Annotated in this window: 51 protein-coding genes and 1 tRNA gene (2 of these 52 running past the window's edge); 25 read left to right on the top strand and 27 right to left on the bottom strand. The window is 59.5% G+C overall.

Annotated elements, in window-relative coordinates; genetic code table 11:
* The 3 genes in view from FHX15_RS19775 to FHX15_RS19765 are tightly spaced (at most 3 nt apart) and all read left to right on the top strand, a layout consistent with a single transcriptional unit that may run on beyond the window.
* On the top strand, positions 1–567 hold the 3' portion of the coding sequence (locus FHX15_RS19775; protein ID WP_184400059.1) for a heme ABC transporter permease. The gene continues 195 nt to the left of window position 1, outside the view; only the last 567 of its 762 coding nucleotides appear in the window; its start codon lies beyond the left edge, outside the window; it ends in the stop codon at positions 565–567.
* A 3-nt stretch (positions 568–570) separates the two neighbouring features.
* Positions 571–741, top strand: a complete 171-nt coding sequence (ccmD, locus tag FHX15_RS19770) for a heme exporter protein CcmD (RefSeq protein ID WP_184400058.1) — start codon at positions 571–573, stop codon at positions 739–741.
* Positions 738–1,346 (top strand): DsbE family thiol:disulfide interchange protein, encoded by a 609-nt coding sequence (locus FHX15_RS19765; RefSeq protein WP_184400057.1) that lies wholly within the window; start codon positions 738–740, stop codon positions 1,344–1,346. The genes ccmD and FHX15_RS19765 overlap by 4 nt, the downstream gene beginning before the upstream one ends.
* On the opposite strand, the gene FHX15_RS19760 is transcribed toward FHX15_RS19765, so the two are convergent.
* The 6 genes from FHX15_RS19760 to FHX15_RS19735 form a co-directional block, all read right to left on the bottom strand.
* Positions 1,343–1,930: a DUF2585 domain-containing protein gene (locus FHX15_RS19760; RefSeq protein WP_184400056.1), complete on the bottom strand. Its 588-nt coding sequence runs from the start codon at positions 1,928–1,930 to the stop codon at positions 1,343–1,345. The two genes, FHX15_RS19765 and FHX15_RS19760, sit on opposite strands and share 4 nt — an antisense overlap.
* Positions 1,927–2,571, bottom strand: coding sequence for a septation protein A (locus FHX15_RS19755; protein ID WP_184400055.1), 645 nt, complete (start codon positions 2,569–2,571; stop codon positions 1,927–1,929). Before FHX15_RS19755 ends, FHX15_RS19760 begins: the two co-directional genes overlap by 4 nt.
* 61 nt (positions 2,572–2,632) lie before the next feature.
* Complete coding sequence (gene ftsY, locus FHX15_RS19750) at positions 2,633–4,192, bottom strand: signal recognition particle-docking protein FtsY (protein WP_184400054.1); 1,560 nt, start codon at positions 4,190–4,192, stop codon at positions 2,633–2,635.
* 16 nt (positions 4,193–4,208) lie between these two features.
* On the bottom strand, positions 4,209–5,483 hold the full coding sequence (gene mtaB / locus FHX15_RS19745) for a tRNA (N(6)-L-threonylcarbamoyladenosine(37)-C(2))-methylthiotransferase MtaB (RefSeq protein WP_184400053.1): 1,275 nt from the start codon (positions 5,481–5,483) through the stop codon (positions 4,209–4,211).
* Positions 5,480–6,382 (bottom strand): diaminopimelate epimerase, encoded by a 903-nt coding sequence (gene dapF / locus FHX15_RS19740; protein ID WP_184400052.1) that lies wholly within the window; start codon positions 6,380–6,382, stop codon positions 5,480–5,482. Before dapF ends, mtaB begins: the two co-directional genes overlap by 4 nt.
* A gap of 161 nt (positions 6,383–6,543) precedes the next feature.
* Entirely contained in the window at positions 6,544–6,768 is a 225-nt protein-coding gene (locus FHX15_RS19735) for a hypothetical protein (RefSeq protein ID WP_184400051.1), read from the bottom strand.
* 491 nt (positions 6,769–7,259) lie between these two features.
* On the opposite strand from FHX15_RS19735, the gene ffh reads away from it, so the two are divergent.
* From ffh to leuC, 9 genes are all read left to right on the top strand, one after another.
* Entirely contained in the window at positions 7,260–8,843 is a 1,584-nt protein-coding gene (gene ffh / locus FHX15_RS19730; protein ID WP_184400050.1) for a signal recognition particle protein, read from the top strand.
* Between the two features lie 16 nt (positions 8,844–8,859).
* Positions 8,860–9,180, top strand: coding sequence for a chorismate mutase (locus FHX15_RS19725; protein ID WP_184400049.1), 321 nt, complete (start codon positions 8,860–8,862; stop codon positions 9,178–9,180).
* Positions 9,181–9,230: 50 nt separating this feature from the next.
* Entirely contained in the window at positions 9,231–9,599 is a 369-nt protein-coding gene (gene rpsP, locus FHX15_RS19720; RefSeq protein WP_132655818.1) for a 30S ribosomal protein S16, read from the top strand.
* A 127-nt stretch (positions 9,600–9,726) separates the two neighbouring features.
* The gene (gene rimM / locus FHX15_RS19715; protein WP_184400048.1) at positions 9,727–10,296 is read left to right on the top strand and encodes a ribosome maturation factor RimM; all 570 of its coding nucleotides are present in this window, start codon (positions 9,727–9,729) and stop codon (positions 10,294–10,296) included.
* Between the two features lie 5 nt (positions 10,297–10,301).
* On the top strand, positions 10,302–11,003 hold the full coding sequence (gene trmD, locus FHX15_RS19710; RefSeq protein ID WP_184400047.1) for a tRNA (guanosine(37)-N1)-methyltransferase TrmD: 702 nt from the start codon (positions 10,302–10,304) through the stop codon (positions 11,001–11,003).
* A 199-nt stretch (positions 11,004–11,202) separates the two neighbouring features.
* Entirely contained in the window at positions 11,203–11,745 is a 543-nt protein-coding gene (rplS, locus tag FHX15_RS19705) for a 50S ribosomal protein L19 (RefSeq protein ID WP_132655824.1), read from the top strand.
* 146 nt (positions 11,746–11,891) lie between these two features.
* Entirely contained in the window at positions 11,892–12,689 is a 798-nt protein-coding gene (locus tag FHX15_RS19700; RefSeq protein ID WP_184400046.1) for a basic amino acid ABC transporter substrate-binding protein, read from the top strand.
* 18 nt (positions 12,690–12,707) lie between these two features.
* Positions 12,708–13,526 (top strand): amino acid ABC transporter permease, encoded by an 819-nt coding sequence (locus FHX15_RS19695; protein WP_184400045.1) that lies wholly within the window; start codon positions 12,708–12,710, stop codon positions 13,524–13,526.
* Positions 13,527–13,770: 244 nt separating this feature from the next.
* Positions 13,771–15,180: a 3-isopropylmalate dehydratase large subunit gene (gene leuC, locus FHX15_RS19690; RefSeq protein WP_184400044.1), complete on the top strand. Its 1,410-nt coding sequence runs from the start codon at positions 13,771–13,773 to the stop codon at positions 15,178–15,180.
* 78 nt (positions 15,181–15,258) lie between these two features.
* Here the strand turns inward: leuC and FHX15_RS19685 are convergent, their stop codons facing one another.
* Together FHX15_RS19685 and FHX15_RS19680 are read right to left on the bottom strand one after the other, a co-directional pair.
* Positions 15,259–16,089, bottom strand: coding sequence for an aldo/keto reductase (locus FHX15_RS19685; RefSeq protein ID WP_184400043.1), 831 nt, complete (start codon positions 16,087–16,089; stop codon positions 15,259–15,261).
* Between the two features lie 143 nt (positions 16,090–16,232).
* The gene (locus FHX15_RS19680; RefSeq protein WP_184400042.1) at positions 16,233–16,781 is read right to left on the bottom strand and encodes a L,D-transpeptidase; all 549 of its coding nucleotides are present in this window, start codon (positions 16,779–16,781) and stop codon (positions 16,233–16,235) included.
* A gap of 138 nt (positions 16,782–16,919) precedes the next feature.
* Between FHX15_RS19680 and FHX15_RS19675 the strand changes: the two genes are divergently transcribed.
* The gene (locus FHX15_RS19675; RefSeq protein WP_112564470.1) at positions 16,920–17,603 is read left to right on the top strand and encodes a response regulator transcription factor; all 684 of its coding nucleotides are present in this window, start codon (positions 16,920–16,922) and stop codon (positions 17,601–17,603) included.
* A 1-nt stretch (position 17,604) separates the two neighbouring features.
* Positions 17,605–18,060: a cyclic nucleotide-binding domain-containing protein gene (locus tag FHX15_RS19670; RefSeq protein ID WP_184400041.1), complete on the top strand. Its 456-nt coding sequence runs from the start codon at positions 17,605–17,607 to the stop codon at positions 18,058–18,060.
* Between the two features lie 6 nt (positions 18,061–18,066).
* Here FHX15_RS19670 and FHX15_RS19665 read toward each other — a convergent pair whose 3' ends face one another.
* The 6 genes from FHX15_RS19665 to tesB all read right to left on the bottom strand — a co-directional run bounded on the left by FHX15_RS19665 (position 18,067) and on the right by tesB (position 25,592).
* Entirely contained in the window at positions 18,067–18,870 is an 804-nt protein-coding gene (locus tag FHX15_RS19665) for an exodeoxyribonuclease III (protein WP_184400040.1), read from the bottom strand.
* A 99-nt stretch (positions 18,871–18,969) separates the two neighbouring features.
* The gene (locus FHX15_RS19660; RefSeq protein ID WP_184400039.1) at positions 18,970–19,653 is read right to left on the bottom strand and encodes an outer membrane lipoprotein carrier protein LolA; all 684 of its coding nucleotides are present in this window, start codon (positions 19,651–19,653) and stop codon (positions 18,970–18,972) included.
* Between the two features lie 133 nt (positions 19,654–19,786).
* The gene (locus FHX15_RS19655; RefSeq protein ID WP_184400038.1) at positions 19,787–22,459 is read right to left on the bottom strand and encodes a DNA translocase FtsK; all 2,673 of its coding nucleotides are present in this window, start codon (positions 22,457–22,459) and stop codon (positions 19,787–19,789) included.
* Positions 22,460–22,695: 236 nt separating this feature from the next.
* Positions 22,696–24,114: an ammonium transporter gene (locus FHX15_RS19650; RefSeq protein ID WP_184400037.1), complete on the bottom strand. Its 1,419-nt coding sequence runs from the start codon at positions 24,112–24,114 to the stop codon at positions 22,696–22,698.
* Positions 24,115–24,144: 30 nt separating this feature from the next.
* Positions 24,145–24,495 carry a P-II family nitrogen regulator gene (locus FHX15_RS19645; RefSeq protein WP_184400036.1) on the bottom strand — a complete coding sequence of 117 codons (351 nt, stop codon included), beginning with the start codon at positions 24,493–24,495 and terminating at the stop codon, positions 24,145–24,147.
* A 212-nt stretch (positions 24,496–24,707) separates the two neighbouring features.
* A complete protein-coding gene (gene tesB, locus FHX15_RS19640) occupies positions 24,708–25,592 on the bottom strand; it encodes an acyl-CoA thioesterase II (RefSeq protein WP_184400035.1) in 885 nt (294 codons plus the stop codon).
* Between the two features lie 85 nt (positions 25,593–25,677).
* Here tesB and FHX15_RS19635 point away from each other — a divergent pair, with 85 nt between their 5' ends.
* Positions 25,678–26,892, top strand: a complete 1,215-nt coding sequence (locus tag FHX15_RS19635) for a ubiquinone biosynthesis hydroxylase (protein WP_184400034.1) — start codon at positions 25,678–25,680, stop codon at positions 26,890–26,892.
* 9 nt (positions 26,893–26,901) lie between these two features.
* Here the strand turns inward: FHX15_RS19635 and FHX15_RS19630 are convergent, their stop codons facing one another.
* The 4 genes from FHX15_RS19630 to FHX15_RS19615 all read right to left on the bottom strand — a co-directional run bounded on the left by FHX15_RS19630 (position 26,902) and on the right by FHX15_RS19615 (position 29,413).
* Entirely contained in the window at positions 26,902–27,090 is a 189-nt protein-coding gene (locus FHX15_RS19630) for a Trm112 family protein (RefSeq protein ID WP_112545684.1), read from the bottom strand.
* An 8-nt stretch (positions 27,091–27,098) separates the two neighbouring features.
* Positions 27,099–27,770 (bottom strand): LON peptidase substrate-binding domain-containing protein, encoded by a 672-nt coding sequence (locus FHX15_RS19625; protein ID WP_184400033.1) that lies wholly within the window; start codon positions 27,768–27,770, stop codon positions 27,099–27,101.
* Positions 27,771–27,872: 102 nt separating this feature from the next.
* Positions 27,873–28,844 (bottom strand): thioredoxin, encoded by a 972-nt coding sequence (trxA, locus tag FHX15_RS19620; protein ID WP_184400032.1) that lies wholly within the window; start codon positions 28,842–28,844, stop codon positions 27,873–27,875.
* A gap of 56 nt (positions 28,845–28,900) precedes the next feature.
* Positions 28,901–29,413: a prolyl-tRNA synthetase associated domain-containing protein gene (locus FHX15_RS19615; RefSeq protein WP_184400031.1), complete on the bottom strand. Its 513-nt coding sequence runs from the start codon at positions 29,411–29,413 to the stop codon at positions 28,901–28,903.
* Between the two features lie 255 nt (positions 29,414–29,668).
* On the opposite strand from FHX15_RS19615, the gene FHX15_RS19610 reads away from it, so the two are divergent.
* Positions 29,669–29,743, top strand: a tRNA-Gly gene (locus tag FHX15_RS19610).
* Between the two features lie 44 nt (positions 29,744–29,787).
* Here the strand turns inward: FHX15_RS19610 and FHX15_RS19605 are convergent.
* Positions 29,788–30,978: an IS481 family transposase gene (locus tag FHX15_RS19605; protein WP_184400030.1), complete on the bottom strand. Its 1,191-nt coding sequence runs from the start codon at positions 30,976–30,978 to the stop codon at positions 29,788–29,790.
* 403 nt (positions 30,979–31,381) lie between these two features.
* On the opposite strand from FHX15_RS19605, the gene FHX15_RS19600 reads away from it, so the two are divergent.
* The 3 genes from FHX15_RS19600 to FHX15_RS19590 all read left to right on the top strand — a co-directional run bounded on the left by FHX15_RS19600 (position 31,382) and on the right by FHX15_RS19590 (position 36,020).
* A complete protein-coding gene (locus FHX15_RS19600; protein ID WP_184400242.1) occupies positions 31,382–32,053 on the top strand; it encodes a CBS domain-containing protein in 672 nt (223 codons plus the stop codon).
* A gap of 86 nt (positions 32,054–32,139) precedes the next feature.
* Positions 32,140–34,602, top strand: a complete 2,463-nt coding sequence (locus FHX15_RS19595; protein ID WP_184400029.1) for a phosphoketolase — start codon at positions 32,140–32,142, stop codon at positions 34,600–34,602.
* A 98-nt stretch (positions 34,603–34,700) separates the two neighbouring features.
* Complete coding sequence (locus tag FHX15_RS19590; RefSeq protein ID WP_184400028.1) at positions 34,701–36,020, top strand: glucoamylase family protein; 1,320 nt, start codon at positions 34,701–34,703, stop codon at positions 36,018–36,020.
* 110 nt (positions 36,021–36,130) lie between these two features.
* Here the strand turns inward: FHX15_RS19590 and FHX15_RS19585 are convergent, their stop codons facing one another.
* On the bottom strand, positions 36,131–37,804 hold the full coding sequence (locus FHX15_RS19585) for an ABC transporter ATP-binding protein/permease (protein WP_184400241.1): 1,674 nt from the start codon (positions 37,802–37,804) through the stop codon (positions 36,131–36,133).
* Between the two features lie 235 nt (positions 37,805–38,039).
* Between FHX15_RS19585 and FHX15_RS19580 the strand changes: the two genes are divergently transcribed.
* From FHX15_RS19580 to FHX15_RS19570, 3 genes are all read left to right on the top strand, one after another.
* On the top strand, positions 38,040–39,173 hold the full coding sequence (locus FHX15_RS19580) for an ROK family transcriptional regulator (protein WP_184400027.1): 1,134 nt from the start codon (positions 38,040–38,042) through the stop codon (positions 39,171–39,173).
* A gap of 8 nt (positions 39,174–39,181) precedes the next feature.
* On the top strand, positions 39,182–40,624 hold the full coding sequence (locus FHX15_RS19575; RefSeq protein ID WP_184400026.1) for a M81 family metallopeptidase: 1,443 nt from the start codon (positions 39,182–39,184) through the stop codon (positions 40,622–40,624).
* 409 nt (positions 40,625–41,033) lie between these two features.
* Positions 41,034–42,365 (top strand): glucoamylase family protein, encoded by a 1,332-nt coding sequence (locus FHX15_RS19570; RefSeq protein WP_184400025.1) that lies wholly within the window; start codon positions 41,034–41,036, stop codon positions 42,363–42,365.
* Between the two features lie 102 nt (positions 42,366–42,467).
* On the opposite strand, the gene FHX15_RS19565 is transcribed toward FHX15_RS19570, so the two are convergent.
* From FHX15_RS19565 to FHX15_RS19540, 6 genes are all read right to left on the bottom strand, one after another.
* On the bottom strand, positions 42,468–43,505 hold the full coding sequence (locus FHX15_RS19565) for an ABC transporter ATP-binding protein (protein WP_184400024.1): 1,038 nt from the start codon (positions 43,503–43,505) through the stop codon (positions 42,468–42,470).
* The gene (locus FHX15_RS19560; RefSeq protein ID WP_246779004.1) at positions 43,502–45,100 is read right to left on the bottom strand and encodes an ABC transporter permease; all 1,599 of its coding nucleotides are present in this window, start codon (positions 45,098–45,100) and stop codon (positions 43,502–43,504) included. The genes FHX15_RS19565 and FHX15_RS19560 overlap by 4 nt, the downstream gene beginning before the upstream one ends.
* A gap of 134 nt (positions 45,101–45,234) precedes the next feature.
* Positions 45,235–46,260, bottom strand: coding sequence for an iron ABC transporter substrate-binding protein (locus FHX15_RS19555; protein WP_184400023.1), 1,026 nt, complete (start codon positions 46,258–46,260; stop codon positions 45,235–45,237).
* A 670-nt stretch (positions 46,261–46,930) separates the two neighbouring features.
* Complete coding sequence (locus FHX15_RS19550) at positions 46,931–48,469, bottom strand: aldehyde dehydrogenase family protein (RefSeq protein WP_184400022.1); 1,539 nt, start codon at positions 48,467–48,469, stop codon at positions 46,931–46,933.
* A gap of 24 nt (positions 48,470–48,493) precedes the next feature.
* A complete protein-coding gene (locus FHX15_RS19545; protein WP_184400021.1) occupies positions 48,494–49,777 on the bottom strand; it encodes an FAD-binding oxidoreductase in 1,284 nt (427 codons plus the stop codon).
* Between the two features lie 69 nt (positions 49,778–49,846).
* Positions 49,847–51,253, bottom strand: a complete 1,407-nt coding sequence (locus FHX15_RS19540) for a VOC family protein (RefSeq protein WP_184400020.1) — start codon at positions 51,251–51,253, stop codon at positions 49,847–49,849.
* A gap of 103 nt (positions 51,254–51,356) precedes the next feature.
* Here FHX15_RS19540 and FHX15_RS19535 point away from each other — a divergent pair, with 103 nt between their 5' ends.
* The 3 genes from FHX15_RS19535 (at position 51,357) to FHX15_RS19525 (ending at position 53,843) form a co-directional block, all read left to right on the top strand.
* Positions 51,357–52,265, top strand: a complete 909-nt coding sequence (locus FHX15_RS19535; protein WP_184400019.1) for a LysR family transcriptional regulator — start codon at positions 51,357–51,359, stop codon at positions 52,263–52,265.
* Between the two features lie 71 nt (positions 52,266–52,336).
* Positions 52,337–52,573: an Lrp/AsnC ligand binding domain-containing protein gene (locus FHX15_RS19530; protein WP_007825394.1), complete on the top strand. Its 237-nt coding sequence runs from the start codon at positions 52,337–52,339 to the stop codon at positions 52,571–52,573.
* Positions 52,574–52,676: 103 nt separating this feature from the next.
* Positions 52,677–53,843, top strand: a complete 1,167-nt coding sequence (locus FHX15_RS19525) for a glycosyltransferase family 4 protein (RefSeq protein WP_184400018.1) — start codon at positions 52,677–52,679, stop codon at positions 53,841–53,843.
* Positions 53,844–53,870: 27 nt separating this feature from the next.
* Here the strand turns inward: FHX15_RS19525 and FHX15_RS19520 are convergent, their stop codons facing one another.
* Positions 53,871–57,099, bottom strand: the 3' portion of a protein-coding gene (locus tag FHX15_RS19520) for an oligosaccharide flippase family protein (RefSeq protein ID WP_184400017.1). The gene runs 83 nt beyond the window's last position; the window shows 3,229 of its 3,312 coding nt (coding positions 84–3,312); its start codon lies beyond the right edge, outside the window; the stop codon is at positions 53,871–53,873.

Genomic DNA, 57,099 nt, shown 5'->3' with positions numbered 1-57,099 from the left:
GTGCCCTCTGCCTGGCTCTCCATGCTGTGCTATACGATCATGAGCATTTCGGCGATCGGCACGCTCGTCTGGCGCCACCCACTGGCGGATGTGTCGGCGAAAGCTGCGGCGCCGCTCGGTGCTGCCTTCACCTTGCTTGCGCTGGTCACCGGCTCGCTCTGGGGTAAACCCATGTGGGGCACATGGTGGGTCTGGGACGCGCGGCTGACCTCCGTCTTCATTCTCTTCCTGATGTATCTCGGCCTGATCGCGTTGAACCGCGCCATGGATGAGCCCTCAAAGGCTGCGCGCGTTACCGCGGTCCTCACCCTTGTCGGTTTCGTCAATATTCCGATCATCAAGTTCTCGGTCGATTGGTGGAATACGCTGCATCAATCGGCAAGCGTCATGCGCCTAGACGGCCCGGCGATCGATCCGGAATTCCTGCGCCCGCTCCTCATCATGGCCATCGCCTTCACCCTGCTCTTCTTCACGCTGCATCTGATGGCGATGAGGAACGAGATCTGGCGCCGCCGTATCGCCTCTCAGCGCCGTATCGCTGCCCGTATGGCAGGCCGGGAGGAATAGGGGATGAGCTCCTACGCTTTTTATGTCTATGGCTCCTATGGTTTTGCCGCCCTCGTTACGATTGCGGTGACGCTCTGGACCTGGTCGGACGGGCGCGCGCGCCGGAAGGAATTGGCAGCACTCGAAGCCGTCGGCATCCGCCGCCGTTCCACCCGATCGAAGGACGGCAAATGAGCGAGGCTCCACAAGAGAATAGACCGAAGAGCCGCGGCGCCAGCCGCTATGCGCTTGCCCTGGTCCCGCTGCTCGTCTTCGGGGGCATTGCCGCGACCGCCGCGAAGATGCTCTATGACCAGGATTTCCACGGCAAGAATATCGCCGAAATACCGTCCGCGTTGATCGGCACGAAAGCGCCGTCGCTGAATCTGCCACCGCTTGAAGGTTCCCACCTCCCGGCGCTGACGGATGAGGCGATCAAGGGCAAGCTCACCCTCGTCAACGTCTTCGCCTCCTGGTGCATTCCCTGCCGCGACGAACATCCCCTCCTCAAGCGGCTGGCCGAGGATGGACGACTGAACATTGTCGCGATTAATTACAAAGATAAGAACGACAACGCCCTGCGTTTCCTCGGCGAACTCGGCAACCCCTATCACGCCATCGGCATCGATCCGAACGGCAAGGCGGCGATCGACTGGGGCGTCTATGGCATTCCGGAAAGCTATCTCGTCGGGCCCGATGGCACGATCATCTACAAGCGCGTCGGCCCCTTCGACGATATCAGCCTGAAGGAAGGCCTTTTCCCGGCAATGGAAAAGGCACTCGGCAAGCCGGTTTCCTAAGCCCCGCCCTGCCAGACCTTGATCGCCTCGACAGGCCAGATCAGCATCAGGACGTTGAGCGTCAGATTGTCCCGGATCATGTAGCCCGTGAATATCTCGAAGAAGATGGCAATGGCAATCGTCAGCACCACTGGGGCTCTTGAGGCGAAGAAGAAGCCGACAGCCATGAAGATCGTATCCATGGCCGAGTTGATGATGCTGTCGCCGTAATAGTCGAGCGAGATCGTCGCGGTGCGATAGCGATCGATGATCAGAGGCGAATTCTCCAGAAGCTCCCAGCCGGATTCGACGAGCATGGCCAGAAGCAGACGCGCCGCAAGCGGCTTGCCGCGAAGCAGGAGATGCCCAAGCCCGTAAAACAGGAAACCGTGGATGATATGCGACGGCGTGTACCAGTCGGACAGATGCTGGGAATTGCCGCTGGAGTTGACCGTGCCTTCCCAGAGCTTGACGTAGCCGCAGGTGCAGATCGGCACCCGACCCATCATATATTCGGCAACGATCTGGACGACCAGAACCGCGAGGCAAGCAGAAAACCAGAATATCTGATTCGGTGAACGGTCGGTGCTTTCTATAGCGGTCACTTTTCGCTTTCAGCCTCGGGGGAAATGCTGTGCTTCAGCACCAGCGGCATCTGCGCCATCGTGAAGATGATGGTGATCGGCATCGTGCCCCAGACCTTGAAGGCGATCCAGAAATTGTCCGAGAAATTGCGCCAGACCACTTCATTCAGCACCGCGAGAAAGAGAAAGAAGATGCCCCACCGAATCGTCAGCTTGCGCCAGCCTTCGGCATCGAGCTGGAAGGCTGCGTTGAAGACATAGCCGAGCAGCGACTTGCCAAAGGCAAGGCCACCGAGCAGGGTAAAGCCGAAGAGCGCATTGACGATTGTCGGCTTCATCTTGATGAAAGTTTCGTTCTGCAGCCAGATCGACAGCGAGCCAAAGATCAGGACGACGATGCCGGAAACAAAAGGCATGATCGGCAGATGGCCGAGGACGATTTTGGAAACCAGGAGCGAGATGATCGTCGCCGCCATGAAAAGACCGGTCGCCACGAAAAGCGGGCCACCGAGCTCAGCCAGGGCCGGAAAGCGTCCAACCAGCCATTCGCCACGTAAGTTGGCAAAAAAGAAGACCAGAAGCGGCCCCAATTCCAGCGCCAGTTTCAGAAGCGGATGATGCCGGTCTGCGGCACTGGGGGTGATATCGCTTTCAGTCGTCATACTTCTTCAAACCTACTTTTTCTTACAATGCTTGCGAGCCATCGACGGCTAATCTGTGGCATTACGGCCCAATGCCGGCAATAGCCTGCGCAAAATCCTCGGCCTCGAACGGTTCGAGATCGTCAACCCCTTCGCCGACACCGATGAAGTAGACCGGCAGTTTATGCTTTGCGGAGATCGCTACCAGAATGCCGCCGCGCGCCGTCCCGTCAAGCTTGGTCATGATCAGCCCACTGACACCGGCGACATTGCGGAATATCTCGACCTGACTGAGCGCATTCTGGCCCGTCGTTGCGTCGAGCGTCTGGAGAACGGTATGCGGCGCATCCGGATCGAGCTTGCCGAGCACGCGCACGATCTTCTCGAGCTCAGCCATCAGCTCCGCCTTGTTCTGCAGGCGGCCTGCCGTGTCGATGATGAGCACATCGCATTTTCTGGCTTTCGCCTGCTCGAATGCGTCATAGGCAAGGCCCGCTGCATCCGCACCGAGCTTGGTACCGATGAATTCGGACTTCGTGCGATCGGCCCAGATCTTTAGCTGCTCGATGGCGGCAGCGCGGAAAGTGTCGCCCGCAGCCAGCATGACCTTGAGGCCGGCGCCGGAAAGCTTGGCCGCCAGCTTGCCGATCGTCGTGGTCTTACCGGTGCCGTTGACGCCAACGACAAGAATGACATGCGGCTTGTGTGAAAGATCAAGCTGCAGCGGCTTGGCAACCGGCTTCAATACCTTGGCGATTTCGCTCGCCATGATGCGGCTGACATCTTCGCCGGTCACATCCTTGCCGTAGCGTTCCGCGGCGAGCGTATCGGTCACGCGCATCGCCGTCTCGACGCCGAGATCGGCCTGGATTAGCAAATCCTCGAGATCCTGCAGTGTCTCGTCATCGAGCTTGCGCTTCGTGAAGAGCGCGGCAATCTGGCCAGTGAGCTGCGAGGAGGTGCGCGCGAGGCCATTACGCAGGCGCTGGAACCAGGAAAGTCTCGGCTGCGGAGTGACCTCAGGCTCGGGTTCAGCGACCGGTCCGGTGGCAAAGCCTCTGGGAAGGATGGGATTCGGCGCCGATTCGGCGGGGGTGACATCCCCCTCTGTCCTGCCGGACATCTCTCCCACAAGGGGGGAGATTGGCAAGGATTCAGAATCCTGCACTACATCAGCGGGAATTTCCCGGGCGTGGTGAGTCGGAATCTCTTCCGGAAATGTCTCGGTTGGCTCGACTCTGCCTTCCTCTCTCAAGGCAGCGTTATCCTCCAAACGATGTCCCTCCTTGTGGGGGAGATGATCGGAAGGGACAGAGAGGAGTGCTGCCGCAGCGTCATCTGCATTCGCTTCCGCCTCGGCTTCCAACAACGGCAGAGGGACAACGGCCATGTCGCCCAGATCATCGGCAGTAGGGAGTAATTCCGACGGGGCTTCAACCGGTTCTTGCTCCGCGACAGCTTCCTCGACATCTGCTGCCGGGCCTCCAGCCGTATCCATTTCCTCGGCAAGGACCGGATCGCCAGCAACAGGCAGGTCTTCGTCGCGCGAACGCGGCTCCAGCTCCTTATCCACGGCATCCGGCACAGGTTCTTCCGCCGGCTTGCCGAAGGTGAAGACCTTTTTGATGAAACTGAGTGCCATGAAGCTATCCGTGAAGTCAGGCCGCAGCGGCAGCCGTCAATTGCATGTCGAGATGCTTGCCATTGTGCCCAGTGATCATCGCTTCGACGATATCGCGTGGACGAAGACCGGGCACGGCAACCAGCGTGAAGTTTTCCGTATGGGCAAGACCGTTATTTTCCACCAGCAGCCATTGCCGCGTTCCGACCATCTTGTCCAGATGGCGCTGGTGCAGCATCTGTCCAGTGGCGCGGAGCCGAGCGGCGCGATCCTTGATGAACGAACGATCGAGCTGAGGCATGCGTGCGGCCGGCGTGCCGGGCCGCGGGCTGTAGGGAAAGACATGCAGATGCGCGATGTCGGCCTCTTCCACCAACTGTACCGCATTCGCAAACATATCCTCGGTCTCGGTCGGAAACCCGGCGATCATGTCGGCGCCGAAGCTCATCTCCGGCCGCAGGCGACGCACATCTTCGATGAAGCGAAGGGCGTCGGCGCGCAGGTGGCGGCGTTTCATCCGCTTCAGGATCAGGTCGTCACCATGCTGCAGAGACAGATGCAGATGCGGCATGAAGCGCGGCTCATCGGCGATGAGATCCATGAGGTGACGATCTGCCTCGATACTGTCGATCGAAGAGAGCCGCAGGCGACGGATATCCGGCACTTGCTTCAAGAGCGTCTTCGCGAGGAGACCGAGCGTCGGCTCGCCAGGAAGGTCTGCACCATAGCTCGTTGCATCGACGCCGGTCAGTACGATTTCACAGTACCCGCTTTCGACGAGATGGCGCGCCTGATCGACTATAGCGCCCATCGGCACGGAACGCGAATTGCCGCGGCCATAAGGGATGACGCAGAAAGTGCAGCGATGGTCGCAACCGTTCTGCACCTGGATGAAAGCGCGCACGTGACCATCGATATGCTTGACCATCTGCGGCGCTGTGTGGCGCACGCTCATGATATCGTTGACGCGCAGCTTCTCTTCGGCCGAAACGCCGAAATCCGGAAGTGCGCGATAAGAAGCTGCCTTCAACTTCTCTTCATTGCCGAGAACGGCATCAACCTCGGGCATTTCTGCGAAGGTCTGCTTCTCCGTCTGGGCAGCACAGCCGGTGACGATGATGCGGGCATGGGGATTGTCGCGGCGCGCGCGGCGGATCGCCTGGCGTGCCTGGCGCACAGCCTCGCCCGTCACAGCGCAGGTATTAACCAGAATCGCATTGTTGAGCCCGGCCGCTTCCGCCTGCGATCTCATGACTTCGGATTCATAGGTATTGAGACGACAGCCGAAGGTGATGACCTCTACGCCGCTCACAGCGCTTCCGCTCCGAGCGCGGCATCGCGCGACCACGTGCCGCTGGACGGATCAACCATGCCGGACCATTCCCATTCGGCAGGACCAGTCATGACGACATGATCATCCTCGCGCCACTCGATGGTCAACGGCTGGCGGATCGGGCTTGAGGCAACATCGATCGTCACTCTGCGACGAGTGCGACCGGTGCGCGCCGCACTGACTGCAGAGGCACACGCGGCCGACCCGCAGGCAAGCGTCAGGCCCGCGCCACGCTCCCAGGTGCGCGTGCGCAGCGCCGAATCCGAAATCACCTGCGCCAGTGTGATATTGGCTTTTTCCGGAAAAACCGGATGGTTTTCGAGCAGCGGCCCGAAACGTTCCAGATCGAAGCTCATAGGATCGCGGTCAACCCAGAATATCGCATGCGGATTGCCCATGGACATGGCCGAAGGCGAATGCAGCACCGGGTTGTCGATCGGCCCGATCTGCAGCTCGATGCGGCTTGTGTCGTGGAATTCCTCGGCGAGCGGAATGCGGTCCCATTCGAAGACCGGCTTGCCCATATCCACAGAGATCGTCCCGTCCTCATGCTCGACCGCATTCAGGATGCCGGCGACCGTCTGGAAGGTGAAGGCCTTCTTGCCGGTTTCGGTCGCCAGAGCCTGCACCACGCAACGCGTACCGTTGCCGCAAGCCTGCGCCTTGGAACCGTCCGAATTGAGGATATCGATATAGGCATCGGTACCTTGCGCCCTTGGATCATGGATCGCCATGATCTGGTCGAACTGCGTCTCGGCATCGGCATTAAGTGCGATCGCAGCCTGCGGCGTCACCTTGTCGTTCCGTCCGCGCATATTGATAACCAGGATCTTGTTACCAAGCCCGTTCATCTTCGCGAATTCGACCGTGTTGCTCATCTGACTATTTCCGCTGCGTTTCGGCTGTATATGGCGGAAATGCACGCGGATTACCAGTGGGTGAGCACCAAGCGAGGTTTACCCTCTTGCCGCACATGCGGGCGAGACACCGCGAATTCAGAACAGACGCGGCGCCCTAGAGAAGCCGGGCAAATTCAGATTTAGCGTAGCAAGCCATCGGAACTGACAGATGCCGCATGGGCTTCGACGATGGCAGCGGTGATGACCTTTCTGAGCTCATAGACCAACAAGCGGGATCGTTTACGATCCAGATCCTGTGCGGCTTTGGCCAGATTCAGGCCTTCGTTCAGGACTATAGTATGGGCACGCGCCAGCGCCCAGCTTTCGATATCCGGGTTTATCATTTGATATCTCCGCCGATTCATTCGGCATCAAGGATATTCGCGAATCATTTTACAGGATGTACTTGAACAGAAAGTAGAATCAGAAGCGGAGTATTTTGCAACTGGCCTTTTGAGGCAATTCAGGGCGCTGATTGACATATTTTTCCTTTAAAACTCGAAACAGCGCCGAATTTTTAAAAGATGGGATATCGCATAAATGTGTACTGACCTTGCTGCGGCCGATTGGCTGACGGAATCTGCACCGGGCCTCCTGCCTTACGCTTCGGAAAATCCGCCCGCGACAGCGCCTGACGCATTCGCCTTGACTTTCGCGTCGCTTTCCTGTTTATCGCGCCCAATCCGCGACGAGTAACAGACTCCGAGCCGCCGACCGGGACTGGATTCCGGAGGTCAACACCCGACAGCGCGTGGCGCCCTCGGGTGCTTTTTGGCTTTGCGTCTTGTTTTCGTCAAGGAAAAGCACGACGTTTCGGACATCCTAAAACTCCCCGAAACGTATCAAGGAAGAGCCGATGTTTGAGAACCTCCAAGACCGTCTTGGTTCCATCCTGAATGGACTGACAGGCCGTGGCGCGCTTTCGGAAAGTGATGTTTCCGCGGCGCTGCGGGAGGTTCGCCGTGCCCTTCTGGAAGCCGACGTTTCTCTTGAGGTCGTCCGCTCTTTTACCGACCGCGTCCGTGAGAAAGCCGTCGGCGCCGAGATCCTGAAATCGATCAAGCCCGGCCAGATGGTCGTCAAGATCGTCCACGACGAGCTGATCGAGATGCTCGGCGGCGAAGGCGTTGGCGTCGACCTTCATGCCGCCGCCCCTGTCGTCATCATGATGGTCGGCCTGCAGGGCTCCGGCAAGACGACGACGACGGCAAAGATCGCCAACCGCCTGACGACGCGCGAGAAGAAGAAGGTGCTGATGGCATCGCTCGACACGCGCCGTCCGGCTGCGCAGGAGCAGCTTCGCCAGCTCGGCGCCCAGGCCAATGTGGACACGCTGCCGATCATTGCCGGCCAGTCGCCGACCGATATCGCCGCCCGCGCCGTTCAGGCCGCAAAACTCGGCGGTCATGACGTCGTCATTCTCGATACCGCCGGTCGCACCCACATCGACGAGCCCTTGATGGTCGAAATGGCCGACATCAAGAAAAAATCGAACCCGCACGAAATCCTGCTGGTCGCCGATAGCTTGACCGGTCAGGACGCCGTCAACCTCGCTCGGAGTTTCGATGAGCGTGTCGGCATTACCGGCCTCGTCCTGACCCGCATGGACGGCGACGGTCGCGGCGGCGCAGCTCTTTCCATGCGCGCCGTCACTGGCAAGCCGATCAAGCTGATCGGCGTCGGCGAACGGATGGGCGAGCTGGAGGAATTCCATCCCCGCCGTATCGCCGACCGTATCCTTGGCATGGGCGATATCGTCTCGCTCGTCGAAAAGGCTGCCGAAAATATTGATGCCGAAAAGGCGGCCGCCATGGCCGCCAAGATGGCTAAGGGTAAGTTCGACCTGAACGACCTCGCCGACCAGCTGAAGCAGATGCAAAAGATGGGCGGTATGGGTGGCATCATGGGCCTAATGCCCGGCATGGCCGGCATGAAGGACAAGATGGCCGCCGCCGGCCTCGATGATCGCCTCTTCAAGCGCCAGCTCGCTATCATTTCCTCGATGACCAAGGCGGAACGCTCCAATCCCGACCTTCTCAAGCATTCGCGCAAGAAGCGGATCGCCGCCGGCTCCGGTACCGATGCCGCCGACATCAACAAACTTCTGAAGATGCACCGCCAGATGGCGGACATGATGAAGATGATGGGCGGCAAGGGCAAAGGCGGCATGATGAAGCAGATGATGGGCGGCCTTGCCGGCAAGATGGGGCTGGGGGGCCTCGGCGGCATGGGCGGTATGCCCGATCTCTCGAATATCGACCCGAAACAGCTGGAAGCCCTGCAGAAGCAGGCGGAAGCGGCGGGTCTCGGAAAGCCGGGTGGGGGCATGCCCGGTCTAGGCGGAGGCTTGCCGGGCGGATTGCCCGGTCTTGGTGGCGCAAAGCTGCCGGGCCTCGGTGGTGGTTTCCCGGGTCTGCCCGGATTGCCGAAGAAGAAGTGAAAGGATCGCCTGCCCCATGATTGATCCAGACATCAAAGCCCAGCTTTCGAGCTACCGCCAGTCGATCGACAATATCGATGCGGCGCTCGTTCACATCCTGGCCGAACGTTTCCGCTGCACCAAAGAGGTCGGCGTGCTGAAGGCCAAGTACAAATTGCCGCCGGCCGATCCGGCGCGCGAGGAATACCAGATCAGCCGTCTTCGTCAGCTTGCTGAAGACGCGCATCTGGACCCGGATTTCGCCGAGAAGTTTCTGAACTTCATCATCAAGGAAGTCATCCGGCATCATGAGCAGATCGCTGCGGACCACGCTGAACAGAGCGCCGCAGCCCGATAACCGATACCGCACAACGAAGCGGTTCAAGAAAAGCCTAAGGAGTAAAGAAAATGGCACTGAAAATTCGTCTCGCACGCGGTGGTTCCAAGAAGCGCCCGTACTATCACGTCGTTCTCGCCGATGCCCGTAGCCCGCGCGACGGCCGCTTCCTTGAGAACCTCGGTTCCTGGAACCCGATGCTCGCCAAGGACGATGAGAAGCGCGTTCAGTTGAACGGAGAGCGCATCAAGCACTGGCTCGACCAGGGCGCCCTGCCGACCGACCGCGTCCTGCGCTTCCTCGACGAAGCCGGCATCTCCAAGCGCGAAGCTCGCAATAACCCGGAAAAGGCAAAGCCGGGCAAGAAGGCTCAGGAGCGTGCTGCCGAGAAGGCTCAGAAGGCTGCTGACGCCGCCGAAGCTGCTGCTTCTGCCGAATAATCGATTTTCGATCCGATCTAAACGGGCGGCATGGCGACATGGCGCCCGTTTTCGTTTCCATTCCCATGCACTTCGTTTAAGAGAAGCGTGATCTTGGCTTCTTGCCTGCGTTCGAATGAAGGAACCCATGACCAAGCTTGAAAATCCGGTGCTGATGGCGACGATCGGCGGCGCACAAGGCATTCGCGGCGAGGTGCGTGTGAAAGCCTACACGGCCGATCCAACCGCGCTCGGCGACTACGGCCATCTGCACAGCATGGATGGCCGCAGCTTCGAGATTCTGGAGCTACGCGAGGCAAAGAACATAGTCGTAGTCCGCTTCCGCGGCATCAACGATCGAAACGCTGCCGAAGCGCTGAACGGGCTGGAGCTCTATGTCGAACGCGACAACCTGTCGGATGAGGAGTTGGAAGATGACGAGTTCTTCTATGCCGACCTGGAGGGATTGGAAGCCTTCGACGATCAGGGTGTCAGCTACGGAACGGTTACCGGCGTCTTCGATTTCGGCGCCGGCGATCTCCTGGAGCTCAAAGGCCCGGGCAAGCGCCCCGTGCTGATTCCTTTCTCGGAAGCCTCCGTGCTGGAAATAGACCTCGAAGCCGGCAAGCTGCTGATCGATCCACTTGCGGCAGGCCTTGTGGACGATCCTGATGACCTGAAGGGCCTCACCGCAGGCAAGCCGAAGAAAAAGAAGTAATCGCCATGGCTTTCCGGGCGACCGTGCTGACACTCTATCCGGAAATGTTTCCGGGCCATCTGGGCTTTTCGCTCGCTGGCAAGGCAGCCGAGCGCGGACAATGGTCGCTCGATACCGTGCAAATCCGCGATTTCGCAACTGACAAACACCGCACCGTCGATGACACGCCGGCCGGCGGCGGCGCAGGCATGGTGCTGAAGCCTGACGTGCTTGCCCGCGCGATCGACAGCGCATCTGAAAACGACAACCGCCCGCGCCTTCTGATGAGCCCGCGCGGCAAGCCGCTGACGCAGGAGCGAGTGCGCGAGCTTGCGGCGGGCGAGGGGGTGATCATCGTCTGCGGCCGTTTCGAAGGTATCGATCAACGGGTGATCGAGGCGCGCGAACTCGAGGAAGTCTCGATCGGCGATTATGTGCTTTCCGGTGGCGAACCGGCCGCGCTGATCGTGCTCGACGCGATCGTGCGCATTCTGCCGGGTGTCATGGGCAACGACCTCTCCGGTCTGCACGAAAGCTTCGAAGGCGGGCTTCTGGAACATCCGCACTACACGCGCCCGCAGGAGTGGGAAGGCCGCGAGATTCCGGCGATCCTGACTTCGGGCAATCATGGCGCGATCGAAAAATGGCGTCACGAACAGGCTGTTTCCTTGACCAGGGAAAGACGCCCCGAACTTCTGGCAACTCGGAAGGCCGGAAAAGACGGCTGATTTCACAAATTTGCCGTCCAAGGGATGACAAGCGGAAGTCTTTCGTGTATTGGCGCACCCGGAAATGGGGCTCGCCCCGTCTGCCAGCAAACAAAGAATGGCGAATCCGCTCCCGCCCGCAAGGGCAAACTCCGGAGGCATCGACCGAAGGATAAGTGTGAGCGCTCTGGCTGTTTCAGAAGAACCAAAGGTTAAGACGATGAACATCATTCAGCAGCTTGAGGCCGAACAGGCCGCCAAGATCGAAGCCAAGCGCACCCTTCCTGAATTCTCCCCGGGCGACACCGTCCGCGTCAACGTGAAGGTCACGGAAGGCAACCGTACCCGTGTTCAGGCCTATGAAGGCGTCTGCATCGCCCGTTCCGGCGGCGGTCTGCAGGAAAACTTCACGGTCCGCAAGATCTCCTACGGCGAAGGCGTCGAGCGCGTATTCCCGGTTTACTCCCCGCTGATCGAAAGCGTCGAAGTCGTTCGCCGCGGTAAGGTCCGTCGCGCCAAGCTCTACTACCTGCGCGACCGTCGCGGTAAGTCGGCTCGTATCGTCGAGAACACCGGCACCCGCGCCCGCAAGCTCAACGACGCCGAGCGTCAGGCTGTTGCCGATGAAAAGGCACGTATCGAAGCTGAAAAGGTTGCAGCAGCCCAGGCTCTCGCCGCCGAAAAGGCAGCAGCAGAAGCCGCTGAAGCAAAGGCCGCCGCAGAAGCTGCAGCTGCAGCCGCTGCTGAAGGCTCGGCTGAATAAGCACTCGCGAAAGCGAAAATCATTGCTTGGGAAAGGCGGTCTTTGGGCCGCCTTTCCTTTTTTGCGTTGATGCGCAGCGCATGCAGCCTTGCCATATCAGCATCTTCCATGACAATTCTGCCGTTCAAATATTGGGGAGCCACACCATGTTCTTTCGCCGCACCGTTCTCGCCGGCCTGACGGCCGTCATGCTTTCGCCGCTCGCAGCCTATGCCGCCGGCTTGCCGGACCTCGGCGGCAAGACCGTCGTTGTGGTGACGGAAAACGCCTACCCGCCGCTGCAATTCGTCGATCCCAAGTCGGGCAAGGCGATCGGCTGGGAATATGATGCGATGAACGAGATCTCCAAGCGGCTGAATTTCAAGGTCGAGTACCAGAACACCAGCTGGGATGCGATGATCCAGGCTGTCTCCGATGGTCAGTACAACATCGGCATGACCGGCATCACCATCAAGGACGATCGCAAGCAGAAGGTCGACTTCTCCGACCCCTACATGCGCTCTCAGCAGTTCATGCTGGTGCGCGGCGACGAAAAGCGCTTCACTGACGCCAAGAGCTTCGGCACCTTCAAGGACGGGCTGATCGGCGCGCAGCCAGGCACATCGCCTTTCTATACCGCCGTCTATGAGATCCTCGACGGCAATGAGCAGAACCCGCGCATCAAGCTCTTCGAAACCTTCGGCGCAACCGTACAGGCTTTGAAAACCGGCGACGTCGATCTCGTTCTGACCGACAGCGTCGCTGCAAAGGGTTATGTCGACTCCTCGAATGGCGGGCTGAAAGTTGTCGGAGAACCGCTCGGCACCGAAGACTTCGGCTTCATCTTCCCGAAGGGCTCCGATCTTGTCGCACCGGTGAACGCTGCGATCTCGGCACTCAAGGCCGACGGCACCTTTGATGCACTGAACAAAAAGTGGTTCCTCGATTACAAGATGGGCGAATAATCCCCCGCGCGATCGCAGATGGCACTACCACCATCCCCGCGACACGAGAAGGACGACCGCCCCTGGTGGCTGGCCGTCCTTGTCCTGATCGGCATCATCCTCGCCGCCGTCATCGTCACCAACGACATTTACGCGCAGGTCTTCCGCACCGTCGTCAATGGCGTCGGCATCACAGTATTCGTCACGCTCATCGCCTTTGTGCTGGCAACGGTGCTCGGCCTCGGCATCGCGCTGCTCGGCCTTTCCGACAGCATCGTGCTGCGCCAAATCGCCCGCTTCTATATCGAGATCATCAGGGGCATTCCCATCCTGGTGCTGCTCTTCTACATCGCTTTCGTCGGTGCGCCGGGTTTTGTCGCAGCCTATAACTTCGTAATAACACCCCTGGTGAAGGCGGGCCTGACGGAGCCGATCCTCGTACGCGACCTGTCACTGATGTGGCGCGCCATCATCGCCCTGATGATCGGCTATTCCTCCTTCATCGCCGAAATCTTCCGCGCTGGCTTCCAATCCGTCGATCTCGGTCAGATTGAGGCCGCCAAATCGCTCGGTCTGTCGCGCTACCGGCGGTTCCGGCTCGTCGTCTTTCCGCAAGCGATCCGGGTTATCTTCCCGCCGCTCTCCAATGATTTCGTCTCGATGGTGAAGGATAGTTCCCTCGTTTCCGTCCTCGGCGTCGCCGATATCACGCAGATGGGCAAAGTCTATGCCTCCGGCTCATTCCGCTTCTTCGAAACCTACTCGATCGTCACTTACATCTATCTGATCTTGACGATCGGTCTGTCGCTCTTCCTGCGGCGGATCGAGAAGAAGATGAAGCAGATGCCGCGGCGGTAAGCCGCTTCATGATTCGAATTGCCGTTTCGATCAAAAATCGCTATATCCAGCGCCATGGAATCCAAGTTCAGATGCATCGGGGCGCATATTTTCGTGCTGCAGGACCATTACCGCCTGCCGGCACGCTTCTTTGCGTCCGTTTCCGGTGCGCTCAACAGCCGACTTCGTTGATCGAATGACGGCCGGCGGAGCCTGTCCGCCATAACTCCAAATTCCATGCTCCAGCCAAAACGGACCATTAGCCATGAGCGCACCGCGTACCCTTTACGACAAGATCTGGGCCGACCATCTGGTCGACGAACAGGAAGACGGCACCTGTCTTCTCTACATCGACCGTCACCTGGTCCATGAAGTCACCTCGCCGCAGGCTTTCGAAGGCCTGCGCATGTCCGGCCGCAAAGTCCGGGCGCCGGAAAAGACGCTTGCCGTCGTCGACCACAACGTCCCCACGTCCGCTGATCGCCATCTCGGCATCAAGAACGAGGAAAGCCGCATTCAGGTCGAGCAACTGGCCAAGAATGCCGCCGAGTTCAACGTCGAATATTACTCCGAAAACGACAAGCGCCAGGGCATCGTCCACATCATCGGCCCGGAACAAGGTTTCACTCTACCGGGGATGACGATCGTCTGCGGCGATAGCCATACCTCCACGCATGGCGCCTTCGGCTCGCTCGCCCACGGTATCGGCACGTCTGAGGTCGAGCACGTTCTCGCGACCCAGACGCTGATCCAGAAGAAGGCCAAGAACATGCTGGTGCAGGTCGACGGCCAGCTGCCGCCGGGTGTCACCGCCAAGGATATCGTTCTTGCCATCATCGGCGAGATCGGCACTGCAGGCGGCACAGGCTACGTCATCGAATATGCCGGCGAAGCGATCCGCTCGCTGTCGATGGAAGGCCGCATGACGATCTGCAACATGTCGATCGAGGGCGGCGCCCGCGCCGGCCTGATCGCGCCTGACGAGGTCACCTTCGAATATATCAAGGGCAAGCCGCGCGCCCCGAAGGGCGAAGCATTGGAACAGGCGATCGCCTATTGGAAGACGCTGAAGTCGGACGAAGGCGCGCATTTCGACCGTATCGTCAAGCTGAACGCTGCCGAACTGCCGCCGATCGTCTCCTGGGGCTCCTCGCCTGAAGACGTGGTCTCGGTTCAGGGCACAGTGCCAAATCCCGACGAAATCCAGGACGAAACGAAGCGCGCCTCCAAGTGGCGCGCGCTTGACTATATGGGCCTGAAGCCGGGCACGAAGATGACCGACATTGCCGTCGACCGCGTCTTCATCGGCTCCTGCACCAACGGCCGTATAGAGGATCTGCGCGCCGCCGCCAAGGTTATTGAGGGCAAGACCGTTGCCTCGACCGTCAACGCCATGATCGTTCCCGGCTCCGGCCTGGTGAAGGAACAGGCAGAAGCTGAAGGCCTCGACAAGATCTTCAAGGCTGCCGGCTTCGACTGGCGCGAGCCGGGCTGCTCTATGTGCCTTGCCATGAACGACGACCGCCTGAAGCCGGGCGAACGTTGCGCCTCGACCTCGAACCGCAACTTCGAAGGCCGCCAGGGCTTCAAGGGTCGCACGCATCTCGTCTCGCCGGCCATGGCTGCAGCCGCAGCGATTGCCGGCCACTTCGTCGATATCCGAGAGTGGAAGTGATCTTCTTCCGATCTGGCATGACAAAGGCCCGGCGCTCACGTGTCGGGCCTTTTTACGAATTGGCAGAGAAAGCAGCGCCTAGAACGTCGCGGTATAAGGGTCCGGACCCATCCGGGCGCCGACGCTGTCGAGCTTGGCGATCGCCGCCATGTCTTCACCGTCCAGCTTGAAATCGAAGACGTCAAAGTTCTCCTCGATGCGCGACGGCGTTACCGATTTCGGGATGACGACAAGGCCGGTATCGATATGCCAGCGGATGATCACCTGAGCCGGGGTCTTACTGTGCTTGGCGGCAATCTGGCCGATGATCGGATTGGAAATGAAACGGCCCTGGCCGAGCGGGCTCCAGGATTCGGTGACGATGTTGAGCTTCTTATGCGCCTCCTGCGCCGCCTTCTGCTGAAAGTCCGGATGGAGCTCGATCTGGTTGATAACAGGAACAACGCCCGTATCGCCGATGATATGATCGAGATGATCGGGATAGAAATTCGATACGCCGATGGAGCGTACGCGGCCTTCTTCACGCAGGCGCACGAAAGCCTTCCAGGTTTCACGGTAGAGGCCCCGATGCGGCGACGGCCAGTGGATGAGGTAAAGATCGACATAGTCGCTTCCGAGCTTCTTGAGGCTGACGTCGAAAGCGCGCAGTGCATTGTCATAACCCTGGTCGGTATTGCGAAGTTTCGTGGTGACGAAGATATCTTTGCGGTCGATGCCAGAAGAACGAATGCCTTCGCCGACACCCTCTTCATTGTCATAGCCGGAAGCCGTGTCGATATGACGATAGCCCGCAGCAAGCGCAGTGCGCACAGTCGGAGCCGCGATATCCTGCGGCGTCTGCCAGACGCCGAGGCCTACCTGGGGAATGGAATGTCCGTCATGGAAAGTGATAATGGGCTGAGGGGTCACACTATATCTCCGGAAATTTGAAGGATGGCCAAAGACACGAATTGAATGGGCATGAATTGAAGCCGCGAAGCGTTTTTCCTAGACATATTGCAGCCCGCGCGCCCGGTCGAAAACCCATATAGGACAGCTGATCGGCAAGACAATCAGAGAACGCGGACAATTGTTCCCTTTCTAAGGAAGGGCAGGATGCGGCGCATATCGCGGACGCTGATCGCGACACAGCCGGCGGTAGGCTCATAACCGGGGCGGATGAGATGGAAGAAGATTGCCGAGCCGCGGTTGCGCACCCGTGAGGTCACATTCCAATCGAGTACCAGGCAGATATCGTAAAGCCCGTCCTTCCGCTTCATCTCCTCATGGCTCGGCTTGAATGGTGCCTTGACCAGCCTGTTATAGTTCGCATCAGCGGGCTGATCGCACCAAAGCATATTGGTGCGAATGCGTTTGAGGGCCAGCGTTGTGGGAAGGTAACCGTTTCGCTCGCCGCGGCGGAAGCCGTATAGCAAAGGCATGGCAGCAATCGGCGTTGCGCCGTCACCTTCCTGCTTGATCACCGATCGGCCGCTGCGGCCGATCGCAGCGGGCATGGTAAGCGGGCCAAACCGAACGATGGCGCGACTTGGGTTGCCGGGCGCAGCACGCACCACGAGCGTTGACGGCCGGCCATTTCGCTCTCGCCTTGCTTTTTCCATTTTTCTCGCATGTTCTTGAATTGCCTTGGGGTTCGATTGAAACCATATGAAACCCTACGCGGCAACATTAGACCGCCAATCCTTGCCAAATGTGGAATTTGGCGTAGGACTATCTGACAAACGCAAGGACGCACCCGCATGACCGCACGCACCATTCTTCTGGTGGATGACGATGACGACCTTCGTCAGACGCTGACGGAGCAATTGTCGTTGTATGAGGAATTCACGGTCCTGCAGGAAGCGACCGCGGGCAAAGGCGTCCAGGCCGCCCGCTCCAATCCGGTCGATCTGCTGATCATGGACGTCGGCTTGCCGGATATGGACGGCCGCGAAGCCGTCAAGCTGCTGCGCAAGGGTGGCTTTAAGGCGCCGATCATCATGCTGACGGGTCACGATACGGATTCGGATACGATCCTCGGCCTTGAGGCCGGCGCCAACGACTACGTCACCAAGCCTTTCCGTTTCGCCGTGCTGCTCGCCCGCATCCGCGTGCAGCTTCGCCAGCACGAACAGAGCGAAGATGCCACTTTTACCGTCGGCCCCTATCTCTTCAAGCCAAGCCAGAAGCTGCTGACCACCGACAACGGCCAGAAGATTCGACTGACGGAGAAGGAGGCAGCGATCATCCGCTATCTCTATCGCGCTGAACAGAAGGTCGTCACCCGCGACGTCCTGCTGGAAGAAGTCTGGGGCTATAATTCCGGCGTCACCACCCACACGCTGGAAACCCATGTCTACCGCCTGCGCCAGAAGATCGAACGGGATCCATCCAATGCCGAGATTCTGGTGACGGAAAACGGCGGCTATAAGATCATCCCGTAGCATGTCTCTTTCCGACGATATCCAGCTGTTGTCGCAGCTTCCGCTCTTCAAGGACATGAATGAGGACCAGTTGCGGCTGATAGCCTTCGGCGCAGACCGTCGCGTGATTGCGGCCGGGCAGATGCTGTTTCGTCAGGGCTCGCCGGCCGAAAGCGCCTATGTAATCACCAGCGGCAGCCTTGAACTCAGCGTAGCCGGCTCGGATGGCAGGGCGCGGACCGAAGCCATCGTCGGGCCGGGAGCCTTGATTTCGGAACTGGCCCTTATCACTCAGGTGGAGCGCAAATTCACCGCTGTCGCACGCGAGGATACCGGCATCATCCGCATCACGCGAGCGCTGTTCCTTCGCCTGATCGAGGAATTTCCGTCGGCGGCGCGCATCATGGAAAACCGTATCCGCGACAGTATTGCCGATCTTGCAGCGCAAGCCGCAAGTCAGTTTCATCGTTTCAGCTAAAGCTTCTCAGAGATTGAGATGCACAGTCACCGGCACATGGTCGGAAGGGCGCTCCCAGCCGCGTGCTTCCTTCAGCACTTCGATGCGCTGCAGATGCGGAGCGAGGTCGGGCGACGACCAGATGTGATCGAGGCGCCGGCCCTTGTCGGCAGCTTCCCAATCCTTCGCGCGGTAGCTCCACCACGTATAGAGCTTCTCATTGGCAGGCACGTGCTGGCGCATGAGATCATGCCAACCGCCGCGCTTCATCACCTCGAGCAGCCCATCGGTTTCGATGGGCGTATGGCTGACGATCTTCAGAAGCTGCTTGTGCGACCAGACATCATGTTCCAGCGGTGCAATATTGAGATCGCCGACGAGGATGGCTGAGGTATTTGCTTCAGCGCTGGCCTTGAGATTCTTCATCTCCTCGATGAAATCGAGCTTATGGCCGAATTTCGGATTGATCGTGCGATCCGGTTCATCGCCGCCGGCAGGAACATAGAAATTATGCAAGCGGATGCGCCGGCTGCCGCGCTCGAAGACCGCCGAGATATGACGCGCATCGCCGACATTGCAGTAATCCTGCCGATGATCCTCGGTCAGCGGCACGCGGGAGGCGATGGCAACTCCGTGATAGCCTTTCTGGCCGTGGATGATGATATGCTCGTAGCCCATGGCGCGTAGCGGCGCCAACGGGAAGAGGTCGTTCGGAACCTTGGTTTCCTGCAGGCAGAGAATGTCGGGCCGGTGCTTTAATACCAATTGCTCGACGATCGGCATGCGCAGTCGAACCGAATTGATGTTCCAGGTGGTTATGGAAAAGCTCATGCCATGCCCTTTCAGATCCCTCTGAAAGGGCTTTAGAGCAAAGGCGCCAGCGAGAAAACCGGCCGCAGGCAAAAGCGGTCGGTGATCAACCGAAAAGCATCAATCGCGGTTTGCCGAAGTGCCCTTGATATCCTCATAGGGCACCCGGAAGACGCGCTCGTCGAAGGCAACACCGGTTTTTACGTTGAAGATCATGACCGACGTATCCTTGCCCTGATTATCGGTGATCGTCCACTGGCGCAGGTCATAGGTCTTCGGGTCGAACATCATGGTGATGGTTGAGTTGCCGAACACCGTATTGTTGCCGAGCGAGATCGTCGTCAGATCGGACTCTTGCTTCACCCCCTTCACCATGCCGGCGGAAAGGTCGATATGCGGCGCAAGCAGCAGGCTGAGCGGCGTCTTGGAGAGCGGATAGAGATCCCAGGTCTTGAGCTTAATATTGCCGATCGCGACGTTCCTGCCGTCGGCAATCACGCGCATCGGCGACGGATCGTCATAGTTGAAGCGTAGCTTACCGGGGCGCTCGATGAAGAACTTGCCGCCGGTCTGCTCGCCGCGTGGACCGAACTGCACGAACTCGCCCTGCATGGTGGCGACGCTGGAGAAATGATCGGCAATCGCCTGTGCCGTAGCGTTGTTGGCGGCGGGGGCCGCCGCCTGTGCGACCTGCGCGAGAGCGGGAAACGGAACCGCGCCTGCAACTGCCGCAGCGGCAAAGACACCAAGGACGTCACGGCGGCTTACCGGCAGGCCGGAAAAGATGGATGCGGAGTTGGTCATGTGAACCTCCTGTATGCGGTCTGCATGCCGCTGAAAGGCGGCGTCTTCAAGGCACCGCGATCGTCCGGTAAAAGGTAACGGATTACACGCCCGAGGGTTTCCGCCGTCGGGCCGCGCTGCAAAATTTCCCGTATCAACGGTCGAGAATATCCCCGTCCGTCGGCACCAGAATCTCGCGTTTGCCGGCATGGTTGGCAGGGCCGATAATGCCCTCCTGCTCCATGCGCTCGATCAGCGAAGCAGCACGATTATAGCCGATGCCGAGCCTGCGCTGAACATAAGAGGTCGACGCCTTGCCATCCCGCAGGACTATGGCGACGGCCTGATCGTAGGGATCCTCTGAATCGGCAAGGTTTGCGGTGCCGGCCGGACCGCCGCCATAGTCATCATCCTCATCGTCATCGGCGGTAATAGCATCGAGGTATTGCGGCGAGCCCTGCGTCTTCAGATAGGAAACGATCTCTTCGACTTCCACATCAGACACGAAAGGACCGTGGACGCGCTGGATGCGGCCGCCGCCGGCCATATAGAGCATGTCGCCCATGCCGAGCAACTGTTCAGCGCCCTGCTCGCCAAGGATCGTGCGGCTGTCGATCTTTGAGGTGACCTGGAAGGAAATGCGCGTCGGGAAATTCGCCTTGATCGTGCCGGTGATCACATCGACCGAAGGACGCTGTGTCGCCATGATGACGTGAATACCGGCCGCACGCGCCATCTGCGCGAGGCGCTGGACCGCACCTTCGATATCCTTGCCGGCGACCATCATCAGGTCAGCCATCTCGTCGATGATGACGACGATGTAGGGCATCGGCTGCAGGTCGAACTCTTCGGTCTCGTAGACAGCCTCGCCGGTCTGCCTATCGAAGCCAGTCTGCACCGTGCGCGAGATCGTGTCGCCCTTGGCAAGCGCCTGTTCGACGCGGGTGTTAAAGCCGTCGATATTGCGAACGCCAATCTTCGACATCTTCTTGTAGCGCTCTTCCATCTCTCGGACGGTCCATTTGAGCGCAACGACAGCCTTCTTGGGATCGGTGACGACAGGCGAAAGCAGGTGCGGGATACCGTCATAGACGGAAAGTTCCAGCATCTTCGGGTCGATCATGATGAGGCGGCACTGTTCCGGCGTCATGCGATAAAGCAGCGACAGGATCATGGTATTGATGGCGACGGACTTGCCCGAACCGGTCGTGCCGGCCACCAGGAGATGCGGCATCTTCGCAAGATCGGCGATGACAGCTTCGCCGCCAATCGTCTTGCCAAGCGCCATGGCGAGCTTTGCCTTGGAGCTTTCGAAATCGCGCGAGGCGATGAGTTCGCGCAGATAGACGGTTTCGCGCGTCTGGTTCGGCAATTCGATACCGATCGCATTGCGCCCCGGCACAACGGCGACGCGGGCGGCAATCGCGCTCATCGAACGGGCGATATCGTCGGCAAGGCCTATAACGCGGGACGATTTGATGCCGGGCGCCGGCTCCAGCTCGTAGAGTGTGACAACCGGGCCGGGGCGGACATGGATGATTTCGCCCTTGACGCCGAAATCCTCCAGCACGCCTTCCAGCATGCGGGCATTCTGCTCCAGCGCATCAGCCGAAAGCGTCGAATCGCGCACGACGTTCTTCGGCTCTGCGAGCAGGTGCATGGAAGGAAGCTGGAAACCCTCCGGTCGGATGAACGAACTTTGCGCCTCGCGGTCGACGCGGGCGCCCGGCTTCGGGCGGGCCGAGGTGGGAATGACGCGCGGCTCGGGCTTGGCATTCGATTTCGCCGGCGCGCGGATCATCCAGTCATCGCCGTCGTCAGGCAGGATATCGGCCGGACGTGGCGGCATATCAGTGTCGAACGGCGGATCGTCGTCCTCATCGTCATCATCGTTGAGCGAGATGGAAGGCGGCGATACGACACGCCGACTCGATGCGACGCGGGACTCCATGGACGGATCCATCCGCTCGCCGCGTGCAAGAGGCTTGGCACGTACGGGCTCGTTCAGCTTACCAAATTCATCGTCGTTGAAATCGTAGGGCGATTCGAAATCGCTCTGGCGGCGCTTGCGCGGGCCCATGCCGAAAAGCCGGCGGAAACGGGCCTGGTTCATGTACCAAGCGTGGGTGATAGCACCACCAAAGGCCATCCAGCGGGATTCGTCGTCTTCATCATCCTCTTCGCCCACGACACGCGCCTTGCTTCGCGTATCGACATAATCCTCTAGTTCGTCTTCCTCCTCATCGAGCTCGTTGCGGCCAACGATACCGGCAGCAAAGAGCATCATCCACGCCGTTGGAACGGCGAAGACGCAGCCGACGGCGGTGGCAAAAACACCGGTTGGATAAGCGCCGACGAAAAGAGCTGGGAAACGCAGGATCATGTCACCGATGACCCCACCGATACCGTTCGGGATCGGCCAGGTGAGCGGCGGCGGGAAACAACCGATGACGGCAGAGGAAAGCACCGTACCGGCAAGCCAGGCACCGGCGCGCGCCGGGATGCGGCTGATGTGGCGGCCGGAAATCAGCGCCAGCGCCCAGGCAACGACGGGCAGCATCGAAACGACGCTGGCCAGCCCCAGGAACTGCATGGCGATATCGGCGAAGGCAGCCCCACTGTAACCCAGCACGTTAGTCGGCAGATTGCTCGTGGCATACGAATAGCTGGGATCGGTGACATTCCAGGTCGCAAGCGCCGCAACCGCGAGCGCCAGCGCCAGAAAGACCGCAAAGCCCGTGAGAGCCTGGATCTGCCGCAGCATGAATGCCGAGAAGGAGAACCGGTCAGGACGGCCATCCATCGCCGGCGACGTGCTTCTTGCCATGTTCTAACCCGTCCAATGCCTGTGGGCACGCGAATCGCCAATGCTTCGCCGCGCCAAATGCGTCCGCTCCACCTAATCAAAGTAGGGTTAAAGCGATGTTAACCATGCATATGCCGGATCGCTAAAAAGAAAAGGGCCCGAACCTTGGAAGGTCCGGGCCAAGAGCGGCTTATGGTTAGATAGGCCGCGACGGGCTGTTCGGCGGCGCTCTGTGCCGGGCGCCGCAAACCCTGTGATTAGGCGTGGTAGGCCGCTTCGCCATGCGTTGCGAGGTCGAGACCTTCGCGCTCGGCTTCGACGGAAACGCGCAGGCCGACGATGACATCGACGATCTTGTAGAGGATCGCAGAGCCAATGCCCGACCACAGCAGCGTCGTGAGAACGCCCTTGGCCTGGGCCAGGACCTGGGTTGCCGTACCGGCATAGGAGGCAGCGAAATCGGCGGTCGAGTAGTCGACGATACCGGCGCCACCAAGGGCCGGATTGACGAGGATGCCGGTGCCGAGAGCGCCGATGATGCCGCCGATGCAATGGACACCGAAGACGTCGAGGCTATCGTCATAGTTGAACTTGTTCTTCACGACGTCGACGAAGAAGTAGCAGACCGGCGAGACGATGAGGCCGAGAACGATCGAACCCATCGGGCCGGCAAAGCCCGCAGCCGGAGTGACGGCGACGAGGCCGGCGACAGCACCGGAAGCGCCGCCGAGCATGGAAGCCTTGCCGCGAGCGAAGCTTTCGACGATGCACCAGGACACAGCGGCAGCGGCCGTGGCGACGAAGGTGTTGATCATGGCGAGCGATGCATAGGCGTTGGCTTCGAGGTTGGAGCCGGCGTTGAAGCCGAACCAGCCGACCCAGAGCAGCGACGCGCCGACCATGGTGAGCGTCATCGAGTGCGGAGCCATGATCTCCTTCTTATAGCCGGTGCGCTTGCCGAGCATGATGGCGCCGACGAGGCCAGCGATACCGGCATTGATGTGAACGACCGTGCCGCCAGCAAAATCGATTGCGCCATAGGAGAAGATCAGGCCGGCGGGCGACGTGTAGGAACTCGGGCCGCCCCAGAACCAGACCATGTGCGCCATCGGGAAGTAGATGAAGGTGACCCAGAGCACGACGAAGAGCATGACGGCCGAGAACTTAACGCGCTCGGCGAATGCGCCGACGATGAGGCCGGGCGTGATGCAGGCGAAGGTCATCTGAAATACGATAAAGGTGTATTCAGGGATGGCGACGCCCTTCGAGAAGGTTTCTGCGAGCGATGTGGTGTTGACCCCTGCGAGGAAGGCCTTCGAGAAGCCGCCAACGAAGCTGTTCAGCGAGCCACCGTCAGTGAAGGCGAGCGAATAGCCATAGGTCACCCAGATCAGCGCCACGACGGCGGTGATCATGAAGACCTGCATTAGCACGGAGAGCATATTTTTGGCACGCACGAGGCCGCCGTAGAAAAGCGCAAGACCCGGGATCGTCATCAGGAGGACGAGCGCCGAGGAGACGAGCATCCAGGTATTGTCACCCTTGTCCATGGTGAAGGCCGGAGCAGCGGCGGCTGCCGGGGCTGCTTCCTGTGCGAAAGCAACAACCGGCGCCAGCAGGGCTGCCGAAAGGGTGCCTACCCGTGCGATGTTGGAGGAAAACTTCGAAATTGACATTGGAAATAGCTCCTTGATCTGCCGTTCTTTTTACAGCGCTTCTGAATCGGTCTCGCCGGTGCGGATGCGCACGGCATGGTCGATCGAGTAGACGAAGATTTTGCCGTCACCGATCTGGCCGGTCTTGGCAGATGCTGCGATGGCCTCTATCGCCTTGTCGACGATTTCGGATGCGACCGCGATTTCGATCTTGAGCTTCGGCAGGAAGCTGACCGCATATTCAGTACCGCGATAGATTTCGGTGTGTCCCTTCTGACGACCGTAACCCTTCACTTCGGTCACAGTCAGGCCCTGGATGCCGATCGCCGTGAGGGCTTCGCGGACCTCATCGAGCTTGAACGGCTTGATAATGGCCATCACAATTTTCATCTGGTTTCCCATCCTTCGTTATCCTCGGCGCGGAGCCGACTCTCCTTGCCGCTGACGGTTTCTTGAACAGCGACCGCCAACAGACATTCAAAGGATGTGCCAGATTCGTGACGATCGTTAAGTTGTTGAAATGTAAAGGATATGGAATAGAGCGCCAATAAACAGGCAAATGAACGGCCAATAAGCGCACAAATAACACGCAATTTTATAAATATGCATACTATTTAATCATTTGCCTTTTTCCGAATCAGGCCTTCCTGCGCAACCGACGCAATCAGAACACCAGAACGTGTAAACAGGCTACCGCGGGTCAATCCCCGGGCACCTGAGGCAGACGGGCTATCCTGCGTATAAAGCAGCCAATCATCAAGCCTCTCCGGCCTGTGGAACCACATGGCGTGGTCAAGGCTTGCGACCTGCAGGTTCTGGTCGAAAATGGACGTTCCGTGAGCATGCAGCGATGCATCGAGTAGCGTCATGTCTGAGATATAGGCAAGCACGGCAGCCTGATAGAGCCGGCTTTCCGGCACGGGACCGGTGGCTCGCACCCAGACATCCTGCCGCGGATCGAGCTTCTCCCGCGTGAAATAGTGCTTGAGCGAAACGGGCCGGATTTCGATCGGCCGCTCACGCTCCCAATATTTGCGCACCGCCGCCGGCGCACGGGCGAGATACTGTTCCTTGATCTGTTGTTCGCCGAGCAGCGTTTCCGGCATCGGCACCAGCGGCATGGGAATCTGATGGTCGTAGCCCGGTTCTTCCAGCTGGAATGAGGCCGACAGTGCGAAGATCGCCTTGCCGTGCTGGATTGCGACGGCCCGGCGCGTGTTGAAGCTCGAACCGTCGCGAATGCGCTCGACCTGATAGATGATCGGCACGGAGGGATCGCCGGGGCGCATGAAATAGGCGTGCAGCGAGTGAATAAAGCGCTCGCTTTCCACCGTGCGCTGCGCTGCCATCAGCGCCTGCGCGATCACCTGTCCGCCGAAGACGCGCTGCCAGCCAACCTGTGGACTGCGGCCGCGAAAAATATCGACCTCGATTGGCTCGATATCGAGCGTTGAAATCAATGTTTCCATGGCGGTAGGTTTGTCCGTTTGTTCCGTCATTTTGTTCGGCTCCCGGCGGTAGGAAGTGGCAATATGATGATCTATATAGATCGCATCTGATCGTAAAAAGTAACAGGAGCGGACGATGCTGGACATGCTGGTTGTGGGCGGAGGTTATGTTGGCCTGTCCGTGGCCGTGGCGGTCAAGCAGGCGGCACCTCATCTCGATGTCGCCGTCGTCGAGGCGGCGCCCGAGCATGCCTGGAAAAGCGATATGCGCGCCTCTGCCATCATTGCGGCAGCGACGAAGATGCTTGAAGTCTTCGGCATCTGGGACGAGATCGAGCCGGAAGCGCAGCCGATCAATAAGATGGTCGTTACCGATTCCAGGATGTCCGATCCTGTCCGCCCGATCTTCCTCACCTTCGACGGCGAAGTGGCCGATGGTCGGCCATTCGCGCACATGATCCCGAATTTTGTGATGGTCGGCGCACTACGCGGATTGTGCGAACGGCTCGGGATCGAGATCCGCCACGGTCTCAGTGCCACGGGACTGAAAACCGGCGACACCAATATCGAAGTCAGCCTTTCGGACGGCAGTACGGTGCAGTCGCGCCTGCTGGTCGCTTGCGACGGCGTGCGCTCAAGGCTACGCGACTTTGCCGGCATCAAGACCGTGACCTGGGACTACGGCCAGTCCGGCATCGTCACCACGGTCGAGCACGAACGCCCGCATCACGGCTGCGCCGAAGAACATTTTCTTCCATCCGGCCCCTTCGCCATCCTGCCGCTGCGCAACAACCGGTCATCGCTGGTCTGGACCGAGCGGACGCACGACGCCAACCGCCTTGTCGCCGCCGACGATCTGGTTTTCGAGGAGGAATTGGAACGCCGCTTCGGCCACAAGCTCGGGGCTCTCAGGGTCGTTGGCGACAAGCGAGCCTTTCCTCTCGGTCTGACACTCGCCCGCTCCTTCGTCGCCCCACGCTTTGCCCTTGCCGGCGACGCAGCGCATGGCATCCATCCGATCTCCGGCCAGGGCCTCAACCTCGGCTTCAAGGACGTGGCAGCGCTGGCCGAAACGATCGTCGAAGCTGATCGCCTCGGTCTCGATATCGGCGCCATCAATATTCTGGAGCGCTATCAGAGTTGGCGCCGCTTCGACACGTTCCGCATGGGTGTCACGACAGATGTGCTGAATCGTCTCTTTTCAAACGACATGACGCCGATCCGTATTGCACGCGATTTCGGGCTCGGCATCGTCGATCGCCTGCCCAGCCTAAAATCCTTCTTCATCGGCCAGGCAGCAGGAACCACAGCCAAGAACAATCCGCGGCTGCTTGCAGGCGAAGCGCTCTGATCTTACGCCTTAGTCTTCGAGGCTGCGCGCTTCCGAAACCAGCATGATCGGAATGCCGTCCCGAATAGGATAGGCAAGACGAGCCTTTTCCGAAACGAGTTCGTTATGCTCGCGGTCATAGGAAAGCCGCCCCTTGGTCAGCGGGCAGACGAGAAGTTCGAGAAGTTTGGGATCAACCCGGCTCAGCTTTTCGTCCATAGCGTCCCCTACTGCAGCACGGTATCGGAATCGCCGAAAACACGGGCAAGCACGATTTCCGTAATGGCAATCAAGGTTTCCGCTCTGGTCCTCAGATCGGGTGCCTCGAGCAGCGCCTGCTTTTCAGCCGGGCCGAAGGGCGACATCATCGCGAGTGAATTGACGAGGGTAAGGTTGCTGGCGCGCTCCACGCTTTCCCAATCGGCTTCCAGCTTATTGGCATCGAGATAGGCCTTGAAAGCCGTCAGCAGCGCGCTGCGGTCGACGGCTTCCTCCTCATTCTCGGCGGAGAGGTCCGATATGAACGGCGCGATACGGAAGGTGCGGAACGGCTGGCCGTGCGATCGTTCCCCCAGCAGCCGGAAGCGGCACACGCCCGTCAGCGAGACAATGTAACGTCCGTCACCGGTCTCGGCATAAGAGGTAATCCGGCCAAGGCAGCCGACTGCCGCAAGCTCAGGTGCATGCGTCTTGTCTTCATGCTCGCCATGTGCCGGCTGCACCATGCCGATCAGACGGTTTCCGGCCAATGCGGCATCGAACATCGCGAGATAACGCGGCTCGAAGATATTGAGCGGCAACTGCCCGGCAGGCAGGAGAAGCGCACCTGTCAGCGGAAAAACTGCAACCTCATCCGGTAGATCGCTGGGCTTCAGATATCTGGCATTGCCAACTTGCATGAAGACTAGTCCCGCACTCCTTCGGCGGACGCATCTGCGGCGCCCGCTCCCACGAGAAATGTGGTGCCCTTATGTAAAAACGCAAGGGTGGATGCGGCAAACTCAGGAAAACAGAATCGAGGAAAGCTTGCGGCGAGCCGAAACAGTCGCCGGATCCTTGAATCCCCAGACCTCGAAGAACTGCAGAAGCTGGCGACGCGCCCCATCGTCGTCGAAGGCGCGATCCTTACGCATGATGGTGAGCAGGTGTTCCGCCGCTTCCTCGCGCTTGCCCTCGACGTTGAGGATCTTGGCGAGTTTCAGGCGGGCCTCGTGATGATCCGGGTTCGATGCAAGCTCGCGCTCCAAAGCGACGGGATCGCCGAGCTTGCGGGCTTCCTCGATCTGATCGAGTTTCTTCAGGACCGCCTGAATACCTGCCTCCTTGGCAAGCGCCTCAGACAACTCGCTCAACATCTGGCGAGCCTCGCCATGCTGGTCGGCGGCGATCAGGCACTCGGCCATGCCGGCGAGAGCCTTGGCGTTTTCCGGTTCGGCCTGCATGATCGCGCCATAAAGCTGCCCCGCTTCATTGATGTTGCCGGCGGCAAGTAATTCGCCCGCTTCCGCCAGAACGGCTTCGATCTCAGCGGCCTGATCGGCACCTACAGGACCTGCAACACGATCGATGAACTGGCGGACCTGACTTTCCGGAACCGCACCCATGAAGCCGTCGGCCGGGCGACCGTTGACGAAGGCGATGACGGCTGGAATGGACTGGATGCCGAGCTGACCGGGGATCGAGGGATGATCGTCGATATTCATCTTGACCAGCTTGACGCGGCCCTGGCCTTCGTTGACGACTTTTTCCAGGACGGGCGTCAACTGCTTGCAGGGGCCGCACCAGGGCGCCCAGAAATCGACCAATACGGGCTGGTTGCGCGATTCCTCCAGAACATCCTTCGAAAAATTCGCCGTCGTCGTGTCCTTAATATGACCGCTGCCCGCCGCAGGCTGGGGTGCGGTGCCATAGCTTGCTGTTGCCGACATCTGGTTGCCGAAGGAACCGTTATAAGGATTGTCGCTGCCACTCATAGGTATCTCCCGCCGCGCCGATCTGCCGGCGTCTCTGATAGCGCTAAAATCGTATGTCAGGACGTCACTTTCAAGACAAGCGGCTTATGCCCCGTCGCTTCCATGAATCGTATGAGATCGGCGCTGGCGATCGAAGTGGTTGCATCATTGGAGAGCGGATGGCAGTTGATGATCTCTTCATGCATCAGATCCGCATCGAGCACGAAGGTGACGTCGTTGCCGGTATCGTTGATCGCGCCGAACGCTGTAACAGCGCCTGGAATGACGCCCAGATATTCCATCAGTTTCTCGGGTTTGCCGAAGGAGACGCGGCCGGAAGCGCCGATCAGAGTATGGACCTGCTTGAGGTCGACGGCGGCGTTTTCCTCCACTGTCAGCAGGAAATACCGATCCTTCTTATCCTTCACGAACAGGTTCTTTGTGTGCCCGCCGGGAATCTCATCCCGCAGCGCCACCGATTCGGCGACCGTGAAAACCGGCGCATGGTCCTTGGTACTGTGGGCAATGCCGAGACCATCGAGAAAGACGAGAAGATCCTGGCGAGTCCTGGGCTTGTTTTCGGTCATCATCGTTCCATCAAACGAGAAAGAAGCAGGTTTAACGGACTGCTTACGTCCGCCTCGTGGGCTTGGCAACCTTCGAGACCGACGCTTTGCCCTGCATTCGCGGCCTTTGCAAAGCCGGTTTTCCACTGCCAAAACTTTTCTTCGTTTTTCCGTCATTTCCCTGTTGCATTTGAAAATCGTTTGGGCGATATAGCGCCCGTCGCCGCAAGGTGACGCCCACGGTCCGCTACTTACTACCCCGGACCGGTGCGGATTTGAGCGGGTGTAGCTCAGGGGTAGAGCACAACCTTGCCAAGGTTGGGGTCGAGGGTTCGAATCCCTTCGCCCGCTCCAGTTTCCCATTTGTCCGACCCGGAGACATAGGTAACAGATCGTTCCTAAGACATGGGTGACAACCTCGTGCCGAACGGGTTGTCGATGGTTTGCAAAGTCCTCTGCTCCAGATCGATATATCCGAGATCATAGTGCATGAAGCTGACGAGCCAAATACCGTCGTCGACCTCCTTGAGGCCGAGCCTGTGACCGGCCATGACGGTCGAGATGTTGATCTTCTTGCGATGGATGCAGATGCGACCGCAACTGGTGACCAGTGCCTCCTTGTCGTGGAAGGGATAGCTGATCTGCGGCAGCCCCTGATAGGTTCGCGCCGATGGCGTGTAGATGTCTGCGGGCGCCTTCATGGCAAGCGCCTCGTGCGGCCTTTCGGTATTGAATTCGCTGATGAATGCATCGAAGCGCGCCTGCTGCTGCAGGATGTTGCGGCCGGGTGGACGCGTGGCCTCTTTCTTCAGCGTCAGGTGCATGCGCTCGTGCCGGCCATTCTCTTGCGGATGGCCCGGCCTGATGCGCTCGAGCGCGATACCGAGCCTCAGCCACCATGCCGACAGCTTCGACAGATTGGAGAGCCCGTTGGGGCTGGCAAATGGCAGGCCGTTGTCGGAGCGGATGGCGTCTGGCAGGCCACGCTCGTCAAACAGCCGGTGGAAGGCCTCGAAGACGCCGCGCTCCCGTGTCGATTCGAAAGCTTCGCAGCATAGGAGATAGCGCGAAGCCTGGTCGGTGACCGTCAACGGGTAACAATATCGGCCATCGCCAAGCTTGAACTCGCCCTTGAAGTCGGCACACCACAGGTCATTGGGATCGAGCGGCGCCGACAGCGGCGTTCCCACGGCCTTGTTCGCCCGGTTCCTCTTGCGGGCCTGGCTCACAAGGCCGTATCGGTCGAGCACCGCATGCACCGTGCTTCTGGCTGGCACCCGCACGTCGCCGGCCAGCCGTTTGACCAGCAACTCCCTTATCTTGCGCGCCCCCCAGTGCGGCTTGTCCTTCTTGAGTCGCACGATCATCGCCTCGACCGGTTCGGGCAGTTGATTGGCATAACGCACCGGCCGACGCGACCGGTCCGTCAGCGCTTCCAGACCTTCGTCCCTGTAGCGGTTGAAGATCTTGTAGCCGGTCTTGCGCGAGATGCCGAACGAACAGCAAACCTCGCTCATCCCTTCGCCCTCCAGCAACCGGGCGACAAAACGAAGACGTTCCTCCATCACCGAAGTCTCTCTCCACGGCATCAACACCTCCCGCAAAAGCGAAAAGTGTTACCCATGTCTCCAGTACGCTCCGTCACCTATCTCTCAGATCGGGCAAAATAAGCCTTCGTATTGGTCATAGCGAAATTCAAACGTCTCGTCGCGCATGCTACGAATCGCCATAACCGACTCGTCAAAGCAAAACAGGCCGAGCTTCGATCGAAGTCCATTCCATTTGCGATGGCGGAGGGCGTTCGTTGCCCCTTCGGTCACCGTAAACAGATTTGTGACGTCCGATTGATCCTGCTCAATGCAAAATGTGGTAGTATCCGATTAGGCTCTTCGAGCTTTGTTGGGAGGCTTCTTCGCGCACACGCTTTATCTATCCCTGCCTCTGGCACAGATAGAAGAAGATTCCCGTCGTTCAGATCTGCGGTGGATCGACATGCTCGTCAAAGACGTAATGACGACAACGGTTGTCACAATATCACCTGACCATAGCGTTCGGCATGCGGCCAGACTGATGTCCGACCAGCACATAAGCGGAGTTCCTGTCGTTGACGACGGTGGACGCTTGTTGGGTATCATCAGCGAGGGCGATCTGATCCGTCGAACGGAGCTATCCAGTGGAACATTCGCCCTGAAGACGGACATGGGAGTTGGCCCGGATGACAGGGCGAACGCTTTTGTAAAACGATGTGCATGGAGAGTGGGTGACGTCATGACACCCGAGCCTGTCACGATCGACGAAGATGCGCCCCTTTCCCGTGTTGCCGGGCTCATGCAGGACCGCGGCATCAAGCGCATTCCGGTCCTGCGGGACGGCAATCTCGTCGGCATCGTCAGCCGCGCCGACCTTCTGCAGGTAATTTACTCGGCAAAATCGGACGATACGGCCACTGGTGACGAAGCCATCCGACGCAGCATTCTTGTCCGGCTCGGTGAAAATACCGGCCTGGAAGGACTGGATGTGTCCGTGACGGTCGCTAATGGGGTCGTGCATTTTTGGGGTAATGTCGAGACGGCGGCTTGCCGCAGGGCCGCGCGGATTCTCGCGGAAGGCGTCAACGGCGTCCGCGGTGTGGTGGAGCATTTCCCGGAATCTCCTCCGCAATAGGACCGCAGCATCCACATGAGACTGCACCGGCCTTCATGAAACGGGCCGGCGAGATCCAGCAATGTCATTTTGATTGGGAGACTGAGATGGCTTCACTTGACACGGCAGTGATGAACAAAAAAGTCTCGGTAGCGTCGCCTGGAAAAATGCCGCTATCGGCCGAAGAGCTCCGGCTGATGGACGCTTACTGGCGGGCATCAAACTATCTTTCGGTCGGGCAAATCTATTTGCTCGACAATCCCCTGCTCAAGAAGCCCCTCGCACGCGAACATATCAAGCCGCGGCTGCTCGGCCATTGGGGAACCTCGCCGGGCCTGAACATGCTCTATGTGCACCTTAATAGGGTGATCAAGCGCGACGACCTCAACATGATCTATGTGATCGGCCCTGGCCACGGTGGACCGTCGCTCGTCGCACATGCCTATCTGGAAGGGACCTACAGCGAATTCTACCCGAATATCGGCCAGGACGAGGAGGGCATGAAACGGCTGTTCAAGCAGTTCAGCTTTCCCGGCGGCATCCCGAGCCACGTCGCCCCCGAAACACCCGGAAGCATACATGAAGGTGGCGAGCTCGGTTACGCACTCAGCCATGCCTATGGCGCAGCCTTCGACAATCCCGATCTGATTGTCGCCTGTGTCGTCGGTGACGGGGAGGCCGAGACGGGCCCCCTCGCGACGGGATGGCATGGCAACAAGTTTCTCAATCCTGCCCGTGACGGATGCGTTCTGCCGATCTTGCACCTCAACGGCTATAAGATCGCCAATCCCTGCTTCCTTGCCCGTATTCCCAAGGAGGAATTGGTAAAGTTCTTTGAGGGCATGGGATACGCACCCCTTTTCGTGGAAGGCCACGAGCCCGATCAGGTACAGCAGCAGCTTGCCGCAGCGATGGACACTGCCGTTGCGTCGATCAAAAAGATCTGGGCGGATGCACGAGACAAAGGGAATGTCCGCCGTCCTGCATGGCCGATGATCGTTTTCCGCACACCGAAGGGCTGGACTTGCCCTTCCGAAATCGACGGCAAGAAATGCGAAGACTATTGGCGTTCGCACCAGGTTCCGATGGGCGATATGGACAAGCCGGAACATATCAAGGTGCTTCAACACTGGATGAAGACCTACAGGCCCGAGGAACTTTTCGACAGTAACGGCAAATTGCGGGCTGAGCTGGCCGTGCTGGCCCCGACCGGGCATCGCCGCATGAGCGACAATCCGCATGCGAACGGCGGGCTGATGCTGCGCGATCTCAAGATGCCGGATTTCCGTGATTATGCCGTCTCGGTGCCGAAGCCGGGATCGGTAACGGCAGAATCCGCTCGCCTCATGGGTAAGTTCCTGCGCGACGTGATGAAGCTCAATCTCAACAGCCAGAACTTCCGGCTGTTTAGCCCAGACGAGAACAACTCCAATCGCTGGCAGGATGTGCTGGAGGTGACGGATCGCTGCTATATGGCCGAGATCTATCCCGAAGACGATCACCTGTCGCCGGATGGCCGCGTCATGGAGGTTCTGAGCGAGCATCAATGCCAGGGCTGGCTTGAAGGCTATCTGCTAACCGGGCGTCATGGCTTTTTTTCCTGCTACGAGGCCTTCATTCACATCATCGACTCGATGTTCAATCAGCACGCCAAATGGCTGAAAGTGTGCAACCACATTCCTTGGCGGCGGCCGATCGCCTCGCTCAACTACTTCCTGAGTTCGCATGTGTGGAGACAGGATCACAACGGCTTTTCTCATCAGGATCCAGGCTTCATCGACCATGTGATCAACAAGAAGGCGGAGGTTATCCGGGTCTATCTTCCGCCGGATGCCAATACGCTCCTGTCCGTCACTGATCATTGTCTGCGCAGCCGCAACTATGTGAATGTGGTCGTCGCAGGCAAGCAGCCTGCGCCGCAATGGCTCACCATGGATGAAGCCATCAAGCACTGCGCCGAAGGCCTCGGAATTTGGCAATGGGCCAGCAATGACCGGGATTCGGAGCCGGATGTGGTGATGGCCTGCTGCGGGGATGTACCGACCCTCGAGACGCTCGCCGCCGTCCAGCTGATCCGTGAGCATCTTCCCCAAGTGAAGGTGCGCGTCGTCAATGTCGTCAATCTGATGAAGCTTCAGCCCTCGAGCGAACATCCTCATGGGCTTTCGGATCGTGACTTCGATGCGTTCTTCACAAAGGACAAGCCGATCATCTTCGCATTTCACGGATATCCCTGGTTGATTCACCGGCTGACTTATCGGCGAACCAACCATAAAAACCTGCACGTCCGGGGATATAAGGAAGAGGGAACGACCACGACGCCGTTCGACATGGTCGTTCTGAACCAGCTCGATCGCTTTCATCTCGTCGAAGACGTCATCGATCGGCTGCCGCAGCTCGGCGCGCGCGCAGCCTATTTCAAGCAGGCAATCCGCGGGAAGCTGATCGAGCACCGGCAATATATCGAGGCACATGGTGATGATATGCCCGAGATCAGCGGCTGGAAATGGGGCGTCAAGAGCACGGAGAAAGGGAAGGCGGCGACTTCCACAGAGGGAGACAATGCCTAGGCGACGTGTCGCAAATAAATGATCATACCGGCAGGCGTCCAATCAAGGCCGCCTCCGGTTGTCCGACGAAACCATCTGATCTCCTCGGTTACCCTGCCATGTCGGAATTACTGTCAACCGATCCCGAATTGAACCGAATGCCGACGGATGAGGACCTCAGTCGCCTTCAGTTCACGACCTTGCTCTACTATCTGCAATGCACGAATCCGGACAACGGGTTGGTCCGAGACAAGACACAGGCAGGCGCACCGGCGAGTATCGCCGCCATCGGCATGGCTCTTGCCACCATTCCCGTCATAGTGGAGCGCGGTGTCGTCATTCGCGAGTTTGCCGCCAAGATCGCCAGACGCCGACTGGAGTTCCTGATGTCCTGCCACCAGGGACCGGAACCTGACGCATCCGGCTATAAGGGTTTCTTCTACCATTTCCTCGACATTGAGACGGGGAGACGAGTCTGGCAGTGCGAATTGTCAACGATCGACTCGGCTTTCTTGTTCGCCGGTGCTTTGACCGTCGCAGCTTATTTCGATGCAGACACCGAGGACGAGGCGAAGGTTCGCGCACTTGCCAACGCGCTATACGAGCGCGTGGACTGGAATTGGGCTCGCGACCACGGGGCTACGCTCACCCATGGCTGGCGACCGGAAAGTGGATTCATTCCCTATCGCTGGCGGGGCTATGACGAGGGCCTGCTTCTTTACATTCTCGGGCTCGGCTCGCCGAGCCATCCTCTGCCACCGGAAAGCTATACGGCTTACACGGAGAGCTACGAATGGCGGAATATCTTCGGTCGCGAATTGCTCTATTCCGGCCCGCTCTTTACGCATCAGCTTTCACATATGTGGATCGATTTTCGCGAAATTCGCGACAATTTCATGCGTGAGCATCGCAGCGACTATTTCCAGAACAGCCGGCACGCCACTTTCGTCCAGCAGGAATATGCCATTCGCAACCCGCTGAACTTTAAAGGCTATGGCGAACATTGCTGGGGTTTCACGGCAAGCGATGGCCCTGGCTGGATCAAGAGAAATATAGACGGCGTCGATCGGGAATTCTTCGACTACGTCGCCCGGGGCGCACCCTATGGGCCGGATGATGGAACGGTATCCCCCTGGGTGGTGGTCGCCTCGCTGCCATTTGCGCCGGAAATCGTCATCCCGACCGTGCGAAACTTTGCCCGCATGAAACTTGGAATGACGCGACTTTACGGGTTTAGGCCGTCGTTCAACCAGACATATACGACTGGTGACAACAACGATGAATGGTGGGTCAGCCCCTACCATTTCGGGATCGACCAAGGTCCCGTTGTCTTGATGATCGAAAACTACCGAAGCGGCTTGCTGTGGAACATTATGCGTCGCTGCGAGCCGGTGGTTGTCGGACTAAGACGAGCGGGGTTTTCAGGCGGCTGGTTATGATGGCCGTGCCGGATCCGCGCGAGTTTTCCTGACGCACAACGGGCTTGTGGCGAACAACGCCGCAGACGGTTTCAAAGAACCAGATTGCGGGACGGTCAGGCTTTCTGTTTTTAATCAATCCACCTCCAGGAGCCGTCCGAACCGTATTCCAGAACAGCATCGTAGGATGAGCGTGGGGCATCGGGCTCGGCGAAGTTGACGCACGCGATCCTTCTTTCGGCCAGAAGCCGGAGGATTGCGGTCAGAAGCTCATGACCGAAGATGGCATCGGCTTTTTCCAGAACAATATACGTCGGAGTGGCTATGATCGCGCTTGCAAGTGCAACGAGCTGTTGCTCGCGAGGCGACAGCAGCGTGGACCAGTCTTGCTCGCTGTTCAGGTCATTGGGCATCAAACCGCGTGTGAGCCCGAGATTCTTCAGCAAAGCGAGGATTTGTTCATCCGTTTCTTCGATCGAATGCTCCGGGGATACCAGGATTTGGCGCAGTGTTCCCGGCCCCCAATAGGCCCGCTGACCGAGAAACCGTACATTTCGACGGGGTGGGATGACGATGCGCCCGGTCCCTGACGTATTAAGCCCTGCCGTCGTCCGAAATAAAGCGGAGGCCGCGGCCTCACTTTCTCCTGCAACGATTACCCGCGTATCGGTTGGGATGACGACTGACAAATCCGTCACCAATGCCTCTCCTGTCGGCGACGTCAGCGTCAGGTGTTCATAGCCAAGACTGCCCCCAGTCTCGACGAGTTCGATACCGATATCCGCCGGGCTGCTAGCCTCCTCGATCGCTTCCAAAAGGGAACTGAGGCGCCCCACGACGGTCGCGAAGTTCGAGATCGAGTTGAATTGTGCGACGATGAATGAGAGCGCACCGACGAGCATGGCAAAGGCTGCCGCCGACTGCGTGATGACCCCAAATTCGATATCACCGCGCATGAACGTGGGCGCGATGATTACGACCGGAATGATCTGTATCATCCAATTGTAGCCGGTGGTGAAGAAACCAACGTTGCGATTGATGCCGATTATCCGCCTGAAATTTGCGGCAAGGCTATCGAACTGCTTGAGGAGCCGATCTGTGTGGCGTTGTTCGGAACCCTCGATCATAATCGATTCTGTATTTTCACGAACACGGATCAGTTCGGACCGGAAAGCTGCTTCGCGGTCGAGCTGGTTATAGTTCAGGTCGATCAAAGGTCGTCCCAACACGATCGTCATAAACGATCCGAAGGCGGCGTAGATAACCGCCGCAAAGAACAGAAGCGGACTGATCAGCCACAACACGCCCGAAAAGGTGAAGATCGTCAATACGCTGCTGAGCAGCATAAGCAGGAAGGAAAGCGTCGTCGTCGTGAATGCCTTGACATCCTCAGCGATCCGTTGGTCAGGATAGGCAACTTTACCTCGAATGCCGAGCCGGTAGAAAGTGCCGTCGGCCATATAAACACCGATTGCACGGCGGGTGAGGTGCTCTCGCCAAAGCAAAGCCAGTCGTTCTTCGGCGAAGCGGGCAATCACCGATACGGCCGTTGAAGCAGCAAAAGCGCCAGCGTAGAGGATCGCCTGGCGGATAAATTCGGCAGTCTGCCTATCAGCGATCGCAGTCATGAAGTGCCGGCCGACGAAACTGTTGACGACGTTCAGAGCGCTGATGCCGGCGAAGAGGGCGATCAGGGAAGCGAGAAGGAACCCGGCTCGTCCGCCAACATCGGATGTCATGAACAATTTGATCGCGCGGATGAACCGAATTGCCGTCAATTTAAGTGGAATTTGCTGCTGGTCCATGCTTGCCCCCCCCGCCTTGCGTGCAGATGGATTATAGCGTGAAAATGCCGACAGCGGAGAGGCTCCAGGAGGGAAAGCAACGCCTGGACGGCCAATCCGGCACAACCCGCTGCGCGCGATGCGCGTACCGTCAACTGACGTCGGCTTTGATCAGTTTTTCATTTATCTTGATTGCTTGGTTCAACTCGTGAACTTATTGTCACGGCAAATCACATGCCGCCAGGTCAGCAATTCAATGTTCAACTCATCGCAGCGTGAGCTTCTGCGGGTCATAAGCGAGTCCGGCCCCCTCAGCCGGACCGATCTTGCATCGGCGATCGGACTCAGCAAGGCAGCGATGAGCGGCATTGCGCGCGAACTGATAGATCGCGGCGTACTGCATGAGACGGAAACTGTTTATGGCCAGGGCAGGCCTTCTATTCTGCTCGACCTGAAGCCGGAATGCGCCTTCTTCATCGGCATCTCGCTCCTGGAAGACCCTGTGCCGATGATCCTGAGCGATCTCAATGGCAATATCATCGCCCGCCAGCAACTGCCTTATTCCCGCGATCCCAAGATCGTCGCCAATGCGATCGCCTATGGCCTGCCGGAAATTCTAAGGGCGCATCCACAGGCGAGCTCGAAACTTGCCGGTATCGGCGTGGCGCTATCTGGCTTCGTCGACGAAAAGCAGGCGACTTGTGTGCAATCCACCCTGCTCGGCTGGCAGGATGTGCCGCTTGCCGAAATGATCCGTCAGGCAAGCGGCGTCGATACGTTCATCGAAAATGATGCAAAGGCCGTCGCCGTCAGCGAGAAGCTCTTCGGCATTGCACGTGACACGCCGAATTTCTCGGTGGTTTCGCTCGGAGAAGGCATCGGCTGCGCCCATGTCATCGACGGCAGGCTCTATCGCGGCAATCATGGTGGTGCGGGAGAGATCGCCCATGCCACGATCGAGCCCGGTGGCGCGCCCTGCCGTTGCGGCAAACGCGGCTGCCTGGACACCGTCGCTTCCATGAAGGCGATCAAAGAGATGGCACGAGCCGCCGGCTTGAAATGCACCTCGCTGTCGGAACTGGAAGCGGAAGCCTCTCACGGCACTGCCGAGGCAATCGCCATCATCCATAAGGCCGGCGCCGCCCTTGGCCTCGCAATCTCGCACCTGATCCAGATGAACGATCCCGGCCTGATCCTGGTCACCCATGTCGATAGTTCCTTCGACGGCCTTTTCGGCACGGTTGTGCAACAGGCGATCGAGGCCAATGTTCTTCCGCGTTATGCCGGCCAGACGCCGATCCGCAATCGCCGCGTCGACAGCGACGTCTGGGCGAGGGGCGCTGCCAGCATCGCCGCCCACAATTTTCTGATTGGTCCCAATATCAGCTGAGGTTTCCCATGCGCATCGCCGTCGGTGGCATTCATATCGAATGCAGCACGTACAATCCCGTTCTGAACGAGGAGAAGGATTTCCGGGTGGTGCGCGGCGAGGGCTTGCTGGCTATCCCCTATTTCGCTTTTTTGAAGGATTATGACGCCGAATTCCTGCCGACGATCCATGCCCGCGCCATTGCCGGCGGCCCGGTCGCGCGACACACATATGAAGCCTTCAAGGCCGAGTTCCTCGATCGCCTCAAGTCGCTTCTGCCGCTCGATGGCCTCTATCTGGCCATGCACGGAGCCATGTATGTCGAGGGCATGGAGGATGCGGAAGGTGACTGGATCAGTTCTGCCCGCGCGCTCGTCGGCGACGACTGCATGGTCTCGGCCAGCTATGACCTGCATGGCAACGTCACTCAGCGGATCCTCGACGCGCTCGACATGTACTCCACCTACCGCACCGCACCGCATATCGATGTCGAGGAAACCATGCGTCGCGCCGTCTCCATGCTGGTGAAAAGCCTGAAGACGGGCATAAAACCCACCCTGCTCTGGGCGCCGATCCCCGTCGTCCTCCCGGGCGAACGCACCAGCACCGTTGATGAACCAGCAAAGAGCCTCTACGCCGAACTGCCCGGCATCGATGCGCTCGACGGCGTCTGGGATGCCTCGCTGATGGTCGGCTACGTCTGGGCCGACGAACCGCGTGCGACTGCCGCTGCCATCATGACCGGCACCGATCGCACGGTGCTCGAGCGAGAGGCGAAGCGCATGGCAAAGGCCTATTGGGATGCGCGCGAAAAGTTCGTCTTCGGCTGCGAGACCGGTTCGGTCGAGGAATGCGTCGCCAAGGCGATCGCAAGTCCCACCGGTCCCGTCGTACTCGCCGAATCCGGCGACAACCCGACTGGGGGCGGCGTGGGTGATCGGGCCGAGGTACTGGCCGAACTGATCGCAAAGGGCGCCACCGGCGTCGTCTTCGCCGGAATCGCCGACAAGGCCGCAACGGAAGCTTGCTATGCAGCAGGCGTCGGCGCGACGCTGCACCTCACCATCGGCGCTTCCCTCGACACCAAAGGCAGCAAGCCGGTGACGGGACGATTCATGGTGAGATTCCTGCACGACACCACCGACGCAACCGACCGCCAGGCCGTCGTCTCCATCGGTGGCATCGACCTGGTGCTATCCGCCAAGCGCCGCCCCTATCACAACATCATCGACTTCACCCGGCTCGGCCTCGATCCGCACAAGGCAAAGATCGTCGTCGTCAAGTCAGGCTATCTCTCGCCGGAACTCGCACCGATTGCCAACCCAAGCCTGATGGCGCTTTCCGCCGGCGTGGTCGACCAGTTCGTCGAGCGCCTGCCGCGCCTGCGCAAGCAGCACCCGACCTATCCTTTCGACAAGGATTTCAGCTATGCGCCGCAGGTCTTCCTGTCTGCACGGTCCCTGAAGCGCTGAACCATTGCTATTTGGCACCACACGATCCCGCCCTTTGCGGCATCCGCCGCAACCTGCGGCGACAAACTAAAAAGCCCAGTCCGCCCCGTGGGTTACGTCCCGCCCAAGCGGCAATACCGCGAGGTCGTGACGGGCCATCTGGCGCGAATGGAGGAAGCCGCCTGAAGTAGTCCAGTAGGCTTAGGCGAAAGCAAGTATTGCGGGAAATAGACCGCGTCGAAGGGTGCAGTTTACCGCTTTTTGCTGCATCGCTTATATTATTTATTCCAGATATTATTTCACTGAGAATTATTAACGCCAACGGCGGCTGTTTGTGGTCTCTTATCCTTGCGAATCAAAAAGGTTTGATTTGCATGAGGGCCGCCACCATGTTGAAGCATGGGATGATATGACAGTTGGGCAGGAGCACATGCTGCAACGGATTGAAGACATTGATGCCGCGCTAGTCGACAGGCTGCAGCATTCAGCGTTCAAGTATTTCCTAAAATATTCCAATCCTGAAAACGGCCTCGTGCCGGACACCTCGATCAAGGGGGTGCCGGCGAGCATCGCCGCGGTCGGCTTCGGGCTTTCCTCCTATCCTGTCGGCGTCGAGCGCGGCTGGATCAGCCGTGGGGAAGCCGCCGAACGGGTGTTCAACACGCTCCACTTCTTCGCCAACGCCAAGCAGGGCTCCGAGCGCCACGCGACGGGACATCGCGGCTTCTTCTATCATTTCCTGCATGTAGATACTGGTAATCGCGCGTGGAATAGCGAGCTTTCGACGATCGATACCGCTCTACTCGTTGCGGGCATCCTGACCGCCGCACAATATTTCGACGGTGAGGACGAAACTGAGACCGAGATTCGCGCCCTCGCGAAGTTCATCTATGAACGCGTCGACTGGCGCTGGGCCCTCAACAAGGGCGACTGTATCTCCATGGGCTGGAAGCCTTCTTCCGGCTTCTTGCGCTGGCGCTATCATGGCTTCGATGAGGCGATCATCCTCTACACGCTGGCCCTGGCATCGCCGACCTACCCGATCCCACAATCGTCCTATGACGCTTTCACGGCAAGCTATTCGTGGATGAAGTTCAACGAGCAGCCCTATCTCTACGCTGGACCGCTCTTCATCCATCTTTTCTCCCATGCCTGGATCGATTTCCGCGGCATCCAGGACAAGCCGATGGCTGACCGAAACTGGGATTATTTCCGCAACACCCAGGTCGTCATCAACGTTCAGCGCGATTATGCGGAACGCAATCCCGGCCAGTTCGTCGGCTACAACAAGGACATCTGGGGCTTCACTGCCTGCGATGGCCCGCCGCCGACGCGGCGTATGCGTGGTGGTCGCAATCCGAAGGTACTGGGCTATGCCGCTCGCGGCGCCCCGCTCGGCCCCGATGATGGTACAATTGCACCCTGGGCCGCGCTCGCCTGCTTGCCCTATGATCGGCAGGCTGCCCTCGATGGCACCAGAGCGCTGCTGACCACCTATCCGAATTTGCTCCTCGAAGGCGGCTTCCCCGGCGGCTTCAATCCGACGGTCCAAACCAAACGACCGGAAGGCTGGGTCGACGACCGCACGGTCGCCATCGACCAAGGCCTCGTCGTCATGACGGTTGAGAATGCCCGCTCCGATTTCATCTGGAAGCTGATGCGCAAGAACCCGGTGATCCGCCTCGGCCTCGAGCGCGCCGGCTTTGCGGGCGGCTGGCTGGCCGGCGAAGAGCCACAAGAATTGGTTCTGAAGGCGGGTTAAGCAATTCCAGCAGAAGTGCGCGGCGGTTTTGCCTTGGGAATTGCGTAAAAATAGAAGTAAGGAAGATTTTCGGATTTCGAAGAAACCGGAAATGCTCCAAATTTAACGCGAAAAAACGTGTGCCTTGCCGGCAATATCCAGACGAACGAGATCGCCTGGTGTTGGCAATGCCACGCTTGATGTCTTGATCAGGATCGGCGGAAGGGCGACGGCCGCAAGCGATACCGCTACGGTGCAGGTCGCACCGCCGAATTCCACATCCACGACACGCCCGCCATATTTCGCATTCGCCTCGTCGACGACGACACGGATCTGCTCCGGCCGCAGCATGATTTCCGCCTTGCCCTGATGAGCTCCGTCGACGGGCACACTGCCGAGCGCGCAGTCGGCAAAACCGTTCTTGATGATCGCCGGCAGCATGACCGCATCTCCGAGGAAAAGCGCCGTCTCGCGGTCACGCGGCTTGAGATAAAGCGTCTGCGGCGTACCGGCCTGCACCAGCTTGCCCTCGCGCAGTACCGCAACCTGATCGGCAAATGACAGGGCCTCACCCTGATCATGCGTCACGAGGATCGTCGTGATGCCGGCCGCTTGGAGAACGCGGGCAACCGCCTTGCGCATATTTTCCCTGAGGCCGGTATCCAGCGCCGAAAAGGGCTCGTCGAGCAGCATGAGGCGCGGCCGGCGGCCAAGCGCGCGCGCAAGTGCCACGCGCTGCTGCTGGCCGCCGGAGAGCTGGTGCGGACGACGCTCCAGCATGCCGCGATCGAGCTCCACCATTTCCAGGAGATCGAGGATGCGCTTTTCCCGATCCGGCGCGCCGCGCTCAAAGCCGAAACCGATATTGTCGGCGACACTGAGATGCGGAAAGAGCGCGCCATCCTGCGAGACGATGCCGATGCCGCGTTTATGGGCGGGCACGCAGGCCGGCCCGTCAGCCAGAACCTGACCGTCCAGCGTCACCCTGCCGACATCAGGCTGCTCAAACCCGGCAATGATGCGCAGCAGGGTCGTCTTGCCGGAGCCGGAGGGACCAACGACAGCCGTGCGGCTGCCAGCCTGCACTTCAAGCGAGATATCCTTTAAGGCCTGAACCGGGCCATAGCGCTTGCTGATATTGTCGATCGTAAGCAGCGTCATTGGCCGGCAGTCCGTTTCGATTGGGTATAGAGCATGAGGGTGAGCGGAAACGACAGCACGACCATCATGAAGGCGTAAGGTGCCGCCGAGACATAATCTATCTCGCTGGTCAGCGACCAGAATTTCGTCGCCAGCGTATCGACGCCGTTCGGCGACAGCATCAGCGTCGCGGTCAATTCATTGGTGATGCCGAGCGCAGCAAGTGCCACGCTGGCAGCAGCACCAGGTGCTGCAAGCCGCATGGTGATCTGCCGCACTGCCTGCCCTGGCGTGCGGCCGAGGCCCATTGCCGCCCGCTCGAGCTCGATAGGCGCCTGCGCGATACTGGCGCGCAGGCCGACCATAGCGCGCGGCAGGAAAAGCAGCACGTAGGCTATGAGAAGCGTTGCGAAGGTCTGGTAGAGCGGCAGGATGAGACGGACCGTGATGGAAACCAGCGCCAGGGCCACGACAACGCCCGGCAGCGAGCCGACATAATAGTGACAGGCCTCGAGAATGCGCTGGAGGCGGCCCGGCGCACGAACCGAAAGCCAGGCCATCGGGGCAGCGGCAATCGTCGTCAATACACCGCCGGCAATGGCGAGAACGATCGTCTGCACAAAGGCGCTTACAACCTCTATACGCCAGATACCGAACCCGCCGAGATAAAGCCAGCGGCCGAGCGTGAGCAGCGGCACGCCAAGCGTCAGCAGGGCAAGGATGATCGGCAGCGCCATAGCCGGCACCACGAACCATCCGAGCCGACGGCGATCGCCCGGACGCGCCGAGCCGGAGCCGACGCGCGCATATCGCTCATTGCCGCGCAGCAGGATCTCGAGGCCGAGCAGGAAAAGGCAGCAGGCGACGAGAACGCCGCCGAGCATGTTGGAGGCGGGACTATTGTAGGAAGACTGGAACTGGTCGACGATCGCGGTCGCGAACGTGTCGAAGCGGATCATCACAAACAGACCGTATTCCGACAGCAGGTGCAGCGCAATCAACAGCGAGCCGCCGCAAATGGCCAGGCGAAGCTGCGGCAGGATCGTCCGGAAGAAGACACGCCACGGATTGAGACCGAGAGAGGCAGCGGCATCCTCGATCGCCGGATCGAGCCGGCGCAGCGCCGCCGCGACCGGCAGATAGAGAAACGGATAATAAGCAAGCACAGAAATGAAGACGCCGCTCTGCAACCCGCGCATGCCTGGAAGCAGGCTCACCCACGCGTAGGAATGCACGAAGGCCGGCACGGCGAGGGGAGCAATAGCGAGCCACGCCCAGAGCCGCGCAAGCGGGATATCCGTCCGCTCCGTCAGCCAGGCGAGCGTCACGGCCAGCACGATCGACAGCGGAATGGTGATCGATTCCAGGAGAACCGTATTGACGAGAAGCTCGCCGACGCGCGGGCGGAAGACCAGCGTCTTCACCGTTTCCCAGCCGACGTCGTAGGTTACCCAGGCGATAAAGCCGAGCGGCACGAGGCTGAAGATCGCCACGATGGATGCAAGGAGGACGACGGAAGCGTGTGGCACGCGCCCACGCGGCAAAACCATTGGCGCGCCCCCTGGCGTCACCGGCGCCTCATTGCCGGATGCGAGCAATCTGTTGTCTTGCAGCAAGGCCTATGCCTTCACACGCCGATAAAGGAAGGCAACCGCCTTTGAAGAGCGGTTGCCGGATTTCGTCATGCCGTAAGGTTTTCTTGAGCCAAAAGCAATAGTTTTGGCCGGAAAGAAGACTGCGGCAGAAAAGCTTAGAGGAGACCAGCGGCCGTCATCAGCTCCACAACCTTCTTGCTGTCGAGGGTCGAGGCTTCGACGTCAGGAGCGTTGAGGTCGGCAAGCGGCACCAGCTTGCTGTTGGAAGCAGCATCCTTGCCGACGGCATATTCAAAGGAATTGCCGTCCTTGAGAACCGCCTGGCCAGCCTTGCTGGTGAGATACTTGATGAAAGCTTGAGCTTCCTTCATGTGCTGCGTGGACTTCAGGATACCGCCGCCAGAAACACTGACGAAAGCGCCCGGGTCCTGGTTCTTGAAGTAATGCAGGCCGACATTCTTGCTGTTCTCCCCGGTCTTCGCCTGATCACCGAACCAGTAGTAGTGATAGATGATTGCGCCTTCGACTTCGCCGGCGTTGACGGCCTTCATGGCGACGCTATTGCCCTTGTAGGCAGTGGCATTGTCCTTCAGGCCCTTCAGCCAGGCCTTGGTGGCGTCTTCGCCCTTCAACTGCAGGAGCGCGGCAACGATAGCCTGGAAGTCAGCGCCGGCAGGAGCCGCACCCCAGCGGCCTTTCCAGGCCGGATCCTGAAGGTCGAGCATCGACTTCGGCAGCTTGTCTTCGGTGAGCTTCGTCTTGTCATAAGCAAAAACTGTGGTGCGGGCAGCAATGCCGGTCCACATGCCGTCCGCTGGGCGATACTGTTCCGGAACCTGATCTAGCGTATCCTTCTCAATCGGCGCGAACAGACCAGCATCGTCGACCAGCGTCATCGCAGGTGAATTTTCGGTGAGGAAGACGTCAGCAGGCGAAGCGTCGCCTTCCTGGATGATCTGGTTGGCGAACTGCATGTCGCCGCCCTGGCGCATGGTGACCTTGATGCCGGTCTCCTTGGTGAAGGCATCGATCCATTCGCGGCCAAGGCTTTCATGCTGAGCATTGTAGACGACGATGCCTTCGGAGCCTTGCGCATTGGCATTGCCTGCGAGGGCGGTAGCGGCGAGGAGTGAAGCGGCAAGCGCGAGCGCGCCGGAAAAACGGGTAAGAGCAATTCTCATGATGGCCTCCGTGGCGATGTCACCTAGCTCCCCGAAGGGATGGCAGGCGTATATTTTTGTTGACTGACAATTTCAAGTTTCCCGGCCAAAAATCACATCACGATATCTTGACTCATAATTTCATCTTTAAGCGGAATAAATTCCGATATTGTAAAAAGTGACGCCGATGAGGTGCCGCCTATCAGATTCCAATGCGTTGGATGTGAGCTTACTGCATAGGATGCATAAGATGCATAGGTTTCTCCCTCCCTTACGTGAGAGATGTCAGCCACATATATGACAGATAATGAATCTGACATTTTCTAGGGGGCGTAGGAAAGTGCCTATGCATTCTATGCACCCTATGCAGGCCCCGGCAATTTGCCGGCAACTGCACCATATCGGCGGACGCTGGAGCCCGGCAGGTTTTCGTGAGGCAAGGCTGACGGGGAAGGGCATTTCTCCGGGTAGGTTCGAGCCGATCGCCTTTGATCCCCGAGGAAAGAGGCAGGGCCCACTGCCCGCACCGCTTCACATGGTAAAGCGATACGTGCGTCAGGCGATTCAAACTCTTGTCGATTTGCCAGGCAGATCTGCGGGAAGGTTAGCTGAAACGGCCCGCCTGATCGACCCGCCTGCTCCGTTTGGGCCAGCAGAATGCTCGGTCTAATCGGGAAAGGCGCACAGCAGCTTATTCGACGTCGAACTTGACGCCCTGCGCCAGCGGCAGGGTCTTTCCGTAATTGACGGTATTGGTAGAGCGCCGCATGTAAGCCTTCCAGGCATCCGAACCGGATTCACGGCCGCCACCCGTTTCCTTCTCACCGCCGAAGGCGCCGCCGATTTCGGCGCCGGACGGGCCTATATTGACGTTGGCGATACCGCAATCCGAACCGCGCGAGGACAGGAAAGTCTCGGCTTCACGCATATTGTTGGTGAAAATCGAAGACGACAGGCCCTGCGGCACGGCATTGTGCAGCTCCAGCACGGCGTCGAAATCGCTGTACTTGATGACATAGAGGATTGGCGCGAAGGTTTCGTGCTCGACCGGGCCGGTCTGCTCCGGCATTTCGACGAGCGCGGGGCGAACATAGAAGGCTTCTGCCGAACCGTTCTCGACGCGCTCACCGCCGACGACGGCGCCGCCAGCAGCCTTTGCCTGACCGAGAGCTGCCTGCATTTTGTCGAAGGCCTGACCATCGATTAGCGGGCCGACCAGCGTGCCGGTTTCCAGTGGGTTGCCGATCGTCACGGAGCCATAGGCCTTCTTCAGCCGCGGTACGAGCTGCTCATAGATGCTCTCGTGCACGAAGAGACGACGCAGCGTCGTGCAGCGCTGGCCAGCCGTGCCCATGGCGGCGAAGGCGACCCCACGCAGCGTCAGGTCGAGATCAGCCGTCGGACAAACGATCGCCGCGTTGTTGCCGCCGAGTTCGAGGATCGCGCGGGCAAAACGCTGCGACAGGCGCGGGCCGACAGCACGGCCCATGGCGGTGGAGCCGGTAGCAGAAACCAGCGGGATCTTCGGATGGTCGACCAGCGCCTCGCCAATCTCGCGGCCGCCGATCAAAAGGGTGGAGAGATTTGCCGGCGCAGTGCCGCCTTCGGCAACGAAACGCTTCAGCGCTTTCTCGAACAGCGCCTGTACGGCAAGGGCCGTCAGTGGCGTCTTTTCCGAGGGCTTCCAGACGGTGGAATTGCCGCAGACAATCGCAAGTGCCGCATTCCAGGACCAGACGGCGACCGGGAAATTGAAGGCCGAGATGATGCCGATAGCACCCAGCGGATGCCAGCTTTCCATCATGCGATGCTCGGCACGCTCGGTCGCGATCGTCAGGCCGTAGAGCTGACGGGAAAGGCCGACGGCGAAATCGCAGATATCGATCATCTCCTGCACTTCGCCGAGGCCTTCGGAGGTGATCTTGCCGACCTCGATCGAAACCAGCCGGCCGAGCGCCGCCTTGGAGGCGCGCAGCTCCTCGCCGAGCAGACGGATCAACTCACCGCGCTTCGGTGCCGGAACAGCCCGCCATTCGAGAAAGGCTTCGTGAGCCGCGTCGATCGCTGCCTTGGCCTCCGCAACGGAATGTTCCCTGAGCTTGCCGATCTCCTTGCCTGTAATCGGAGAGGTGACGGAGAGCGTGCCGCCGGTATAGCTTTTGGCATCGACGCGGAGATCGGCGAGTAGCTTGGCGGTTTCGGTGGCGAGATCGAGGACGGCGATGGTCATGTCGTGGTTCCAGTCTTGTTGTTCTCAGAAACGGGCATCGGCGAAATGGGCGACCTGAGCGCCGGCTTCGTACCATAATTCCTTGAGCGCACGGAAGCTCGGCTCGCGAGGATCCGTTAGGGGCAGAGGCAAATCCGTTTCGCCCAACCGTCCAAGGATATGCTCGGCCAATGTGCGGCCGAACACCGTGCCGGGAGCGATCCCGCGGCCATTATAGCCCGAAAAGCCAATGACATTGGGAGCGAATTTGTGGAAACGCGGCAGTGCATTATCGGTCATGCCGATCTGGCCATACCACTCGCATTCAAACTCGATATCGCCGATCTCGGGGAAAAGCCGCTTCAGCGAGCGCTTGGCCCAGCCCTTGTGAATGGAGAGGCCGGTATTGCGCAGTGCCCCGACACTGCCGAAGACAAGGCGCCCTGCCTGGTCCATACGGAAGGACGAGAGGATTTCCTTCGTATCCCATACACCCTCGCGATTGGGCAGGATCGATTGGCGCAGATTGTGACCGAGTGGCACGGTAGCGAAATTGAAGTAAGGGAGAAACACTTGCTCGTTGCGCACCTGCTCCCAGGGACCGGTGCTATAGGCGTCGGTCGCGACGATGATCCAATTGGCAGTGACCTGTCCGCGTGCCGTTTTCACCACCCAGCGGCTGCCTTGCCGTTCCGTCGCGATAACCGGGCTCGCCGTGTATAGCTCGACGCCCGCCCTCTGCGCGGCATGTGCGAGTCCGCGCGCATAAGCAAGCGGCTGCAGCGTACCGGCCCGCATATCGAGAAGCGATCCGGCATAGGCATTCGTGCCGATGCGTTTTGCAGTCTCATCGGCGTCGAGCAGCGCGACGGGGGCGCCGCGCGCTGACCACTGCTTGTACCGATCCTCAACTTCCTTCAAGCCATCCGCACCGACCGCGCAATGCAGCGTACCCTGCCTTTCGAGTTCGCAGGCGATGCTATGCTTCTCGATCAGCTCCATTACCAGTCGCGGCGCGTTGCCGAGTAGGTCGAGCAACCGCTCGCCATAGACGGGGCCAAGCACGCCAGGCAGATCATCAGGCATGACCCACATGCCGGCATTGATCAGGCCGACATTGCGGCCTGCCCCACCGAAGCCGATCTCCTTCGCTTCCAGCAGCACGACGCGTGAGCCCGCCTCTGCGAGATGCAGACCGGAGGAAAGGCCGGTATAGCCGCCGCCGACGATAACAACATCAGCCTCGACCGCGCCTTCCAGCGCTGACGTGGCGGGCGGCTGAGGAGCAGTCTTTTCCCACAGGCCGTGGGAACGGGGATCATTGAGCATCGGACAGTCCAGTCAGGATCGAAATCGGCACTCTAGCGCCGCCTCCGCTCTCGCGGAAGCGGCCAAATATCAGGCGACCGTCTTCAGCTTCGGGCCGGAAAGGCCGAGCTCTTCCATCGCCATATCAAGCGAGGCTGCCTGCCGCTCGGCGTATAGCGCGAGCTCGTCCTGCACGTCAGCGCCAAGCGCCTCTTCGAAAGCATCCCGGTTTGAGCGTGTCGCATAATTCTGCTGCTGGTCCGTGCCGAGATTCGACTGGAAGATACCGGCCGCGCTGACGGGCAGGAAATCCTCGTAGATGACAGGATCAAAACGCAGATAACCTTTGGCGATCAGGGCTTCCGGATCGGACGGCAGCCGGCCCTTCGCCGCAATACCTTCAGGCGTCGCCGAATAGTGGAAGAAGGCCAGTCCTTCGCGCCGCAGTTCGTCCCAGCTATCCGGCAGCGCTTTGAAGCGCTCGGCAAGTTCGGCACCGTAGTCGCCGGCCTTGGCGCCGGATGCGCCGACCTGCACTTCGCCGCGTACCGAGGCAAGCAGCTGATCATAGAGCGTCCGGCCCTTGACCGTCAGCGCGACGCCACGCTGCTCGATCTCACCGAATCGGGCCGTATGCGTGCCTGATGCCGTCCCACCAGCGCCTGTGAAAGCAATTGGTTCCTCCAGCGCCTTGAAGCTCGTCTGCCGCAGCAGGATATCGCAATTGCGCCGCGGCGGGCCTTCAATAACCGCCTTGGGCGTAATGCCGCGTTCCGGCATACGCCGCTGCACTTCATCAATATCGAGCGTGCGCGGCGTCAGATGATTGATATGCGGCCCCTTGAAACTGACGACATCGGCAATCAGGCGATGAGCGTCATGCAGACGCTTGTAGGTCTCTGCACTGACGGTCGCCTCGCCGTGCCACCGAAAGGTCTCCAACGCCTCGGCGACGAATTCCGTCGCTTCCGCCTCGGTCAGCCCGCCAGCATTCTCATGTTGCTCGATGAGTTCGATGGCACGCGGTGTGTAGATCCGCCGTCTGGCAAGGATATCAGCAGCTTCGGCGCGCAATTCCACATCCTCGATCAATTCCAGCCGCAGAAGCGAGGTGAAGACGCGAAACGGATTGACTTTCAACGCCGCCTCTTCGATCGGCCGGAAGCAGGTGGAATGCACGGGAACGCCGGCGACAGAAAGATCATAGTAACCGACCGATCGCATACCCATCACGGCAAAGAGCCGACGAATGGTGTAAAGTTCCTCGGCCGTTCCGAGACGGATCGCACCATGGCGCTCGACATCGATGCGCTCGAGCTCGCCTGCACGCCGAAGCCGCTCGCTGAGTTCCTGGTCTTTTGCGAGGACTTCGGCGTTGACCTCCCCCACCAACTCGATAAGCGTGCCGTATTGCGGTACCTCCGTCCGGTACATCTGCGACATGGCTTCGGTAAAAAGCGAACGAATGCGATCCGTAGAGACGAAGGCGCCGGACATGAAAGAACTCCGCGTTCATTCCGATTTTGCAGGATGAAGTTCTTTACAAAAGCTCTGAGGCGGTGAATATCGACGTTTTGGAAACAGCTCATTCTGAAATGGAATGATCATGCTCTCGTCAAGGCGTTTTTTGCCGTCAACGTCCCATCTCGCCGCCTTCGAGGCGGTCGCTCGTACCGGTAGTGTGACGACAGCGGCCCGTGAGCTCGACCTGACGCAGAGCGCCGTCAGTCGCCAGATCAAGGCGCTGGAGGAACAGCTTGGCGTCGAGCTTTTCCTGCGTGAGCGCCAGACGGTGCGCCTTACCCTTGCCGGCGATGCCTATGCGCGGGAAATCCGAGAGGCGCTGAGGCGTATCTCCAGTGCTTCGCTCAATCTCCGTGCCAACCCACACGGCGGCACGCTGAACCTCGCAATCCTGCCGACTTTCGGCACACGGTGGCTGGCGCCACGCCTTGGGCGATTCCTTTCGGCCAATCCAGGTGTCACGATCAACCTGGTCACCCGGCTATCCTCCTTCGACTTCCGTCTCGATTCTATCGATGCCGCCATCCACTTCGGCCATCCGCACTGGCCGGGTGCGGAACTGGCGTTCCTCATGTCGGAACGCACGTTGCCCGCCTGCAGCCCGGACTTTCTCAAACGCAACGCAATTTCCCGCCCGGAAGATCTGCTGACAGTGCCTCTGTTGCATCTGACGACACGGCCCGATGCCTGGGAGCGCTGGTTCGCCGATAATGGTGTCGCCTTTGAAAACGTGCACGGCATGCTGTTCGACCAGTTTGCGACGGCTGCACAAGCTGCAATCGCCGGCCTCGGCGTCGCTCTTCTGCCGACGTTCCTTATCCAGGAGGACCTGAAGCGCGGCGATCTCATCGCCGCCGTCGACCGCGAGACGGAAAGCCGCGAGCGCTACTACCTCGCTTTCCCGCCGGAGCGCGCCGACTACGCGCCGCTTGCTGCCTTTCGCGACTGGATCGTCTCTGAGGCCCATTCGGATCAACAGGCATAAGGAACGGCTTGCATCGCGGCAGCGGTTTCGACCATTATGCGCGCCATCAGAATCCGATGCAGGAAATTCCCATGAAGCCGATTTTCGTCCAGCTCCAGTGCGCCCCCGGCAAGACCTACGAGGTCGCCGACGCCATCTACAAGACCGAACTGGTCTCGGAGCTCTATTCGACATCAGGCAACTACGACCTGCTGCTCAAGGTCTATATCGAGGAAGGCCAGGATATCGGCAAGTTCATCAACGACAACATCGCCAATATCCCCGGCATCGTTCGCTCGTTGACGACATTGACCTTCAAGGCATTCTGAAGCAATTAACCATTCCGCCAATAAAGCCGCACGAGACACATCCTCATATACTGCACCTTAAGGCCCGGTATGGCTGGTCATTCCCACAGAGAACAGGTGGGAAATGTCCCTCTCCATGGCAGAGACCGTCGAGAACAGCCCGCGGCTGAAAGCTGCGCCCCTCATCGTGCACGTGGTACGGCAGTTTCTGCCCAACCGCGGCGGCCTCGAGGACGTGGTCGCCAATCTTGCCCGCCAGACGCTGAAACGCGGATACCGCGTCCGTGTCGTGACACTCAATTCTCTGTTCACCGCTCCAGATGACAAGCTTCCGGCGCGCGAAACAATCGATGGTATCGAGGTTATCCGCATCCCCTGGTCCGGCAGCAGCCGCTATCCGATCGCGCCACAGATCTTTCGCCACATCGGCGATGCCCATCTCATCCACGTCCATGCGATCGACTTCTTCTTCGATGCGCTCGCCTGGGGCAGGTTTTTGCACCGCAAGCCCATGGTGGTCACGACCCATGGCGGTTTCTTTCACACCAAGAAATTCCTTGTTCTCAAGAAGGTCTGGTTCCGAACGCTGACACGGCTCTCGGCCATCGCCTATCGCCGTGTCGTCTGCTGCAGCGCGTCGGATCTCAGCCAATTCGTCCAGATCGTGCCCGACGGCATGACCATCGAGAATGGCGCGGATATCGGCAAATTCGCCGATGCCGCCTCGCACACGCCCGAGCGGCGCATCGTCACGATCGGCCGCTTCTCCGTAAACAAGCGGCTCGATCTTCTGCTGGATGCAATAGCGGCACTCCTAAAACGCAATCCCGATTGGCATCTCGACATTATTGGCGCCGAATCCGATCTTGATACCGCTGACGTCAGACGCGAGATTGCCGCAAGATTACTGGAAGCATCCATAACCCTGACCGTTTCACCGGACAATCATGTGATCGGCGGCATCATTGCCAAAGCATCGCTCATGGCTTCGGCATCGGAATATGAAGGTTTCGGCATCGTCGCGCTGGAAGCGATGAGTGCCGGACTGCAGCCGGTCCTGAATTCCAACGAAGCCTATCGTTCGCTCGCTGGACGGCATGAAGCGATCATTCTCGCCGACTTCACCAAGCCGGAAGCTGCCGCGGATGCGATCGAGGAAGCCTATCGAAAAGTCGCCACCGAGGGAGCAGCTCTGCGCAGGAAGCTCATCGAGGCAGCCGACGCTTATTCCTGGGATGCGGTCGCCGAGCGCTATATCGATCTCTACCGGTCGATCGGCATCGCCGTTTAGGGCCTTTCGCTCTGGATCAGAAAATTCTCAAGCCGTGGCCAGCCGCACGATCTCGTCGAGCACGAGCTTGCGCGATTCCGGCGGCGTCAGATTGTGATCGGCATCCTGCAACATCACCACCCGCACATTCGGGTGCTTGGCAAACTTGTGCCCGCGCGGGCCGAAGTGGAAATACATGTGGTCGAGACCGACATCACCTTCGCTATAGATCAACGTTAGCGGCACCTTGCGCTTGCCGAGCGCAGCAAAGGACTGCCGTACCTGCCGGGCGACGTGCCGGCGCCCCGGGATGAGTTCGACGAGCGGCGCAATGCGAGGCGAGAGCCTGCGGCCAACCGCGATGAATATGTTCTGCAGAGCCGCGAAGATATCGACTTCACCGCGGAACAGCCGCTTGACCGTGTCGAGCCGCATCATCCGCTGGCCATAATCATCGACGCTGCGCGGAACGGAGACGACATGCTCGCGCCGCACCGGCATCTCCGGATCCCAGTAGTAAACGAACGGATTGATGGAAACGATCGCCTTTAGCCGCTCATCCTCGATGCCTGCGCGCAGCGCCACATAGCCGCCGCTGCAGCGCCCGGCGACCATGATTGGTCCGGAGACGAAGCCTTCCAGGAGATCGAGCGAGGCGCGCGCATCTTCGGTCTGAGTCGCAGAATAGAGAACCTGCTCGGGCGCATCTGGCCGGGGAACGCTGTCTCCGACATTGGCCGAATCGAAACGCAGCGAGACCACACCCTGGCGCGCCAGCGCGCGAGCCATATCGACAGTCGTGCGGCCCCAGCCGGCATGCCGGTCATAGGCGGTCGACATAAAGAGAACGGCATTGCCCTTGATCTCGCCCTGCGGCCGGCTGATGACGCCAATGAGATGCCGGAAGGCGCCGAAGCGAACCGGGATTTCCTCAAAGCCGTCTCCGTCAAGCGGCTGGTTTTCGATCATTTGCGGCGAGTGCTCGGCGGATGCCGCAATAGCTGTTGCTTCGACGAGCCATTCCGTCAACAACCTGACGACCGCCATCGGGGTCTTGGCGAAAAGCGGGTTGGTGACCAGCTCGTCGTAACCTTCGAAAACACGTTGCTCGACATTGCCGCCGAGCGCCTTCAATTCGTCGGCGAAGGCCGTATCGTCGACGCGAACCGGCCGCTCGAGTATGAGGTAGTTCGGCGCGGCCAAGTCCTGTGGCGAACTGATCTTGAGCTTGCCGATTTCCGTAGCGATCTCGTCCGGCAGGGTTAGGCCCGCAATCTGCACCTGCGCATTTGACGCATGCTCCTCGCCGAGGCCGAGATCGGCATGGATGATCCGCGACCACATGCTGATCTCGCGAAGATGCGCCCTCCCGCTCAGGACCGGAGCAAGCAGCACGACGCTGTCGACGCCTTCGATTGTATGGCCCGCCAGATGAGCAAGCGTACCCCCGAGACCTTGGCCGATGAGGATGATCTGCGAGCAACCACTGATCGCCTTCAGCTTTGCAGCTGCCGCGCGAATGGAGTTCTTCCAGATTTCAAGGCTCGGCGCTTGATCGCCGAAGTCCAGCGCGTCGCCGGTTCCGATATAATCGAAGCGCAGGCTCGGTACGCCGATATCGGAAAAATGCTCCGCGGCCACACGAAAGAATTTCCGCGTGCACATTTCCTCGAAGCCCCAGGGGCTGACGAAAAGGACGGCAGCCGACCGCTTTGCAACGTCGGCCTTTTCCGGCATGAAGAGACCGATCGTTCGGTCAAAGACGACCGGAAGCGCGGCAACGCGGCCAGCGCCTTCTGCTGGCTCGCGTGAGAATTCTTCGTTGGCCGGCGTCTTCTCGCTCCCCTCAAGGGTCGGCGCGGTGATGAAATTGACCACGCCCCTTGCCGGTCCCCGCAGCGGCGCCGGCATCTTGACGAGGATTGAGCGCAGCACCTGGATATCTTCGGCTGGAACGGCGCGGAAAACCTTCAGCGCCGCAAAATAGGTGAACGTGCCGGCGATGATCGCGGCGACAAGACCAATCGGCCCCTGGAGGAACTCAAGTGCGGTAATGGCACCGCACGCGCAAAATACTGCGGCAAGAGCAATCTTCGTAAGGCTGAGATAGAGGCCCGAAAGCTGAGTTCCGAACCCCGTTTGTCTGACCATCATTACCGACATCGCAACAAATACGGCTATGCGCACGAGTGCGGCACCCTCGGCGGCAAGACTAGGTACGATGAGTAAACAACCCACTACCATAAGGAGGCCACCTATCACACTGATCTTCAACCTCACATTGGCCTTCTCGATGGAAAGCAGATACAGGCTGAGAATCTGCATGAAGGTGTAGGCAGGTGCGACGAGCGCAAGCAGAGCGACAACCCCGCCGCTTCGGTCGAAGGCCTCGCCGAAGACCACATGCACCAATTCGCTGGAGATCGCCGCAAGCCCAAGGCTCATCGGCAGTACGATATAGGCCATGCTGCGGATGACCGCGGTAAACGCTTCGACCGGAAATTTCGAGTCGGCGCTGGTATGCCGGCGCTCCGAATAATAGGGCAGCAGGCTACCACTCATCTGGATCGGAAGCTGCAGCGCGATATTGGCGATCGACAGGCCCGCAGCATAGAAGCCGACCATTTCCACAGACCAGAACTGCTGCAGGAAGAGCAGTTCGATACGATTGAGGAAGATCGAGTCGATGATGAATTGCATCGACAGGATTACCGAAGAAGAGGCCAGATATCTCAGCGAGATGCCGCAGCGATCGCGCCGCGCAAAAAGAATGGGAAAAGTGGCGACGAAAAGCACGAGCTGCCCGAGCGCATAGCCAACCAGCACACCCTCCACCCCGTAAAAGACGGCGCCGACTGCCACGCCGGCGAGCTGGAAGATCGAGACGACAAGCGTCAGCCTAAAGAAAGTTCCGAGCCGCTTTTCACCGATCAGGTAGAATTTGACGAAGGAACCGATCGCCTGAATGAAGAAGAGAATGCCCGTCACGAGCGCCACCGACGGTGCGGTATCGGCCCAGTGCATCTTCTCCGAAGTCAGGAAGAACATGGCGTAGAGTCCAAGCAGCACCAGCGTGGAGCAGACCATGAAGGTGACGAGGATCGAGGCAAATCCCCTCCGCTGCTTGAGATCGTAGCCCTGCGCAGAAAGCTGCGGCAGCGTCTTCAACAGCGTGATGCTGGAGCCGAGTTCGGCAATCGAGGCGCCGGTGACGACGAGCCAGAGTGAAAAGGCAACGATACCGTTAGCCTCTGGCCCGAGCAGGCGCGCGGTTATG

Source organism: Rhizobium sp. BK650 (assembly GCF_014195325.1).
Taxonomy (GTDB): Bacteria; Pseudomonadota; Alphaproteobacteria; order Rhizobiales; family Rhizobiaceae; genus Rhizobium.
Note: the sequence above shows the minus strand (reverse complement) of the source record. Positions and strands in the feature narration are given on the sequence as shown.

Excerpts from the sequence above, each read along its gene's own strand:
- trmD (WP_184400047.1), top strand. The coding sequence starts at position 10,302 with ATGGCTTTCCGGGCGACCGTGCTGACACTCTATCCGGAAATGTTTCCG.
- FHX15_RS19650 (WP_184400037.1), bottom strand. The coding sequence starts at position 24,114 with ATGTCAATTTCGAAGTTTTCCTCCAACATCGCACGGGTAGGCACCCTT.
- trxA (WP_184400032.1), bottom strand. The coding sequence starts at position 28,844 with ATGAGTGGCAGCGACAATCCTTATAACGGTTCCTTCGGCAACCAGATG.
- FHX15_RS19700 (WP_184400046.1), top strand. The coding sequence starts at position 11,892 with ATGTTCTTTCGCCGCACCGTTCTCGCCGGCCTGACGGCCGTCATGCTT.
- FHX15_RS19600 (WP_184400242.1), top strand. The coding sequence starts at position 31,382 with ATGCTCGTCAAAGACGTAATGACGACAACGGTTGTCACAATATCACCT.
- tesB (WP_184400035.1), bottom strand. The coding sequence starts at position 25,592 with ATGACGGAACAAACGGACAAACCTACCGCCATGGAAACATTGATTTCA.
- ccmD (WP_184400058.1), top strand. The coding sequence starts at position 571 with ATGAGCTCCTACGCTTTTTATGTCTATGGCTCCTATGGTTTTGCCGCC.
- FHX15_RS19605 (WP_184400030.1), bottom strand. The coding sequence starts at position 30,978 with ATGCCGTGGAGAGAGACTTCGGTGATGGAGGAACGTCTTCGTTTTGTC.
- FHX15_RS19635 (WP_184400034.1), top strand. The coding sequence starts at position 25,678 with ATGCTGGACATGCTGGTTGTGGGCGGAGGTTATGTTGGCCTGTCCGTG.
- FHX15_RS19660 (WP_184400039.1), bottom strand. The coding sequence starts at position 19,653 with ATGACCAACTCCGCATCCATCTTTTCCGGCCTGCCGGTAAGCCGCCGT.
- FHX15_RS19570 (WP_184400025.1), top strand. The coding sequence starts at position 41,034 with ATGCTGCAACGGATTGAAGACATTGATGCCGCGCTAGTCGACAGGCTG.
- FHX15_RS19765 (WP_184400057.1), top strand. The coding sequence starts at position 738 with ATGAGCGAGGCTCCACAAGAGAATAGACCGAAGAGCCGCGGCGCCAGC.
- FHX15_RS19540 (WP_184400020.1), bottom strand. The coding sequence starts at position 51,253 with ATGTCCGGCGCCTTCGTCTCTACGGATCGCATTCGTTCGCTTTTTACC.
- rimM (WP_184400048.1), top strand. The coding sequence starts at position 9,727 with ATGACCAAGCTTGAAAATCCGGTGCTGATGGCGACGATCGGCGGCGCA.
- FHX15_RS19525 (WP_184400018.1), top strand. The coding sequence starts at position 52,677 with ATGTCCCTCTCCATGGCAGAGACCGTCGAGAACAGCCCGCGGCTGAAA.
- ftsY (WP_184400054.1), bottom strand. The coding sequence starts at position 4,192 with ATGGCACTCAGTTTCATCAAAAAGGTCTTCACCTTCGGCAAGCCGGCG.
- FHX15_RS19725 (WP_184400049.1), top strand. The coding sequence starts at position 8,860 with ATGATTGATCCAGACATCAAAGCCCAGCTTTCGAGCTACCGCCAGTCG.
- FHX15_RS19665 (WP_184400040.1), bottom strand. The coding sequence starts at position 18,870 with ATGAGCTTTTCCATAACCACCTGGAACATCAATTCGGTTCGACTGCGC.
- FHX15_RS19735 (WP_184400051.1), bottom strand. The coding sequence starts at position 6,768 with ATGAATCGGCGGAGATATCAAATGATAAACCCGGATATCGAAAGCTGG.
- FHX15_RS19585 (WP_184400241.1), bottom strand. The coding sequence starts at position 37,804 with ATGGACCAGCAGCAAATTCCACTTAAATTGACGGCAATTCGGTTCATC.
- rplS (WP_132655824.1), top strand. The coding sequence starts at position 11,203 with ATGAACATCATTCAGCAGCTTGAGGCCGAACAGGCCGCCAAGATCGAA.
- FHX15_RS19615 (WP_184400031.1), bottom strand. The coding sequence starts at position 29,413 with ATGATGACCGAAAACAAGCCCAGGACTCGCCAGGATCTTCTCGTCTTT.
- FHX15_RS19535 (WP_184400019.1), top strand. The coding sequence starts at position 51,357 with ATGATCATGCTCTCGTCAAGGCGTTTTTTGCCGTCAACGTCCCATCTC.
- FHX15_RS19590 (WP_184400028.1), top strand. The coding sequence starts at position 34,701 with ATGTCGGAATTACTGTCAACCGATCCCGAATTGAACCGAATGCCGACG.
- leuC (WP_184400044.1), top strand. The coding sequence starts at position 13,771 with ATGAGCGCACCGCGTACCCTTTACGACAAGATCTGGGCCGACCATCTG.
- FHX15_RS19625 (WP_184400033.1), bottom strand. The coding sequence starts at position 27,770 with ATGCAAGTTGGCAATGCCAGATATCTGAAGCCCAGCGATCTACCGGAT.
- FHX15_RS19545 (WP_184400021.1), bottom strand. The coding sequence starts at position 49,777 with ATGCTCAATGATCCCCGTTCCCACGGCCTGTGGGAAAAGACTGCTCCT.
- FHX15_RS19680 (WP_184400042.1), bottom strand. The coding sequence starts at position 16,781 with ATGGAAAAAGCAAGGCGAGAGCGAAATGGCCGGCCGTCAACGCTCGTG.
- dapF (WP_184400052.1), bottom strand. The coding sequence starts at position 6,382 with ATGAGCAACACGGTCGAATTCGCGAAGATGAACGGGCTTGGTAACAAG.
- FHX15_RS19555 (WP_184400023.1), bottom strand. The coding sequence starts at position 46,260 with ATGAGAATTGCTCTTACCCGTTTTTCCGGCGCGCTCGCGCTTGCCGCT.
- FHX15_RS19655 (WP_184400038.1), bottom strand. The coding sequence starts at position 22,459 with ATGGCAAGAAGCACGTCGCCGGCGATGGATGGCCGTCCTGACCGGTTC.
- FHX15_RS19575 (WP_184400026.1), top strand. The coding sequence starts at position 39,182 with ATGCGCATCGCCGTCGGTGGCATTCATATCGAATGCAGCACGTACAAT.
- FHX15_RS19670 (WP_184400041.1), top strand. The coding sequence starts at position 17,605 with ATGTCTCTTTCCGACGATATCCAGCTGTTGTCGCAGCTTCCGCTCTTC.
- FHX15_RS19565 (WP_184400024.1), bottom strand. The coding sequence starts at position 43,505 with ATGACGCTGCTTACGATCGACAATATCAGCAAGCGCTATGGCCCGGTT.
- FHX15_RS19645 (WP_184400036.1), bottom strand. The coding sequence starts at position 24,495 with ATGGGAAACCAGATGAAAATTGTGATGGCCATTATCAAGCCGTTCAAG.
- FHX15_RS19630 (WP_112545684.1), bottom strand. The coding sequence starts at position 27,090 with ATGGACGAAAAGCTGAGCCGGGTTGATCCCAAACTTCTCGAACTTCTC.
- FHX15_RS19755 (WP_184400055.1), bottom strand. The coding sequence starts at position 2,571 with ATGACGACTGAAAGCGATATCACCCCCAGTGCCGCAGACCGGCATCAT.
- FHX15_RS19675 (WP_112564470.1), top strand. The coding sequence starts at position 16,920 with ATGACCGCACGCACCATTCTTCTGGTGGATGACGATGACGACCTTCGT.
- FHX15_RS19695 (WP_184400045.1), top strand. The coding sequence starts at position 12,708 with ATGGCACTACCACCATCCCCGCGACACGAGAAGGACGACCGCCCCTGG.
- FHX15_RS19530 (WP_007825394.1), top strand. The coding sequence starts at position 52,337 with ATGAAGCCGATTTTCGTCCAGCTCCAGTGCGCCCCCGGCAAGACCTAC.
- FHX15_RS19580 (WP_184400027.1), top strand. The coding sequence starts at position 38,040 with ATGTTCAACTCATCGCAGCGTGAGCTTCTGCGGGTCATAAGCGAGTCC.
- ffh (WP_184400050.1), top strand. The coding sequence starts at position 7,260 with ATGTTTGAGAACCTCCAAGACCGTCTTGGTTCCATCCTGAATGGACTG.
- FHX15_RS19595 (WP_184400029.1), top strand. The coding sequence starts at position 32,140 with ATGGCTTCACTTGACACGGCAGTGATGAACAAAAAAGTCTCGGTAGCG.
- FHX15_RS19550 (WP_184400022.1), bottom strand. The coding sequence starts at position 48,469 with ATGACCATCGCCGTCCTCGATCTCGCCACCGAAACCGCCAAGCTACTC.
- rpsP (WP_132655818.1), top strand. The coding sequence starts at position 9,231 with ATGGCACTGAAAATTCGTCTCGCACGCGGTGGTTCCAAGAAGCGCCCG.